35 protein-coding genes and 1 pseudogene (2 of these 36 running past the window's edge) are annotated in these 57,671 nt (G+C 50.6%); 31 read left to right on the forward strand and 5 right to left on the reverse strand.

Features of this window, described 5'->3' with window-relative positions; translation table 11 throughout:
• The 15 genes from H7F31_RS06795 to H7F31_RS06865 form a co-directional block, all read left to right on the forward strand.
• Window positions 1-45, forward strand: the final stretch of a protein-coding gene (locus tag H7F31_RS06795; protein WP_187103513.1) for a carbohydrate-binding family 9-like protein. The gene continues 3,936 nt to the left of window position 1, outside the view; only the last 45 of its 3,981 coding nucleotides appear in the window; its start codon lies beyond the left edge, outside the window; its stop codon occupies window positions 43-45.
• Between the two features lie 23 nt (window positions 46-68).
• Complete coding sequence (locus tag H7F31_RS06800; protein WP_187103514.1) at window positions 69-1,808, forward strand: S-layer homology domain-containing protein; 1,740 nt, start codon at window positions 69-71, stop codon at window positions 1,806-1,808.
• Between the two features lie 101 nt (window positions 1,809-1,909).
• Complete coding sequence (locus H7F31_RS06805; RefSeq protein ID WP_187103515.1) at window positions 1,910-3,595, forward strand: extracellular solute-binding protein; 1,686 nt, start codon at window positions 1,910-1,912, stop codon at window positions 3,593-3,595.
• 42 nt (window positions 3,596-3,637) lie between these two features.
• A complete protein-coding gene (locus H7F31_RS06810; RefSeq protein WP_187103516.1) occupies window positions 3,638-4,609 on the forward strand; it encodes a nucleoside hydrolase in 972 nt (323 codons plus the stop codon).
• Window positions 4,610-4,637: 28 nt separating this feature from the next.
• Window positions 4,638-6,401 (forward strand): sensor histidine kinase, encoded by a 1,764-nt coding sequence (locus tag H7F31_RS06815; RefSeq protein WP_187103517.1) that lies wholly within the window; start codon window positions 4,638-4,640, stop codon window positions 6,399-6,401.
• Window positions 6,376-8,028, forward strand: coding sequence for a response regulator transcription factor (locus H7F31_RS06820; protein WP_187103518.1), 1,653 nt, complete (start codon window positions 6,376-6,378; stop codon window positions 8,026-8,028). The genes H7F31_RS06815 and H7F31_RS06820 overlap by 26 nt, the downstream gene beginning before the upstream one ends.
• A 138-nt stretch (window positions 8,029-8,166) precedes the next feature.
• Complete coding sequence (ald, locus tag H7F31_RS06825) at window positions 8,167-9,300, forward strand: alanine dehydrogenase (RefSeq protein WP_187105239.1); 1,134 nt, start codon at window positions 8,167-8,169, stop codon at window positions 9,298-9,300.
• Window positions 9,301-9,375: 75 nt separating this feature from the next.
• Entirely contained in the window at window positions 9,376-10,515 is a 1,140-nt protein-coding gene (gene alr / locus H7F31_RS06830) for an alanine racemase (protein ID WP_187105240.1), read from the forward strand.
• Window positions 10,516-10,611: 96 nt separating this feature from the next.
• A complete protein-coding gene (locus tag H7F31_RS06835; protein WP_187103519.1) occupies window positions 10,612-11,895 on the forward strand; it encodes a PucR family transcriptional regulator in 1,284 nt (427 codons plus the stop codon).
• A gap of 208 nt (window positions 11,896-12,103) precedes the next feature.
• A complete protein-coding gene (locus tag H7F31_RS06840; protein WP_187103520.1) occupies window positions 12,104-13,723 on the forward strand; it encodes a response regulator in 1,620 nt (539 codons plus the stop codon).
• The gene (locus tag H7F31_RS06845) at window positions 13,710-15,560 is read left to right on the forward strand and encodes a cache domain-containing sensor histidine kinase (protein WP_187103521.1); all 1,851 of its coding nucleotides are present in this window, start codon (window positions 13,710-13,712) and stop codon (window positions 15,558-15,560) included. The genes H7F31_RS06840 and H7F31_RS06845 overlap by 14 nt, the downstream gene beginning before the upstream one ends.
• Before the next feature lie 211 nt (window positions 15,561-15,771).
• Entirely contained in the window at window positions 15,772-16,689 is a 918-nt protein-coding gene (locus tag H7F31_RS06850) for an ABC transporter permease (RefSeq protein WP_187103522.1), read from the forward strand.
• Entirely contained in the window at window positions 16,682-17,608 is a 927-nt protein-coding gene (locus H7F31_RS06855; protein ID WP_261800329.1) for a carbohydrate ABC transporter permease, read from the forward strand. Before H7F31_RS06850 ends, H7F31_RS06855 begins: the two co-directional genes overlap by 8 nt.
• Before the next feature lie 88 nt (window positions 17,609-17,696).
• On the forward strand, window positions 17,697-19,451 hold the full coding sequence (locus tag H7F31_RS06860; RefSeq protein WP_187103523.1) for a type 2 periplasmic-binding domain-containing protein: 1,755 nt from the start codon (window positions 17,697-17,699) through the stop codon (window positions 19,449-19,451).
• A 147-nt stretch (window positions 19,452-19,598) separates the two neighbouring features.
• Entirely contained in the window at window positions 19,599-25,925 is a 6,327-nt protein-coding gene (locus tag H7F31_RS06865; RefSeq protein WP_187103524.1) for an S-layer homology domain-containing protein, read from the forward strand.
• A 200-nt stretch (window positions 25,926-26,125) separates the two neighbouring features.
• Here the strand turns inward: H7F31_RS06865 and H7F31_RS06870 are convergent, their stop codons facing one another.
• The gene (locus H7F31_RS06870) at window positions 26,126-26,902 is read right to left on the reverse strand and encodes an IclR family transcriptional regulator (protein ID WP_087570606.1); all 777 of its coding nucleotides are present in this window, start codon (window positions 26,900-26,902) and stop codon (window positions 26,126-26,128) included.
• 521 nt (window positions 26,903-27,423) lie between these two features.
• Here H7F31_RS06870 and H7F31_RS06875 point away from each other — a divergent pair.
• The 14 genes and pseudogenes from H7F31_RS06875 to H7F31_RS06940 all read left to right on the forward strand — a co-directional run bounded on the left by H7F31_RS06875 (window position 27,424) and on the right by H7F31_RS06940 (window position 48,643).
• Window positions 27,424-28,911 carry a type 2 periplasmic-binding domain-containing protein gene (locus H7F31_RS06875; protein WP_187103525.1) on the forward strand — a complete coding sequence of 496 codons (1,488 nt, stop codon included), beginning with the start codon at window positions 27,424-27,426 and terminating at the stop codon, window positions 28,909-28,911.
• Between the two features lie 76 nt (window positions 28,912-28,987).
• On the forward strand, window positions 28,988-29,896 hold the full coding sequence (locus H7F31_RS06880; RefSeq protein ID WP_187103526.1) for an ABC transporter permease subunit: 909 nt from the start codon (window positions 28,988-28,990) through the stop codon (window positions 29,894-29,896).
• A 21-nt stretch (window positions 29,897-29,917) separates the two neighbouring features.
• Window positions 29,918-30,805, forward strand: coding sequence for a carbohydrate ABC transporter permease (locus H7F31_RS06885; protein WP_187103527.1), 888 nt, complete (start codon window positions 29,918-29,920; stop codon window positions 30,803-30,805).
• A 31-nt stretch (window positions 30,806-30,836) separates the two neighbouring features.
• The gene (locus H7F31_RS06890) at window positions 30,837-31,685 is read left to right on the forward strand and encodes an amidohydrolase family protein (RefSeq protein WP_087570676.1); all 849 of its coding nucleotides are present in this window, start codon (window positions 30,837-30,839) and stop codon (window positions 31,683-31,685) included.
• A 14-nt stretch (window positions 31,686-31,699) separates the two neighbouring features.
• Entirely contained in the window at window positions 31,700-32,806 is a 1,107-nt protein-coding gene (locus tag H7F31_RS06895) for a mandelate racemase/muconate lactonizing enzyme family protein (RefSeq protein ID WP_187103528.1), read from the forward strand.
• A gap of 10 nt (window positions 32,807-32,816) precedes the next feature.
• Entirely contained in the window at window positions 32,817-33,578 is a 762-nt protein-coding gene (locus H7F31_RS06900) for a creatininase family protein (RefSeq protein ID WP_187103529.1), read from the forward strand.
• A 15-nt stretch (window positions 33,579-33,593) separates the two neighbouring features.
• Complete coding sequence (locus tag H7F31_RS06905; protein WP_108994011.1) at window positions 33,594-33,968, forward strand: RidA family protein; 375 nt, start codon at window positions 33,594-33,596, stop codon at window positions 33,966-33,968.
• 44 nt (window positions 33,969-34,012) lie between these two features.
• A pseudogene (locus H7F31_RS06910) lies at window positions 34,013-34,753 on the forward strand (Gfo/Idh/MocA family protein); the annotation flags it as partial.
• 268 nt (window positions 34,754-35,021) lie between these two features.
• Window positions 35,022-35,681 carry an RraA family protein gene (locus H7F31_RS06915; protein ID WP_187105242.1) on the forward strand — a complete coding sequence of 220 codons (660 nt, stop codon included), beginning with the start codon at window positions 35,022-35,024 and terminating at the stop codon, window positions 35,679-35,681.
• A 47-nt stretch (window positions 35,682-35,728) separates the two neighbouring features.
• The gene (locus H7F31_RS06920; RefSeq protein WP_187103531.1) at window positions 35,729-36,619 is read left to right on the forward strand and encodes an SMP-30/gluconolactonase/LRE family protein; all 891 of its coding nucleotides are present in this window, start codon (window positions 35,729-35,731) and stop codon (window positions 36,617-36,619) included.
• Window positions 36,619-37,776 (forward strand): Gfo/Idh/MocA family protein, encoded by a 1,158-nt coding sequence (locus H7F31_RS06925; protein WP_261800482.1) that lies wholly within the window; start codon window positions 36,619-36,621, stop codon window positions 37,774-37,776. Before H7F31_RS06920 ends, H7F31_RS06925 begins: the two co-directional genes overlap by 1 nt.
• Window positions 37,769-39,589, forward strand: a complete 1,821-nt coding sequence (locus tag H7F31_RS06930) for a hypothetical protein (protein WP_187103533.1) — start codon at window positions 37,769-37,771, stop codon at window positions 39,587-39,589. The genes H7F31_RS06925 and H7F31_RS06930 overlap by 8 nt, the downstream gene beginning before the upstream one ends.
• Window positions 39,590-39,617: 28 nt before the next feature.
• Window positions 39,618-42,698 carry a family 43 glycosylhydrolase gene (locus H7F31_RS06935; RefSeq protein ID WP_187103534.1) on the forward strand — a complete coding sequence of 1,027 codons (3,081 nt, stop codon included), beginning with the start codon at window positions 39,618-39,620 and terminating at the stop codon, window positions 42,696-42,698.
• Window positions 42,699-42,967: 269 nt separating this feature from the next.
• Complete coding sequence (locus H7F31_RS06940; protein ID WP_187103535.1) at window positions 42,968-48,643, forward strand: MBG domain-containing protein; 5,676 nt, start codon at window positions 42,968-42,970, stop codon at window positions 48,641-48,643.
• A 111-nt stretch (window positions 48,644-48,754) separates the two neighbouring features.
• On the opposite strand, the gene spoVB is transcribed toward H7F31_RS06940, so the two are convergent.
• The 4 genes from spoVB to H7F31_RS06960 all read right to left on the reverse strand — a co-directional run bounded on the left by spoVB (window position 48,755) and on the right by H7F31_RS06960 (window position 55,645).
• The gene (gene spoVB / locus H7F31_RS06945) at window positions 48,755-50,305 is read right to left on the reverse strand and encodes a stage V sporulation protein B (RefSeq protein WP_187103536.1); all 1,551 of its coding nucleotides are present in this window, start codon (window positions 50,303-50,305) and stop codon (window positions 48,755-48,757) included.
• A 153-nt stretch (window positions 50,306-50,458) separates the two neighbouring features.
• Entirely contained in the window at window positions 50,459-52,135 is a 1,677-nt protein-coding gene (locus H7F31_RS06950; RefSeq protein ID WP_187103537.1) for a type 2 periplasmic-binding domain-containing protein, read from the reverse strand.
• Window positions 52,136-52,245: 110 nt separating this feature from the next.
• On the reverse strand, window positions 52,246-53,853 hold the full coding sequence (locus H7F31_RS06955) for a response regulator transcription factor (RefSeq protein WP_187103538.1): 1,608 nt from the start codon (window positions 53,851-53,853) through the stop codon (window positions 52,246-52,248).
• Window positions 53,834-55,645, reverse strand: coding sequence for a sensor histidine kinase (locus H7F31_RS06960; protein ID WP_261800330.1), 1,812 nt, complete (start codon window positions 55,643-55,645; stop codon window positions 53,834-53,836). The genes H7F31_RS06955 and H7F31_RS06960 overlap by 20 nt, the downstream gene beginning before the upstream one ends.
• Window positions 55,646-55,904: 259 nt before the next feature.
• Here H7F31_RS06960 and H7F31_RS06965 point away from each other — a divergent pair, with 259 nt between their 5' ends.
• A complete protein-coding gene (locus H7F31_RS06965) occupies window positions 55,905-56,762 on the forward strand; it encodes an ABC transporter permease (RefSeq protein ID WP_246608921.1) in 858 nt (285 codons plus the stop codon).
• A gap of 42 nt (window positions 56,763-56,804) precedes the next feature.
• Window positions 56,805-57,671, forward strand: the 5' portion of a protein-coding gene (locus H7F31_RS06970; RefSeq protein WP_187103540.1) for a carbohydrate ABC transporter permease. The gene runs 6 nt beyond the window's last position; 867 of the gene's 873 nt are visible here — the first part of the coding sequence; it begins with the start codon at window positions 56,805-56,807; the stop codon falls past the right edge of the window.

Below are 57,671 nucleotides of genomic sequence, written 5' to 3' on the forward strand. Positions count from 1 at the left end.
GTAAGATACCCCTTTGAATGGCCATCTATCGGTTTCCCTAATTAGATAAAGAAGGAGGCAAATACGGTATGAAAAAAAGAATAATAGGGGCCATGCTCGGTCTGAGCATGATGATGACCCTGCTGCCCGCGGCGGCGTTTGCTGCCGGAACCGGGGCGATGGCCGGGACGGGCGGGATCGCCGACGGCAACATCATTTATTACGGTCAGTATACAGAGGGCGGTATAAGCTATGAGATGCCCTGGCTGGTGCTGGATGCCGATAAAACCAACACCAATACAGGGGGCGCGTTCCTCATTTCCAAATATCTGCTTGGAAGCACGCCCTTTGAAGCCGTTTGGGACGGCGACGACAACGATGGGCAGGTTAAGCCCAACGAGTGGCAGAACAGCGACGCCCAGACATGGAGCCAAAACTTTGCGGGATCGGATTATTTTACGGCTGCAGAGCTATCCGCTATGCTGGCAACAACCAAAACGGACGGACCGTATATGGAGTATGGCGCAAGCGAGTTGAAGAGTGAAAAGGCATTTTTCCTTTCGGGGGAGGAAGCGGCAACCTACTTCCAAAACGATAATGAACGGGAAGCGGCTTATATCACGAATCCATCCAGCGGCAATACGGGCTGGTGGTGGCTGCGGTCGCCGTATGGGGACAAGCCCCACAACGCTGGAGTGGTTTCGGTCGTTCAGCGCCATACCCGTGTGTCCTACGCTGACGGCGCTCGCCCGGCTATCAACTTGTCACTGTCTTCGGTTCTCTTCTCCTCCGCTGCCCAGGGCGGCAAGCAGAGCGGAACCGTAGGCGCCGCCGCGCTGAAAACAGTTTCGGCCGGCACGCCGTCGGAGTGGAAGCTGACCCTTCGGGACAACAGCAGAAATTTCAAGGCAGAGAGAACGGAATATAACTCTGCAAGCAAGGTGATGACCATTGGTTATACAGGCGCAACGGTGGGAGCCAATGATTATATTTCGGCAGCGGTCATAGACCAAAACGGCTCTATGAAATACTATGGAAATATAGTAAAGCCGCAGAGTGCAAGCGGCAGCGCAAAGATTGACCTGTCCGGCGTTATCCTTGGTGCGGGCGATAAGCTTTATGTCTTTTCAGAAGCCGCAAACGGCAACAAAAAGACCGATTATGCGAGCGCATTGCAGGAGATGAGCATAAACGGCGGTTCATCCGGCGGAGGCAACGTTGTTATCAACGATCCGGAGATTCCCGTCAAGGAAGAGGAAGAAGAACCGACTTCCCAGCCGGTCTGGGAAAATCAGTTCACTGACGTTAAGGAAGCCGACTGGTTCTACGATACGGTAAAATACGTCTATGAAAAAGGTCTGATGAAGGGTGTCTCTGACACCGCATTTAGCCCCGCTGCAACTACCAAACGGGCTATGCTGGTGACGATTTTGTATCGACTGGAAGGTTCGCCTGCCGTGGGCGCAACCCATCCCTTTAGCGACGTGGCGGCCGGTAAGTATTATGAAGATGCGGTAATCTGGTCGACCGAAAATAAGATCGTGGGCGGATACGGCAACGGCAAGTTTGGCCCGGAAGACCCGATCACCCGCGAACAAATGGCGGCAATCCTGTACCGTTACGCATCCTTTAAAGGTTATGACGTGTCCGCGAGAGCCGACCTCTCTACGTTTGTCGATGCAGCCTCCGTTTCCGTCTATGCGAAGGATGCGATGGCCTGGGCCAACGCCAAAGGGCTTATCTTGGGCTACGACGCGAAGCTGACACCCAAAAGCAACGCATTGCGCAGCCAGATGGCGGCCATTATACAAAGGTTTCTTGACATGTAGCATCGTACAAGTTTCGGAAGGCTGACGTGGAATCTCTTTATTTCCGCTGAGCTAGCATCTCGGCATTGCGGTTCTGATCATACAAGGATGGGAGAAACGACATGGCGAACATCACCATGAAATCAGCAGGAGCCGCAATGCTGGCGATAATGCTTTTGGTGCTCGGCGCTTGCAGCGGCAGAGAGACGGATCCGATCGACAGGGAATCGGCGAAGCCGACGAACGGCACGAAGACCGAAGAGTGGAAGGAATGGCCGAAGGAAGGCCCGCTGGGCAAGTACGACCCGCCCATCGTGCTGACGACGGGCCGGGATGTGGCGGAAACGATGAAATTCGAAGAAGGACGTTCGATCGACAACAACATCTGGTACGATGCATACCGCGACGAGCTTGGGATTCTGATCAAAAACGAGTGGGTCGTCAAAGGCAGCGAAGCCTACACCAATAAAACGAACATCGCTATTGCCTCGGGCGATACTCCGGATATCATGGCTGTTGATGCGCTGCAGCTGAGAAGTTTAGTGGAAGCCGACTTGATCGAGGATTTGACCGATGTGTATGCAGGGTACGCATCGGCCTTTACAAAAAACTTGTTGAAGGAAGACGGCGGACTTGCGATGAAAGCATCCACGTTCGGAGGAAAGCTCTACGCGCTCCCGCTCACGAACAGCAACCTGGATGAAGTCCCGATGCTTTGGGTGCGAGACGACTGGATGAAGAAACTTAATTTGCCGGAGCCGACTACGATGGACAACATGTTCGCCATTGCAAAGGCGTTTACGGAGCAGGACCCGGACGGAAACTCGAAGGACGACACGTACGGGCTTGCGCTCGTCAAAGAGGCGAAAATTCCCGGATTTTTTAACGGCTTCCACGCTTACCCCGGTGCTTGGGTGGAGGGGCAGGACGGCAAAATCGTGTACGGCAGTACTCAACCGGAAATGAAAGCTGCGCTGCAGAAGCTGGCGGACATGTTTAAAGCCGGTTACATCGATAAGGAATTCGGCGTTAAGGATGGCCCGAAATACGACGAGTTGATCGCTTCCGGCAAAGTCGGCATGATGTACGGGCCGATGTACGCTCCGCTTGCGAATCTCAAGAACAACAAGCTGAGCGATCCGAACGCGGAATGGCGGGCTTATCCGCTCCCGTCGGCGGACGGCCAGCCGGCGCTGGCTCAGGTAGGCGTATCGGCAACCTCCTTCTATATCGTCAAGAAAGGTTACCAGCATCCAGAGGCGCTCGTAAAGCTGATGAACTTCTGGAACGATAAAAGCTGGGACAATGCGGACGTGATGCTGTCGCGCAACGCGGAGACAAAAATCGAAACGTGGCCATACGGGCTGGTCAAAGCGTTTCCGGTGCTCAAAAACGTGAAGGCGCATCGTGCCGTTAAAGCCGCGCTGGAGATCAAAAATCCGGAAGGTCTCGATACGGAGCAAAGGTTTTATTATGACGCGATTCAAAATTGGTTCGAGAAAGGCGACATCGCCGGCAACAGCTGGGGTTTCTACCGCTCGTTCGGCATGGACGGGGCGGGGATGGAAATTATCGACTACTACTTGAACGAGAACAAGTTAATAAATACGGAGTTTCTCGGCGGTTCTACCCCGACGATGGCGGAGAAAATGGCGACGCTTAATAAGATGGAGTCGGTCATGACGATCAAGATCATCCTCGGGCAGTCCGGTATCGAAGAGTTCGATAAATTTGTCAAGGACTGGAACGAGCTTGGCGGTGAGATCATGACCCAGGAGGTCAACGACTGGGTAAATGCCGCCAACTAGCAACCGGGAGACCGGGGACATACGGAGAGGAGAGCAGATCGGATGAATGTTCGGGTAAACGTCATATTGGATACGGATATCGACACGGATTGCGACGATGCGGGGACGCTTGCCTTGCTGCATACATTATGCGGCACGGAGGAAGCGAAGCTGCTCGCCGTCGTCTGCGACGCGCCGACGCGTTGGGGCGCGCCGTGCATCGACGCGATCAATCGCTATTACGGCAGAGGGGATATTCCGGTTGGCGCGCTGATCTGCGACGAGGATGATAGTCCGAACGGCGAAGCCAGCAGGTTCGGCCCGTACAGGCAATTAGCCGGACAAATCACTCCCGCCCGGAGGTACAACAAACGGATCGCCGAAAATTATCCGAACCGTTTCGGCGAAAGCGGGGAGTCTGTGCCGGAGGCGGTCGCCTTATACCGGCAATTGCTTGCCGAGCATTCGGAAGTGGTCATTTGCGCCGTCGGCTTGCTGACGGTTTTGTCCGCTCTAATGAAGTCCGGCCCGGACGCGATCAGCGGCATGAGCGGTATGGAGCTGATTCGCCGGAGTGTCAAGCGGCTCGTCTTGATGGGCGGCAGTACGTTTCCGGAAGGCGAGGACGTATTTAACTGGAAGATGGATCCCGAGGCTGCCGAACATGTGCTGAACCGCTGGCCGGGGCCGCTCTCCGTCAGCTCCGCGGGGGAGACGATCCTGACGGGGGCCCGGCTCATGGAACGGATGCCGCCGGATCATCCGATAAAGTTTGCGTATGAGGCTTATTTGGAGGCGCCCGCCCGCAACCGCTCAAGCTGGGATCAGGTGACTGCCCTGTATGCCGTGCGCGGAAGGGCAAAGCTATTCGAGGTAACGGAAGGGTATTCGATCTATTACGATGCCGCGACGAATCGTTATACGTGGAGCGTAAACGCGTCCGCTCCGGAGCGGGAATGGATATGGCCGGCATTGCCGGACGAAGAGATAGGCGGCTTGATCGAGGAACTGATGATGGGCTCCAGGCTGACTTAGCTTTCGAAGCAGGATGGGAGATGGGACGATGTCACGGGACAAGCAGCCGAGATGGGGGATTCACAAAAAGTTGGTAGGCACGTTCCTCCTCATTTTGATTCCGATCTATGCGATCAGCCTCTGGATGAATCAGCAGGGGGCGGATGTCGTCAGGCAGGAAATTTCCAATTCGATGCAGCAAAAAACAGATTACGTCATGACGTCGCTAGAAAACGAGATCGAACGAATTACGACCCTGCAGCAAACGTTTATCAATGACGCCGATCTCAACGATTTGAGCATTCGGGCGGCGACGCTGACCGATTACGAGCGGACCAAAGCGTTTAAGGACTTGCAGTCGAAAATCGTTATGCTGGCCGAATCCAGCAAGTTGATCCAGGATGTGTTCGTCTTGATGCCGAATCTGGACAAAAGACTGTCGGCCAAATCCAGGTTTAACGTCGATGCGATGGATCAAGGGGAGTACGAGAGCTTGCTCAAGGCAGAAAGCCGCACATTTAACCCGGTGTATTACAGTGGTAGACTATTGCTTCCGCTTGGATATCCGAGCGCGACTCGCTCCCAATATTTGCTGGTCATCGAGCTGTCGATCGAAAAAATCGCTCGGGAGATGGACGTGTTCCGCTCTTATGGAGACAATGTAACTTATTTGACGGACGATCATAATCAAGCGACACTGTTTGCGCATTCGGGCGGCGCGGAAGCGGCAGGCAAAATTCAGGTGCTGGAGCGAGACGGGAGCGGGGAGTTTGCGATAGACGGCACGCCCTATCTCGTATTTGTCAAACGATCCGAGATGCTGCAATGGAGTCTAAAGACGGCTTTGCCGGAAAATATCGTACTCGATCCCGTCTATTCGTTTAAACGTTGGTACGGGTATTTGTCGGCGGCTTCGATCGTCATCGTGCTGGTCGCTTCGTTTATGATTTTTCGGCTGATTCATCAGCCGCTCAAAAAGCTTATTACCGGCTTCCGCAAGGTGGAGCAGGGCAAGCTCGATATTGTAATCGAGCGCCGTGATCATGACGAGTTTGCCTATTTGTATGCGCAATTCAATAGGATGGTCGGGAAATTAAACGAATTGATTCAGGAAGTGTACGAAAAAACGATCTATAGCCAGCAATCGGAGCTGAAGCAACTGCAATCGCAGATCAATCCGCATTTTTTGTACAACAGCCTGTACATCTTGTATTTGATGGCCGACGAAGAGGATTACGACGGGATTCGAACGTTGTCCAGGCATCTCGGCGACTATTTTAAATTTATTACACACAACAAAGCCGACATGATCCCGCTCGAACAGGAGCTCAATCATGCCCGGGTATATGGTGCGATACAGGAAATCCGCTTTAGCAACCGCATATCGTGCGAGTATATAGTAGAAGGCGATTTGTCCGGGTGGCATGTACCTAGATTGATCATCCAACCGGTGATGGAGAACGCGTTTGTACATGGTCACGAGCATACGGAGGAGAACGGACGAATCGCCGTACGAATAAGCTGTAGACAAGAGTGTCTTACGATTACGGTGGAGGATAACGGCAAAGGAATTGGCGCCGAACGATTGGCGGAAGTCCGGCAAAGTCTGACGCTCTGGCGCGACGAAATGGAAACGCACGGCATAGCAAACGTTCATCGGAGGCTGGCGCTGCTGTACGGCAGCGCCAGCGGAGTTTGCATTGATCCAGTCGCGACGGGCGGGACGGCGGTCACGCTGCGTATGGAAGCAGGGCTTGCCGGAACGGGAGAAGAGGGGGAGTGGCAGCATGCATCATATACTCGTAGTGGATGATGAGCCGCTTATCGTACGCGGGGTATGCAATATATTGAGCGAATTGGAGCAGACGCATATCCGATACGCCCATTCGCCTCGCGAGGCGAGACGAATTGCCGAAGAGAGCCGCATCGATATTTTAATAACCGATGTGCGGATGCCGGGCATGAGCGGTCTGGATTTGGCCCTGCATGTCAGGGAGCTTTGGCCGCGTTGCAAGGTCATCTTTTTGTCGGGGCATGCTGATTTCGAATATTTGCAGTTTGCTCTGCGTTATGGCGCGTTCGACTATCTGATGAAGCCGTCGGATAGAGAGACGTTGCTTAGTTTGCTCCGCAAAGCGATGGACTGCATCGCGGAGGAAATCAGCGAACGGGCCGTCATGGACAGAACGCGACAGCAAGTAAAGGACGCCCGTCCGTTACTTATTGAAATGTATATGCGCAAGCTTCTGTCCGGAGATGCGGATGCGCTTGGCGAACTGCCCGAGCAATTGGCGATGCTCGATATTCCGTTGCGGTCCGGCGGCCCGCTGGTCTTGCTCGTCGGGCGTATCGACAGTTGGCCCATGCATCTGGCGCCTAAGGACAGGCTGCTGCTGGAGTACGCCGCCTGCAATATTATGGAGGAGTATTTGCAATCGTTTAGCCGGATCGTCTCCATCAAAGACGGAAAGAGCTTCATTTGGCTCGTCCAGTCCGTGAGCGATGACGAAGAAGCGGCGCGGCATCATCTCTACATTCGTGAAATGCTGGAAAAAATACAGCAATCCGTGCGGCAGCTTCTCCGGCTGCCGATGTCGATCGTGCTGTCGTCGCCCGCTGTGGCGTGGGATGCGCTTGCCTATGAATACCGCGCGATGTGCGGTTTGCTGCAGCAAGGAATCGGCTTAGATGAAGAAATTATTATAAGCGGCGTGGCCAAACAGGAGACGGAAGATCAGGATAAGCTGGGCGGGGAGTACGATTTTATCGAGGATACCGTCGCCAAGTTGCGGCTGCAATTGGAAACACGGGAACGAGAAGCGTTCGGCAGAACCTTGTCTGCGCTTTTCGAGTGGGGGCAGAAGACTATGTTTGTCGGCTATTCTGTGCAACTTGAGTTATTTAGCTCCGTGTCGGCGATGCTCCTGGGCTTTATGAATAAGCGCAAGCTGGCGCAGACGGTTGGGCAATCCTTTGAACTGACGTCCTTGTCTTCGTATCATGCCCATGATACATGGGGCGATTTGCTTGACTATTATTTGCGCTTTGGCGAAGCGCTGTTTGACCGGATCGAAGAGGAGCGGACCGACCAAAAAAGAGAAATTGTCGATAAGCTTGATCGTTATGTAGTTGAAAATCTGGATAAGGATTTATCGCTGCCGCGACTGGCGGACATCGTGCATTTGAGTCCTCATTATTTATCGAGAATCTATCATAGGGTAAAAGGATACCCACTGGCCGATTATATTGCGGATCTAAAGGTCGGCACAGCCAAGCGGTTGCTTGCGTCGCAGGATATGAAGGCGCAGGATGTTGGCCGGATGATCGGGTTCGAGGACATGTCTTATTTCGGAAGGTTTTTTAAAAAGCATGCGGGCATGACGCCCGGCGAATACAAGGAAGCGGCAAAAAGCGGCCGATTGGCGATTTGTCCGGAATAAGCAGCGGAAAAGCGCGGAGTTTGTTTCCAAACACAAACGAAACGAAAGAAGTTTTGTTTTTCAAACAAAATCATTAAAAACGAAATGTGTTATTGTTTTTACATTAAATAGAAATCTGACAGAACGGGGGCAATCATGATGATTATCGGCATTCCGAAGGAAATTAAAAACAATGAAAACAGAGTTGCCATTACTCCTGCTGGAGTCGTGACTCTTAAGAAGGCCGGTCATCGGGTGTTGATCGAAAAGGATGCAGGTGTTGGCAGCGGTTTTATTAATGAAGATTATATCCTTGCCGGTGGAGAAATCATCGCTAATGCTTCTGAGGTGTGGAACGATTCGGATATGATTATGAAGGTGAAAGAACCGTTGGCAAGCGAATATGGTTATTTCCGTCGCGGTCTTATTCTATTTACTTATCTGCACCTGGCTGCTGAGCCTGCGTTGGCTGCGGCACTCAAGGAAAAGGGCGTCGTCGCGATTGCTTATGAAACCGTTTCGGTTAATCGGACGCTCCCATTGCTAACGCCTATGAGCGAGGTTGCCGGTCGGATGTCGATCCTGCTAGGCACACAATTTCTACTGAAGAACAATGGCGGCCAAGGCATCCTGTTGTCGGGAGTGCCAGGAGTAAGCCGTGGCAAGGTAAGTATTATTGGCGGTGGAGTGGTTGGCACTAACGCCGCAAAAATGGCGATCGGTCTTGGGGCCGACGTTACAATTATTGATATGAGTGCAGATCGATTAAGGCAATTGGACGATATTTTTGGTACGCAGATTCAAACGTTGATGTCTAATCCATTTAATATTGCCAAGGCTGTGGCAGAGGCGGATTTGTTGGTGGGCGCGGTTCTAATACCTGGAGCCAAGGCTCCGAAATTAGTTACAGAGGCGATGGTAAAGACGATGAAGCCTGGTTCTGTCATTATCGATGTTGCGATTGACCAGGGAGGAATCGTAGAAACGATTGATAGAATAACGACGCATGATCATCCGGTATTCGAGAAGTACGGTGTCCTTCATTATTCGGTTGCCAATATGCCGGGAGCGGCTCCAAGAACATCGACAATGGCATTAACCAATGTTACCATTCCTTATGCCTTGCAAATTGCGAACGAGGGTCTCCTTCGTGCAATCGCAGGAAGCGACGCATTAAAGAGCGGTGTTAATGTAGCTAATGGATCAATTACCTGCGAGGCTGTTGCAAAGGACCTTAAAGAGGAGTATATATCAATAGAGAATGCGCTTAAACAGGAATTTTTAGCGAATTAATATTTTGCTGCAAGGGGAAGACGGCCAAGTAGAAGGGTGGCTGTCTTTTTCCTGTGTGTGCAGCCAGACAAGGTGATGAATGCGTTGCAGGAGAGAGAGAGCTTTCGGGATACATGGGCGGAAATTTGCCTGGCATCCATATCGAACAACATAAAAAGCATAAAAAGCTACATCGGCTCCGAGACGAAAATGATGGCGGTTGTAAAGGCCGATGGTTATGGGCATGGGGCAGTTGAGGTGGGGAAGCTGGCGCTTCGATTGGGAGTGGATTACTTAGCAGTGGCCATCCTTGATGAAGCTCTGCAATTACGAGAATCGGGCATCCGAGCGCCTATTCTTATATTAGGTTATACGCCGATAAGATCCATCTCTGCAGCAGTCAGCCATCATATTACAATAACAGTTTACACGGAGGATGTGCTCGAGGAAATTATTACGCAAGCTGCTCGGCTTGGCATTGTGGCGGCGATCCATTTGAAGGTGGATACAGGCATGAATCGAATAGGGGTCACTTCGAGAGAGGAGGCATTATCCCTTGTAGACAAGGCTAGTAAAAGTCCATTCGTACGACTGGAAGGGATATATACTCATTTTGCCATTGCGGATGAGCAGGATTGTCCATATACGGCGGAGCAATTTATGAGATTTATGTCCTACATCCAATTCATTGAGGAGAAAGGGTACGAAATCCCCATAAAGCATTGCTGCAACTCCGCCGCCACACTGAATTTCCCGCATATGCATTTGGATATGGTTCGAGTAGGTATTGCCTTATACGGCCTATATCCGGCTCCATCGATGAAGAAGCATCCTGTCGTATTGGAACAAGCGATTAGCTTGAAATCAAAGATTGTTTCAGTAAAGACAGTACCCGAATCGCAGTCGATTAGTTATGGTTGTACCTATAAGCCGGATCGAGAGAGTCTGATCGCCACTTTGCCTATAGGTTATGCAGATGGGCTTTCCCGTGCGTTGTCCAATGTGGGGCATGTCGCTGTTCGTGATCGGAGAGCGCCAATTGTTGGGCGTATTTGTATGGATCAAACGATGATTAATGTAACGGATATTGCAGATTGCAAGCCTGGCGAAGTCATTACGCTGATTGGGATCGGAGGCTTAGCTCCATCGGTGGATGAAATGGCTGATTGGACGGGAACGATTAATTATGAGGTGGTATGTCTGATCGGCAAACGCGTTCCAAGAGTGTTTAAATAGGTGCTCGTAAGGAAAGCGAGAAGGGACTATTTAGAGCGGTTATGAAATGGTACAATCGATTAGAATGCTAGATTTTTACTCCAGGAGTGGTTGGTTATGACGGAATTAGATGCTTCCTTTGGACGAGCTTTTGAACGTGCCTTTGATAGTCTAGAAGCTCTCGCGGATACGATTAGCGAATCTCTTCAGTCCCAGGTAACGATTGAAGACGATCATCATAATGTTATAGGATATAGCTCTCATCAACTGGAGAGTGATACGGCGAGGCTTTCCACCATTATCGAGAGGCGTGTTCCTAATTCCGTTCTGTCAGGCTTACGTAAAAAGGGGATCCTGCAGCTATTGGAATCCGTGTCCCACTCCGTCAGAATTCCAGCCATTAATGAGATTGGTTTAGGGGCGAGACTGGCTGTTTGTATTAAAAATAATCAGACGGTTCTAGGTTATATATGGGTAGTAGATACAGGGAATTTAGTAGAGGGTCATGCGGAACGGGTCATCGAAAAGTCGGCAGAAATCGCGAAGCGGTTCTTATTGAAGCAAAGAAGCTGGAAAGCGAAGCAGGACAAAACGCATGATGAATTTATTTGGAAGCTGCTGACGGACTGTTATCAATCCGATTCGATGATAAGAAAAGATGCGGAAGCCTTATCTCTTCTGCTTCCAGATTGTTATCATATCGTTATTTTTGAATGCAATGTACCGATCAACGATGAGAAGGTAGCGAGACTTAGGCTAGCCCTTACTGCTAAATCGCAGGCTCGTTTGGCTTGCCTGACGGCAAGTCAAAATCATTTGATAGCGATCCTATCGTTATATTCGACGGCCTCCAATAAAGCAGATCTTACCTCGTTCATCCACGCTTTTGTTCAGGGAGTTAACGAAAAAAAAGAAGTTACCATTACCGCATTCGGCTGCAGCGGCAAATATGATAAGTATACGCGGGCTTCCAATGCTTACAAAGAAACCTTGCATATTCTCTCATTGAAGAAACTTCTCCCTTTTCATACTCGCCAGGTTGTCCATTATGATGATCTGGGATTTCTTATGCATGTCCCATCTATTATCGAGCATAAAAAAAATAGCGATTACAGCAGCCCATTGCTGCAATTATTAAGAGAGCACGATCGTGAAAGCAAAAGCGATTTTATGAAAACGTTAGCAACGTATCTGTCCCTCAATTGCAATGCCAAGGATACGGCTGCTCTCCTGCATATTCATGCTAACACGCTTAATTATCGCCTCAATCGAATAACGGAGATTACAGGTCAAAGCTTGAAAAACTCGAATGATTTCGTATCTATTTATTTGGATATTTTGACCGAAGAGACCAGCTCAATTAATCAATGGCTACCGTCTCGACAGGATAGAAATGACTGACAAAGGCTGAATTAACTTATATCGAACAAGTGAGAGAAGTAGACAATACGAAGAAAATGGCGGTGCAAATTGCATCGTCATTTTTGCGCTTATGAAGGTTTGGGTAAAAACACTTGCGCAGGAATTTGACGAAACGCAACGAATCTATGTTTTCAGCTCACTTTAAGTTATTATCATATGCAGCGATATCGGAAAATGGAGGGATACGATGTATCGGGTCCTGCTTGCAGAAGATGAAATACTCGTCCGTCTCGGACTGAAAAACTCAATCGACTGGAAACGGTTCGACATGCAAGTCATTGCCGACGTTGCCAACGGCGCGGAAGCTTGGAGCGTTTACGAGAAGTTAGAGCCGGAGATCGTGATTACGGATCTTAAAATGCCGATCATGGGAGGAATGGAGCTGATTACGAAAATCAGAGCCGTCAACCCCCATACGCAGCTGGTCATCCTGACTTGCATAGAAGAATTCGCTCTTGCCCGGAAAGCGATGTCGCTTGGCGTCAGCGATTACATCGTCAAGCACAGCGTGTCCACGGAAGAATTGGAGCAGGTGCTCTCCAAGCTTCATGTGGAGCTTTCGGTCAGTTCTGTAAAACCCCCTGTGCCCGAAGCGGATGCAGGGATCATGAAAGAGAACTTGTTGAAGGATTATTTATTTCTTCACCGTTTCACGCCGGAGCAATTCGCTCTTAAGGCAGAAGAAATGAATATGTCCCTATCCCCCCGTCATATCGTGGCTTGCGCGATGGATATCGATCAATTCGAACAATTGCGGGAGAAGTTTAAGGACGATAAGGGCCAATTGATTCGAGTGTCCTTGCTAAACGTGCTCAATGAAGTGATTAAGGTTTATGGTCATTGCGAAGCCTTTCACGATAACGAAAGTCGATATATTTTGCTCTTCAGCAGTCCCGATTCGATAAGCGAGAAGGAAATCGAGGAATCGTTGCTTCGGATGTTAGGGCATATCCGCAAAATGATGCGGACATATTTTAACGTCATCGTTTCGTTCGGAATAAGCAGTAAGCAATCAGGTTTTCAGCACTTGAAGCAGCAATATAAGGAATGTGTAGAAGCCATCGAGCAATCCTTTGCAGGAGGAACCGGAAACAATTATTTATGGACAAGCAGGGACGACGAAGGGAATTCCCGGGAGATGGAAGAGCGGCTGCTTCGTTTACCTGACTTATGGGAGAAAGTAAGCGTCGGTTTTCAGGCGGATTTCTGTGACCAGATCCATCATTTTATCGCAAACCGGCATTATCGTACGAAATTAGAAGCCCAAAAGGCGTTCATGCAATGGCTGCATAGTCCGGTACTGTCGCTGCGACTTACAGGCGAGGAGATGACCGCATTATGTTCGTCTTATGCTTACCGATTGGCTCAGGCGAAAACGCTGCATGCGATGATCGAATTGTACGGGGATTTTGTGAAAGAGTTAACCGGAAAAATAACGATCCGGAAGCGGACAAGCGGGCCGGTGACCCAGGCGCTTCGATTTATTGAGTCTCGCCATGCGGAAGATATTTCGCTGCAGCAAGTCGCGGAATCCGTATCCATGAACGCCAACTATTTCAGCACGCTGTTCAAAAAAGAAATGGATGTTAATTTCGTTGATTACGTGCTGCAATTCCGCGTGGAGAAAGCCAAAGAGTTATTCCTGCACTCGAACCTGAAATCTTATGAGATTGGGGAGCGGGTTGGTTTCGTGAATTACAGCCACTTCAGCCGCGTGTTCAAAAAATATTCGGGTCTGAGTCCGCGGGAATTCCGAAAGCAATGGGGGGCGGAAACGATTGAGGATGTTCAGCATGGGGATCTTTAGTCGAAGGGCCTGGACAGGAAGAGGAAGGGGAAGGGGACGCAGCCTTCGCCTGCAGCTTCGGGTTTCATTCATATTAATAAGCCTGATTGCCTTATTGATGAGCGCGATTCTTACCTACTTTGGAGTGCTTGGCATTCTTGAAAGAAAGACGAACGAGTCGTCGATGCAATACTTTTTGCAGGCTGGCGATTCGATCCATGAATTTAGGCAAGAGATCGACAAAATGTCGAAGCAACTGCTGACCGATCCCATCATACAGCAATTTTTGGATAATAAGCTTTTTGAATTACCGGATAAAATTCAATTGCATAGAGATGTCATTCAAGAGCTAGACGCTTATATGGGGAATTACGAGTATCTGGATTCGATCTATGTGTATGCAGAGGACGGCAGGATCATAGGCGTAACAGGCGATAGAACGTTTGTGTTTAATGACGAAAAGAAGCAGGAACCTTATTACGCCTCATCCTTCCATCATCAAGTTCTGCAGGTCAAGTTGGATAATTCTTATCCGAGAATCGTGTGGGAAGGGGCTCATCGAAAAGGAGATTTCGGTGAGTCTTCTCCACTTATCAAAGACGAACCAAGAAACCTGATTACGGCGGCGCGAGCTGTCAAATCTCTTTTTCAGAGCTTGCCTTCAGCTTCCTTGATCATCAATATTCGGGAAGATAAGCTGTTTTCCCTATACAACAATCTGAAGTCCAAGTTAAATGGGCGAATTTATGTTTGCAATGGATCGGGCCAAATTATCTCACATACGAATAAAAGCTTGTTAGGCGCTTCCAGCGAGGCATGTTCGGCAATTCCCGCAGATACGGCTAATGGAAGTATCAAGATGAACAATGAACAAATCGTTTATTATCAGGTCAGCTCATCGGATTGGACAATGGTGAAAGAAGTGCCGATCAACGAGTTTATCGAGGATATTTTCAATTTGCGGTTTCAGATGCTGTGGATATTAGGAGTCAGTTTCGCAGCAGCGTTTATTGCATCCGCATTGTGGATTAAAAAAATAACGAGGCCTATGCATAATTTAATGGAAGCAATGGGGAATATCGAGAAGGGCAAGTTCGATTTCACTATCGAAGATAATCAAATGAATGAGTTTGGCCGATTGAGCAGCGGATTTAATCGGATGTCCTTTGGCATCAGGGAGCTCATCGAGCAAAACCGAATGGTTGAAAACGAGAAAATCAAGGTGGAAATCCAGATGCTCCAGTCTCAAATCAATCCCCATTTCTTATTTAACACCTTGAACACAATCAAATGGATGGCGGTCGTGAATAAGTCGGACAACATTACGAAGAGCATTACTGCTTTATGCAATTTGCTTCGGCCGATTTTTAAAAACCCGGCAGTGTTATGCACGCTTAAAGAAGAGCTGGAGTATGCGGACCATTATATTACGATTCTTAATTACCGGTACGGTGAAGGGATCGAGATTGAATATGCTGTTGTGGATGAAGCATTATCCTGCACGGTTCCGCGTTTTATATTGCAGCCGATCATCGAGAACGCCATCTTGCATGGATTCGAGTACAGCGGCTACGCGGGCAAGATCCGAATTGAAGTGGAGGAGCTTCCATCTTTCATAGTCATTCGCGTCATCGACAACGGACGAGGAATGTCCGACGAAAATTTGCGGCGGGTGAAAGAATGGATGGAATCGCATAAACCTGAAGAGCGGTTGGATGCTGACGAATCCGCGTATGGGATCGGTCTGGCGAATGTTTATCGCAGAATCCGCTTAAACTTTCCGAAATCGCCTGGGCTTGATATTTCCAGATTGCCATCCGGGGGCACTCGCGTTGACCTGTTTATCCCCAAAAGCTGAAAATCAGCAATGTATTTCCGAATTTCCATCATATCTGCTAAAGGCAAGCTTGCAGGACGATTAATCCGCCGAAAAAGGAGCATTATTTCGGAGATTACATCATTTTGCGACTGCCTTTTTTTATTTATGATGGTTCTGCGGTAAGCTAATTTGAATGGTTGGGTCATGAAGAAAATCCTGAGGTGATTGCGTGAAATCGGCAGAAATTAAAATGCTCGATCAGAGAGTTGTTAAGGAAAAAAGCAAAAAAAGCATGGTCTTGTTACTAATGGCGCTTCCTTTCGTCATCCTCGTGTTTATGTTTAATTACGTCCCTTTGTTTGGGTGGATTTACGCGTTTTTCGACTATAAGCCGGGCATTCCCCTATCTAGCAGCCCGTTTGTCGGTTTGAAATTTTTCGAGCTAATTCTTCATGATGGGGGAGACATGGCGAGGGTACTAAAAAACACGATAGCAATGGGCTTGCTGGGGATATTGTGTTCTCCTCTTCCTGTTATCTTCGCCATTATGCTTAATGAGGTGAAACATAAATATTTTAGAAAAATCGTACAAACTGCGGCTACCTTCCCCAATTTTATTAGCTGGGTCATCGTCTTTTCGCTTTCTTTTTCCATCTTTTCGAGCGAGGGACTTTTTAATCAGATTATGACTTCTCTAGGGCTGATTGACAAACCTGCGAATTTGCTTGGAAATGCGGATGCTGTCTGGTATTTTCAGACCGCGCTTCTCATATGGAAGAGTCTCGGATGGACTTCGGTCATTTATTTGGCTGCCATAACAGGCATAGATGCGGAGATTTATGAAGCTGGCAAAATGGATGGAGCGAGCAGGCTCAAGCTGATCTGGCATGTAACGGTCCCAGGCATCATGCCGACATTTATCGTACTCCTTCTGCTATCGGTTAGCAATATACTTACAATCGGGTTTGATCAATATTATGCCTTTAAAAATCCGCTTGTCGCCGACAATATCGAGGTTCTCGATCTCTATGTATACCGGATAGGCATTGCCACTAACGATTATTCCTATGCGACCGCGATCGGGATTGCCAAAACCTTCGTAGGCATCGTACTTCTATTTTCCGTCAATATGTTCGCCAAAAAAGTAAGGGGCCAATCCATTGTATAAAGGGGTGCAGGAAATGGATGTCGTTCAGAAGAGTAAATTATCGGATCGTTGCTTCACGGCTATGAACTATTTTTTGTTAATCCTGTTTACGATCCTGTGCATCTATCCATTCTATTATGTGTTTATATTTTCGATCAGCGATCCGGCAAAAGTAGTCTCGGGCGTTACGTGGCTCCCAAAGAGCCCTACTTTATATAATTATATATCCATATTTAAGATCGAAGGCATTGTTAGGGCATTTATGAATTCTACGATTAGGACGGTCGTCGGGACGTTAATTACATTGTTTTGTTGCTCCATATTTGCTTATACGGTTACTAAAAACCAAACCTATTTCCGCAAATTTATATACCGATTCGTGATTCTGACGATGTTCTTTAATCCCGGACTTATACCGATTTATTTGACGATGAAGTCCTATGGTTTAATTAATTCCTTCTGGATATACATTTTGCCTTTTGCAATGTCGGCTTATTTTGTAATCCTGCTCAAAACATTTATCGAGCAACTGCCTATCTCGCTTGAGGAAGCGGCGCTTATCGACGGCGCAGGTTATTTTACGGTTTTTGTGAAAATCATTTTCCCTTTAAGTCAACCGATTCTGGCGACTATAGCGGTATTTTCAGCGGTTAATCATTGGAATTCCTGGTTTGATAACTACCTCTACGTATCCAATCCCAAGCTGCAAACGTTGCAATACCTTTTGTATCAATATCTCACTGAATCTCAGAGAATAGCGGACAGCATCAAAAATATGAATACGCAACAAATGCTTGACGCAGCTAACCAAATGGTGTTGACGCCGGAAGGCGTTAGAATGACGATTACGATGATTGCGGTCATTCCTATTATACTTGTCTATCCCATGATGCAGAGATATTTTGTAAAGGGGATTATGATGGGCGCAGTTAAGGGTTAAGCAAGGGGGGTTAAACCAAGACTGATATACTTGACCTTACACATGGGGTCGTATATATAAAAGACAAGAAAACAGGAGGAAGGTCAAAATGAAAGCAAGGAGCTCGGGAAGACGCAAGAAGCTTCAATTCATCTTGGTGTTGTGTATGGCCGCAGTCATTATGATTACAGGTTGCACGTCCGGCAATAAGAAGGAGGAAGAGAACTCGGGACAGGCCGGCAATCAAACGACGGCAAGCCAAAAGCCTGTTGAGCCCGTTAAGCTTACGATTGGAAGCATCACATCTCTCTTTCAAATCGAAGAACAGTATTGGCCGAATTTGGTTACCGATGAAATTAAGAAAAAGCTGGGCGTAGAGATCGAAGTGATCGAATATGACGATGAGAAGCTAAAGCTTGCTCTCGCCAGCGGCGAACTGCCGGATATTCTCGTTACGAACAATAGCTACATCCAACAGCTGGTCGAAGGGAAAAATGTGATTGCATTAGATGAATATTTGGCCGATCACGGGAAAAATATTGCAGCTAATTACCCGAACCGGGTTTCTTTTTCCAAAAAGTTTTTGAGCAACGATACGGGAAATCTGTATTTCCTAAATTCGAATGCAGGTCCGACGGGCCTATCGAACTGGTGGTGGAACGGTTTCATTGTAAGATGGGATCTGTATAAAGAGATGGGTTATCCTACGATCAAAAACGAAGATGAGCATCTTGCTGTATTGGCGGAAATGCAGAAGAAGCAACCGACAACGGAGGATGGTAAGAAGGTTTACGGAATGGGATTATTTAATGATTGGGGTCCGTGGGCTTATTGGGTCGGCCATGGAGCGAACATGGGGTACGCAAACTGGGCGCCTCATGCCTATATAACCAATGTTCATACGAATGAGATTTCCGCAAACTATGCGGACACCTCTAGTCCGCTATGGGCCAACTTGAAATATTTGTACAAAGCAAATAAGCTAGGTCTTCTCGACCCCGATAGCTTTACGATGAAGAGCGCAGACTACGCAGCGAAAGCTGCGGCCGGGCAGTATTTGTCGGCCATGGCGACCTGGTGGATTGATGCGTATTCCATTGCCAGCGTGCAAAAGGATCCGAACTCGCTTAAAGGATATGTCTCATTGCCTGTAGAAGGGATGACGGCATGGGCCAATTCCTCAAGTTCGACCGGATGGCCAGGGTTTCTGCTTAGCGTGACAAAAAATGCGGAAAATCCGGAGAAAGCGGTCGAGCTTATCGATTATCTGTTCTCCTACGATGGAGTACGTACAGCGCTGAGCGGTATTAAAGGCGAGGATTGGGATATCGTCGATGGCAAAGCGCAGATGCTGCCTGCTGCAATCGAACGACTCCAAAATCCGAAGGATGAGGATAAGAAGAGGGGACTGGGCGTACTTAACAATATTGTAGGGATCACGGGTGCAGATACTCATCCGACGGACGGCGGTCTCCTTGATCTTCGCAAAAGTATTGACGTTCTTAAATTATCCCTCACTCCAACGCAACGTGACTTTAGCAGCCATTATGGAGTAGATATGCCTTATCAGGTTCACGAGAAGCTAATGAAGGAAGGAAAGGCTTTCGATCAGTCCAATCAGATGATTGAAATTTCTAACGTATTGCCGCAAACTCCGGATGATATTACAAGAATCGATGCCAAGTTGGACGATATCATGATGAAGGGTATGCCGAAAGTCATCCTTTCCAAGTCCGATGAGGACTATGAAAAGAATATGAACGACATATTGAAACAGTTAGAGAGTGCCGGTGCGGAAACTTCTTTTGCATGGTGGAAAAAGGCTTGGGATGATGCGAAAGCTACAGTAACAAGCATGAAGTAAGGAACGGGTAAAGGAACAAGGTAGATGCGGGGGATCATGTTTCTACCTTGTTGCCGCCTGGATAAAAACCTGAATATCGAAGTTTAAATATGAAAGCGTTTCCAAATGTATCGGGATAGAGTTTACTATTATATGGAGGTGTTTCAGTTGTTTAAAAGGTGGATGTTCCAAATCATAACGATCGTGTTTATCGTTTCAAACATCAGTTTGTACGCGAGCCCCGCCATTTCTTATGCGGAAGACAATCCATTTGAATACGTGGGGCAAGATTCGCTATTTTTTATAAACGATACACCGGATACCCTTATCGGAGTAGCGGATCCAACGGCATCTGATGGTATGACGGCTAAAAAAGTGCTTAAAGCGATAAATACGTGGGATTTCCAACTTCGTATGACCAATGGCATTTTTACAAACGACGCAAACGGCAACGCGACCGGCGTTTCGCCTTTTGTTCCAGGGAAAGCGTATGAACTTTACGCTAGAGTGAAAGTGGATTTTAATGATGAAGATGCTCCGGGCTATGCGTTCTCAGTCGGTGTCTATTCGATTACTCAAAGTAACTTTCCACTTCCCGGAATTCGCCAGCCATTGTCGCAATTGAATGCCAATGAGTGGACGGATATTAAGATTGGAACCTACATCCCCGCTTTAAATGGGAAGGAAGCCATCTATCTGGCTGCTGCAAACCATATGAACCATATTATAACGGCTGTTTATGTCGACAAGTTTTATTATAAAGAGGCGCCAGCAGGCGTGCCGGCAATCAATCTTGGCGGTGATTTTCAAAATTCACCTGTATCTCATGCGGGAGGAACTTTATCTATACCCGTTACGACCGTTAATATTGCGAACGGTGGACTTTTGGACGTAAAGGTCACGAATAGCAACGGCGAGCTGCAAAATTTTGAAGTCCAATCGAATACGATTCAAGGAAATAACGCCACGATTAAAATCATCGTTCCTCAACGTACCAAGGGCGGGATCTATCATGTCGAAGCAAGCTATCAGAATGCCGAGATCAGCAGAGCAACATTTGAAATTACGAACGCTCCTTTAATCATGATCGGCAACATGCAGGGGACTCCCGTCTCCTACAATGGCGGCACGTTAAATGTAAGCGCAGCCACTCTGAATATCGAGGATTCCGAGACCATTGCCGCTCAAGTTTATGATGCCAATGGCAATGATGTGACTCAAGCTTCGGGCATCACATTTACTGGAAATACCGTTTCAGGGGATGCTGTGGAGATGGCCGTTCAAATTCCGCCGTTTACGGCAGCCGGAACCTATACGCTGCAATTGGCTTATGGGAACACGACTCACCAGGGGACCTTTGTTGTCGAGCAGGCGCCAATCATCACAATCGGGGCAGTGAGCGGGGATCCCATCGCTTCTTCATTAGGCGGAGAACTCGTGATCCCGGTGACGACGCAAAATATTGCGGATCAAGAAAATGTCGTAGTCATCGTTCGCAATGAGAACGATCACGTGGAAAACTTCCCGATAGCGGGCACGACTGTTGTTTCCGGCCAAGCGAATATTCGCGTGACGATACCGCCTGCAACATCGGATGGCAACTATACCGCGGAACTGAAATACGCAACAATTCCGTCGAGAACCGTTGTATTTACCGTGACGGGAGTCCCATACCTTAAAGCGGGCGAAGTCACAAATAGTCCTGTTTCTTACAAAGGCGGGGAGATCCAACTGCCTGTTTCTTCCGCTAACATAGCGGATGGGTCTGAAATAGCCGTAACGATCAAAGACGATGCCGGAGCTGACGTGACAGAGACTTTATCATTTGCGGCAACAGGAAATACGATTATGGCTAACGCAGCCCATGTTGTGATCACCGTTCCGAACGGCACGCCGGAAGGCGTATATGCGGTCGAGCTGGAAAGTCCGGGCGCAGCAATAAGCGAATCGAGCTTTGCGGTGCAGGGGGCTCCTCTAGCCGACATTTTGCCCATTATTGACAACCCGGTATCTTACTCTGGGGGATCCCTGATTATACCGATTACGACGATGAATATCGGGGACAACGAAGATTTGTCGATTACCGTTAAGGACGGCATGGGGGCAGATCAGACTTCTTTGTTTGCGATTACAGGGAACAAGGTTGCCGCAAATCAAGCTAGCATACAGGTTATTGTCCCTGAAACGAATGCAACCCAGGACGCTATTTACACGGTGCAAATTCATTATGATAGCTCCTTGCTGGGTAGTACGCAGTTTCGTGTCCTTGCTCGCCCCGAAAGCGTTACCGGCGATTACTTGATTGAAGACAACAGCTTTATTTACCGTAACAATGCCGCAAGCGAAGTGGATGGGACGGCCTCGGATGGATTTTCGGCAACAATGGCAGGCAGCAGCGCGAGCAAGGATATCGTATATAAAGCTTGGGATTTCAGCATGCTTAAATACGCTGCTCCGTATGACGTATATTTCAAGTTGAAAGTCGATCCCGGCACAAGTGTCGGCGGCGGTGTCGTAAAAGTAGGCGTATATGATGCCACTCAGAAAAAGGAGCTGATTCCTCCGCGAGTGATCGACGTGTCCGAGATCACGGATCAGCAGTGGAAAGAATTTAGAGTGGGTACGATAAATCCGAATTACGGCGTCAATGGGCTTGAGTTCTATGTGGAAGGAATGGGGAACGACGGTGTCTCCGGCGTTTATGTGGATCATATCGTGTTAAAAGAAGCTGTGCCTCATGTGATCCAGAATGGACAATTTACGCTTGGCAGCAATGCTTCGAATATAACTGACGGATTAACTCCCGACAACAGTGCGACAAGAGTAGTTAATGGGTCGAACGAAGAAATGCCGTCTATCGAAATCCCTATTACTGGAAGCAGTTTGGTTGCCGGCGACTATACGTTGATGCTGCTGGTAAATCCGGATCGAGTGCCGGGTTCGAATTGGGACGACGCTACCGGAGACGTAATGGGTTTATCTGTCCATGATGTGACGACAGGTCAAGCGCTGTTGCCTAAAAAAATCTATACTACGGCGAACTCGCCCTTTAATATGAAGCTCGAATATTTTGGTGCGATCACGATGCCTATTGAGATTGATCCCTCTCACGAATATCTCGTTAAAATCTATTCGACTTCGAATGCGGCGAACTTCCCTTCGTTTAGAGTCGACAGCTTAACGCTTACAAGAGTGCTTCCGGAAATCTATTATGATCCGAATAAGTATAACAACGTGTACCCGTACAAGATTTCACCTGCGAATCAAGATGGCATTAATGATTGGGCTACCATTTATTACAGCATCCACGGGTTGTACGAACCAGGCAAAACCATTGATGTTAAGGTTTATGACGAGCAAGGAAACACGATCAAAAAGCTTGTGGAGGCAAGAGAAGATTGGACGTATGTGAAAGAGACATGGGACGGAACCAATGATCAGGGAATGACGGTTCCAAACGGACTTTATACAATCGAAGTAAAACGATCGGATAATCGAATTTTCTTAAGAAGAAACGTTCAGGTTATAAGCGGCGTGCAGTTGACGGAGGCGACCGTTAATCCTGCGCTTGACGATTTCCCGAAAGGCGTCTGGTTTGAAGCCGGAAATATTCCGTATATTGCAGCGGATGCGGCCGCGTATTTGGATCGAACGTTCAAGGATATAAGCGACGCGGGAGTCGACACTGTATTTCTTGCGAACTGGCACGGAAAGCCGGGGATCTACGACGTTACATTGGAAAAGGCTGCCGAATACGGACTCAAGATGATCGGATTGCCCGACGGACATGGGTTGTTCAAGTTTTGGGGAGGCAACTATTTCGACTCGGAGGCACTCTATAGTAATGATGAAGTTCAAATGCACAGCGCTTTAGTCGAGCTTACCAATAAAGCCTTGGATTCCGAGCATGCCGAGCAACTGATCGGCTATCTATTATTCGATGAGCCGCGGAGCTTGTACGTGGTGGATAAGGAGCGTTTCCGGGATAATCTGTCCGTTATGAGAAGAATGCTGGAGAGCATCGATCCGGGTCGCTTTACCGTCATTGATTATACAATGCCTGAGGATGCTGCGTATTTCTATCCTTCCAACCAAACGCAAGCTATGAGCCTGGACTTGTATCCGGTTGTCAATCACTATCCTACACCGGGAAATTTCAAACATATCGGAACGTATCCTAATGCTACGTATGAGGAAAGTTTGGATGCCTCTACGCTGCAGATTCGTAAGGAGCTTACGAATGATGCGCCGGTGTGGATGATTCTGCAGGCGCATGGAGAGGTCGGGGGTCTGCCGAGGGAACCGATTCCTTCGGAGATAAGGGCGATGACCTATGAAGCGATAGGCAGAGGCGCAAGAGGGTTTACGTACTTCTTGTATCAATCCACGGTCGTTTGGAGAGGTATGGTTGATTATGACTATACGCACAGGCCGCACATTTATGGAACCATTAAGAAGCTAATGAGCGAGATCGACGCATTGAAACCTACCATTCTTGATATGCGAAGAATCGCCAACGTCGCTGCCACGACCGGAGGAGGCGGAGGGGCTACGACCCAACCGTTCGATCCGGGATACCCAAGCGCCGACATTACGACGCATGAAAGCGTGAGTACTCCGAACAAGTATATGGTGGTCGTCAATCATAATGCGGAGGTCGATGATGACGTGACGATCACGATCGACCGGGCGAAACTCGGAATGAACGTCAAATCGATCTTGGAAGTCAGCAAAACGGACGGCAGCAAGTCGGAAGTCGAATTCCAGACTACATTGGACAGCTATATCATTTCCGATGTGAATTTTGCGGCCGGAGACGGGAAAATTTTCGAGCTAGTCAGGGACGATGAACAGATTGTCAAAGAGGTTCAGGATAGTCTCTTTGGAACATGGGGAGCGGGCAGTACAAGAGGTAATGCGGATCTATCCGCCTCTGACGGCAAAACGGCAATGAAAGTCATTGGAGACAGCAACGGTCCGATGGATTTCTACAGCTATACGCATGATGCAGATCTTTCTGTCGGTCAAACCTATGATGTATATGCAAAAGTTAAGGTCAATTACAAAACGGCGTTATTGGCCGACTTGGTTAATGGCCCGTCCTTTCCTAAGCCGGAAGGAGATGCGTTTGCCGTCGGACTGAACTTTAGCGCGGGAGGAAACATCCTGGATCCGACCGTGATCCCGGCTGGCAGCATGGAAAACATGTTCTGGACAGACGTGAAAGTAGGTCGGTTCACGGCTACGGCGGACAATCTCGCCCAGCAAGCATCGTATGTGTATGTGTCTCCTGCAAATAACAAGGCGAATATCGAATCGATATACGTAGATAAGTTCTACTTCGTTGAAGCGGGTGAACCTGTCTCCAGCGAACCGGGTGCCCAGCCGCCAGTTACTAATGAAAACGGAAAAGTCGAAAACAGTTCGAAAGTATCCGTTTCTCCACAGAAGCTGAAGGAGTTGTTCGCAGCCGCGAAGCCGGATGAAAACGGGATCTTAAACATCGTGCTGGATTACACCAAAAATAAAGTCGTCAACGAGGTTCGAATCAACTTTACGGATGTAAACGAATGGCTGTCCAAATGGGAAGAACGCGCCTATCTGGTTGTTATGATCGACTTTGGTACGGTGAAAGTGAATCGTGAATCGATCGGGAAGCTTTTGAAGAGCTCGACTGGTCAAATGACGTTGGTCATTCGTAAAGGCAGCTTCATCATCGAAGGTTTAGTCAATGATAAACCGGTTGATTGGACGGACGAAGAGCATCCGCTGGAAGTCGAAGTGAACCGGGAGATCAAGCCGGGGGAGAACGGCGATTACATCGTTGCCTATCGCGAGAACGACGGGGTGAAAACAATCCTTCCTCAAAGCGTTTACGCGAACGGGAAAGTGGCATTTCGCACCGCGCAAAGCGGAACCTTTGATGTCCTGAATAATGAAAAGTCTTTTACGGACACGAATGGGCATTGGTCTGATAAAGCCGTGAAATATATGGCTGCGAGGGATGTAATCAAAGGGACGGGAAATAACGCCTTCTTGCCTGATACAACCGTCACTCGCGCGGATTTTGTAACGATGCTCGTTCGCATGTTAGGGCTGAAAGGCGCGGCGACGGAGTCTTTCAGCGACGTGAACGGCGGCGATTACTACGCCAAGGAGGTCGCAATGGCCAAGGCATTGCAGCTAATAAAAGGTACCGGAAAAAATGAATTCAAACCGAAAGATCAAATAACCCGCCAGGAAATGTTTACGATAGCCGAACGCGCATTGCGAAAGTTGGAGATATTGAACGATGAACCGGGCGACGCCGATCTCAGCCGGTTCAAGGATGCCAATGCGATATCCGGCTATGCCCGCGATAGCATCTCAGCTTTGTATGCAAAGGGCTTGGTAAACGGATCCCAAGGTAAGTTAAATCCTGCAAATCCTGCAACACGAGCTGAAGCGGCGCAGTTTCTCATGAATGTGCTTTTAGAAATAACCATAAGGGATTAGAGGCAGAAGGGGAATCACCAAAAAACGGCAGCCCGTCAAATGACCGGCTGCCGTTTTTTGTTGCGCTTGGCAGCGTATCGACTAAGGAGTGAAAGTCACCAGTCCGATACTACAACCGAGCCGGATGCGACGACCCGCATGTCCGGATCTTTTGAGAGGCCTATGCGCTTGCGCATAGGCCTACTTGATTCAGGCATTAATCACGTTTTCGATCCGAGAAAACCAGACAAAATTTTGGCGGTTTCCATCAATTTATCGGCATATTCGGCAACTTTCTGCATCGGCATATTGGCTTTCAAGGTAGAAATGCTGATGGCTCCGAATATATGCTGGTTGTCTCTGAAAATGGGAGTGCCTACGCATCTGACGCCCAATTCTCCCTCTTCGTCGTCAATCGAGTACCCGTACTCTCGAATTTGCTTCAGATGTTCACGAAAAGCGGATTCCGAGGAAATCGAGTTGTCTGTCAAGGAGCCCATCCCCTTATCAAACAATTTTTGCAGTTCATTTTCAGGCAAGAAGGCTGAGATTGCTTTGCCGCAGGCTGACACATTCAAGGGTTTGCGTTCGCCGACATAAGAGAGAAATCGCACGGAGCCAAAACCTTCGATCTTTTTAAGGCAGATCGACTCCCCGTTATCAAAGGTGCATAGATGTACGGTGAAGTGGGTTTCATCCCGCAATTTTTCCAAATGTGGACCAAATAAAGAGTTAGGGTCTATATGTCGAATGGACAACATCCCTAAACTGTAAAGACTTAAACCGAGATTATAAGACCCATCAGGGTTTTTGCGTACATAGTTGTGGGTCTCAAGCGTATGCAGTATGGAGTATACGCTTGTTTTGGGCAAATTCAGCTTTTTGCATAGACCTGATAATGTCAATCCTTCCGCAGAATGTGCGAGACAATCGATAATGGCGATCGATTTCTCCAGAGCAGGGACGGAATAACTTGGACTTTCGGTCTTAATTGACATAACATGTCCCTCCAGAAAACAAAAATGTAAAATTGTTCAGACGGCTATAAATCTATAATAGATGAATTCATAATAATTTGCAAAACGTCCATTTATGCAGCAGAAATAGGGGGTGAGCAAATCGAATAAAGCGCATTCATTTTCGTTGACAGAAATTATCTTTTAATATATTCTTTATTTAGACCTATTTTTAAATATTGTTCAATATACGGAACAACACGCAAATGAATAGGTCGTCCGAACAACAAAAAAAAGAAGGGAGACGGCAAATGAAGGGAGCAAAATTAAAAAAGAAGTTGATTGCATTGCTTGTCGCGTGTCTTGCACTATCGCTCATTGTCGGATGTACTAACAACGGGGGAAATCCAGGCCAGACGACAGCAAACCCAGAGAGTACTCCTTCAGGCAGTAGTGACACGACAGGGGAAAACCAGCCAGATCGATCACCTTATACAATCAAGTACATGTATCCCGGAGGCACTAACAAAATCAAATTATCCGATGAAACCGAGATTGGCCAAATGATTAAAGAGAAATTCAATATTGTATTCGAATTCATTCCTTATGCTGGTAATTGGGAGGAAAAAGTAAATCTGATGCTTGCCGGAGGGGATTACCCGGAAATTTTGTGGATTCAATACAATCCGAGTCTGCAAAAGTACATACAAGCCGGAGCTGCTTTGCCGTTAGATGATTATTTGGCGGATTCGCCCAACTTCGCGAAACGGTATGCCGAACAGATTCCCATTTGGCGCAGTATTGCCGCCGACCAGAAGCTCTACAACTGGCAAAACGGGCAAAGCGATTTTATGAACAACATTCGTGGTTTCGATATCGGGACCCGAATCGACGTTCTGGAGAAGCAGGGTTATCCGAACTTGGTATCAGAAGATGAGTGGATCGCTTATTTGAAGCAAGCGATGCAGGATTTTCCGACTACGCCGTCAGGTCAGAAAACAATCGGTATGGTGGCACCGTTCGGGGAACCGTGGGGAATGGCCGGAATTGCCGGCATTATGTACGAAAAAGGTGGAAGATACACGGGTGTAGCCGGTAACGGGGCGGTTATTTTCGACCATAGCAATGATCAGTTTGTCGACTACTTGAAGAATGAATATGTCAAGGAATCCTTCCAATTCTTCAACAAGCTATACAGAGAAGGCATATTGGATAGGGAAAGCTTTACGGACAAGAGCCCCCAGGTGGAAGAAAAGCTTGATAGCGGCCGCGCGCTAAGCTCTTGGTATCAACTTCCCGGATACGGCACCAATCTGAAGTTGATCGAATCCGGACATCCGGAGATGCAGTACATCACATTGCCGGTTCGTAGCAATACGCAGGTTGAAAGAAACGAGAAACGTTTGATTATGGAACTGGATCTTGTTCCTTTTAACAATATGATTATTACCAAAAACGCCAAGGACCCGAAACGCATTATGGAGCTTGTTGACTGGGCATCGACCGACGAAGCGCAAATTCTGTTCCAGTCGGGCATTAAAGACAAGCATTACACGGTCGATGCGAACGGAGTACGCACGCCTACCGATTTGTACACCTCCGAAGCGCAAAATCCGGATAGCAAAGTCGGCTTGTTCCTGTTCAACTTCCTTGGATACGATTCGAGAACGGGGGAGGACGGTCAAGCTTACAGCGTAAGCTCCAATCTGGAATACCGGGATAAGCTTTCGCAAACAGAAGAAACGATGAATGCCTTTAAACAACTCGGCTGGGAGACTTCGTTTGATTACTGGCTGGAAACGGCGGAAGGAGCGAAGTCGGGCGTCGTTCCTTCCATTAAGCTCGACCCGGATTCGGCGCTTAGTCAGACCGATCAAAAGCTGGTGGAATTCAGAGTGAAAAATACAGCCAAGCTCATTATGGCAAAAGACGACGCTGATTTCGACAAACTATGGGGAGAAGTCCTGCAAGAGTATGAGAAGCTTAAACCGCAGACCGTGATCGATGAATACAACCGGCTTTACCAGGAAGCGTTGCGAATTTTCGAATAGATAACTATTAAATCGGGCGAAGAATAGGAGACGGCTTGTCTTCTATTCTTCCCGGACTAAAGGGTGATCCGCTATCATGTTGCAACGCAAACTGTATCGGCAACGTTATCTCTTTCTCATGCTGGCTCCGGCTTTTCTGCTGGTCCTGATTTTTAACTATGTGCCTTTGGTCGGATGGATGCTGGCATTTAAGCGTTATCAGGTTGGATTGGGTTTTTGGGCTTCGGAGTGGGTCGGTCTTGAGCAGTTCAAACGATTTTTTATGCAAAGCACCGACTATGTCTATTTGCTGCAAAATACATTGTCCATCAATTTCATGATGATCATTACCAATTTGACTTTAGGTCTTTTGTTTGCCGTTATGCTCAATGAAATCAGACGCCGCTTTTTTGTTAAAATCATACAGACGGTATCATTTTTTCCGTTTTTCATTTCATGGGTCATCATTTATTCCATAGCGAATACTTTTCTTTCCTCTTCTTCCGGCCTGCTCAACGAACTGCTGATGAAATGGGGGATATTGTCCGAAGGGCTGAATATTCTCGGGGAAAGCAAATATGCATGGCCCCTTGTCATCCTGCTGGAAGCCTGGAAATCTGTCGGATATATCAGCATTATCTTTATTGCCGCAATATCGGCCATACCCGGCGAACAATACGAGGCGGCTGATATCGACGGCGCTACGCGCGTGCAGAAATTGAAATTCATTACAATTCCCAATTTAATGCCGACATTTGTGGTCATTCTGATCTTGAACAGCGGCTGGATCCTGAATTCTAACTTTGAGTTGTTCTATATGTTCACAAATGCAACGAATTGGGAGAAGATGGAAGTTTTAGATATGTACATCTATAAATTTGGATTACAGCAGTTGAACTATTCGTATGCTTCCGCCGTAGGGATCGTAAAAACGATTGTCAGTATCGCTATCCTGTTGTCGGTAAACGCATTCTCGAAGAAAATGACAGGGAAATCTATTTTTTGAGCTGCGGAAAGGAGAGCGAATATGCATTACAAAGTAAGTCCGGGCGACCGCGTGTTTGATGTTATTAACTATTTAATTATGATCCTTGTTTTTATTGTCATGGTCTTTCCTTTTCTTCACTTGATCAATTACTCGCTCAGCAATCCTTCGCTTGTCAGCGGGAAATTTCTGTTTTACCCGAAGCAGTTCAATTTGGATTCCTACAGAGCCATTTTTGCCAATCCGGATGTCCTTAACGGCATTTATATCTCGCTTGCAAGGACCATTATCGGCACCTTATTTATGGCTATAGTCACCTCTATGGCGGCCTATGTAATAACGCGCGACGACATGGTCGGCATCAAATTCATAAGAAGATATTTTGTCTTCACCATGTACTTTTCCGGCGGCATTATTCCGACTTACATTTTGATCAAAAGTCTTGGATTGGTGGGTACCTTTTGGGTCTATGTCATTCCGTCGGCGGTAAGTGTTTTCAACATGATTTTGATCAAAACGTATATTGAGGGAATTCCCAAAGAGCTGGAAGAGTCGGCGTTAATTGATGGAGCAAATGACGCATACCTTTTTGCCAGAATTATTCTCCCGCTTTGTCTTCCGGTTATGGCGGCTATTTCGTTGTTTGCGGGCATCGGTCAATGGAACGCATTTATTGATACGCAATTCTACAACGCGATGCATCCGGAGCTATTCCCGCTTCAATATGTGCTTTACAATTCCTTTCAAACTATCACATCGGTAGAGCAGTTTACCAACAGCATGTCCGGTGCGGAAAAATTCAGGATGCTCACCCCGCAGAGTCTCAAAATTGCGATGACGGTAATTACAGTGCTGCCTATTATGCTTGTGTACCCGTTTTTGCAGAAGTACTTTATGAAAGGGCTATTGCTTGGTGCTGTTAAAGGATAAAAATATTATCGGATGGGAAAGTGAGGATATCATGATTTTTGATTGCCATACCCACTTGGCGCAGCCAGAACATATTTCCGGTCCCTTTTTAGCTGATGCGCGACGCGCGTGGGGCGATAGTTTCGCCATGAAGTGCACGCCTGAGGATCATAAAAATGCGCTGGATAAGGTGGAAAATTGCTCCGGCGCGATCGTGCTGGCGCTGGACGCTCCATCGACGGGATTTAATGTGCCTAATGAATATGTCGCGCAATATGTGCAGGGGAATCCGACCCGACTTTTCGGTTTCGCGAGCATTGATCCACAGCGGGAAGAACCGGAACGGCTGCTGGAAGCCGCCGTGAAGGAATATAAGCTGAAGGGGCTGAAGCTGGCGCCGTTTTATCAGGATTTTCATCCACTGGATCGGCATTGCTATCCTCTGTACGCCAAAGCGCAGCAATTGCGATTGCCCATCATGTGGCATCAGGGCACATCATTTGTTCAGAAAGGGCCCTTGGAAAAATCAAGGCCGGTCTATCTGGACCCGGTAGCGCGCTCGTTCCCTGATTTGAAGATGATTATTGCCCACATGGGGCACCCGTGGATGGGCGAAACGATCTCGGTTGTTCGCAAAAATCCGAATGTATATACGGATATCTCGGCATTGGGTCGCAGACCTTGGCAAATGTACAACGGATTGATCGAAGCCATTGAATACGGCATTGAGGATAAACTTTTGTTTGGCACCGACTTCCCGTTTTTTACAATCGAAGAGACGATTGAAAGCTTGCAGAACCTCAATCATCTGGTGGAAGGAACGAATTTGCCGCGGATACCGGATCGTGTCATTGATAAAATTCTCAGCAAGAATACGCCCGAAGTTTTGGGGCTTCGTTAAAGGAGCGTTGCATTGTGAAAATTGTTTCGGTTGAAGCGATTCCTGTTATTCTGCCTTTCCGCAAAGCCGTAAGCGATATATGGGGAACTTACCCCTCATCCCGTCACGGCATTGTGATCGTACGCGGCGAATCGGGTCATTACGGCGCCGGGGAGATCGCTTTCGCATGGTTTGGCGGGGCGCATTCTTTATGTCATGAGGTCAATACGCACTGGGCCGACTTGCTGGTTGGTATGGATATCCGGGATATTTCCTTGATTAACGAAAAGCTGGATCATCTTTGCAGCTTCTCCAAACGGCATCTGCTGGCAAAAGCGGGCGTCGAGACGGCCATATGGGATCTGCTCGGCAAGGAACTGCGGCAGCCGGTCTATCAACTGCTGGGGGGGAGGAGAAGAGCGGAGATTCCGCTGACCGGCGGAGTTTCGATGGGCGTCCAGGAGGAGATGGTGGAGGCGGCCGTTCAGCATGCAGCGCAAGGGTACGGGGAGCTTAAATTAAAGATTGGAGCCGATGACCGAAAGGATTTGGAAATGGTGAGCGCCATACGCGCAGCCATCCCCGACTCCATCCTGCTCAGAGTGGATGTAAATATGGCGTGGCGCGATCCGAAGCAAGCGAAACGAATGATTGACGAGCTTGAGAAGCATGGCGTACACATGGTCGAGCAACCGCTGCACTACGACAGGCTGAGCGAGACGGCCTGGCTGCGGCGCAACACCAATGTCAGTATTCTGATTGACGAGGGCGTATGGGATGTTCCGGACGCAAAGCGGACTCTGGAGGCGAATGCAGCAGACCTGCTCCATGTGTACATATCGGAATCCGGCGGGATATGGGGTTCGCGGCAAGTATTCGAGCTGGCCGCCCATTATGGCGTGGATTGCACGATCGGCTCCATGCCGGAGGGCGTCATCGGCGGTGCGGCGTCGGCGCATATAGCTGCGGCTATGGCCAATCTGTCTGGACACGCTTCCGATATCCGGGGCTTTACCGGTTATCTTGAGGATGTGGCGGCGGAAGAAATGACCATCAGGAACGGAGCCTTGATTGTGCCGGAAGGGCCGGGGCTGGGAGTCACGATCGATTTTGACAAGCTGCGCAAATTGTCCGTCAGCTAGGGGGGATTCCATGATCTTTCATGAACTGACTTATGAAGCAATTAAAGATATCGACTTTTCGCGCACGATTGTACTTATACCGACGGGGGCAACGGAGCAGCATGGGCCGCATCTGCCGACAAATACGGATACTTTGATCGTCGGTCGATTGGCCGAGAGGATCGAGCGGTCGCTTGCGGAGCATATATTGCTTACCCCGACGATCTGGTTGGGACATTCTCCGCATCATATGTCGTTTGGCGGTACATTGTCTTTGCCTCATTCGGTCTATATCCAGATGCTGCATGCGGTTTGCGATTCTTATGTCCGAATGGGCGCGAAAAAAATATGGCTATTAAACGGCCATGGAGGAAATGGAGCGCCTCACCAGATCGTACTTCAACAATTAAAAAACGAATATCCCGATGTGATCGCCGTTGCCGCTGATTATTGGAACCTGGCCAGGGAGGAGATCGGCAGCATTCGCCAGTCCGGCACAGGGGGGCTCGGACATGCCTGCGAGCTGGAAACTTCCCTCTATCTGTATCTCGATGAAACCAAAGTGTTGCGCGAGCGGATTCGCGATGACGGCGTACAACCCGAAGGAGATATCTGGTTGTTGGATATGCAGAGAGGAAATGAAGTTTCGCGCGTGTTTAATTTTCGGGAGCTCACGAAATCGGGCGTTTTTGGCAGGCCTTCGTTGGCAACGAAAGATAAGGGTCAGCAGTTGTTTGATGGTATTAGCGCTAGGTTGGAGCAATTCGCATTGCAGTTGCTGCAAATTCAATAGAAACGAGGGTGGCGCATGTCTAAACAAATGATTAGCTCACCACGGGTTCATCCGGTGTTTGGCCATTATTCGTCGGCAGTTCTGAAACAAAATACGATGTATTTGGCCGGATTTGGACCCTTTGATGTTAACCAGCAGCTGGTAGGGGAGACCATAGTCGAACAGACGCATCAGACGATGCAGAATATTCGCAATCTATTGGAAGATAACGGATTCGGCATGAGCGATATTGTACGCGCCACCGTTTATTTGAGTTCGATATCCGATTGGGCCGCTTTTAATGAAGTTTTCGGCCAGTACTTCGATGGAGATTATCCGGCCAGAACAGTAGTCGCGTGCGAGTTGAACGGTTTTCTGGTGGAGGTCGAATGCACGGCTATCAAGGACTGATCCGACAGTCGGGGGGGAGGCAAGCGATGAAAGACTTTCTATGCATGGGTGTAATAGGCTGTGGCGATATCGCCGTTTCCAGGCATCTTCCCGCTATGCACGCTTCCGATGCGGTCCGGATTGTTGCGCTTTGCGACACGGATCTGGAGCGAGCCAATCAACTGGCCGCCAGGTACGAAGTACCCTTGGCGACAACCGATCACCGCGAGCTGTTGAATGATCCCGGCATTGATGCGGTTGTCATATGCACGCCGCCTTGGATAACGCCGTTATTGACGATAGAAAGTTTGCAAGCGGGCAAGCATGTGCTGTGCGAGAAGCCGATGGCGGTGGATTTGGAGACGGCGCTGAAAGTGCGGGAGGCGGAGCAAAGCAGCGGTTGCCAGGTGCAAGTAGGTTTTACATACCGGCACGGCCCCCTGTTCGAAACATTAAGAACATGGATTCGGAGCGGGCAGTTGGGAGCGCCGCTTATCTATCGAATGGGCATCTTTGATGAAATTTGGGATCCGGACGGCAATCCCGAGCATTATGACAGAATCTATCGCACTATGGAGCGCGGCTCGCCATCTATTCATGACGGCGCCCATGTGGCGGATTATCTGAACTTTCTGAGCGATTCCCGGGTCGAGGAAGTACAGTCGTTCGGCCTGCGTACCCGAGAGGAGTTTCCCGCGTCGAATTACGACCTGTCGGTAATCCGGTTTGCTAACGGCGATGTGGCCAAAGTGGAGATTGGGTGGTTCATGCCGCGGTTTCCGAAGGGCGAATTTGAAGTTGTAGGTCCGCGCGGCATCGCCATTTTTGATCGCGACTCCCGCACCGTTCAATTGAAAAATGAAACCGTTACACAGACCGTTCGGCTTGAGGATGATTATTTTGAATCCTGCTTTAAAATCCAGTTGGACAAATTTGTCCATAGCATCAAGACAGGGGAGCCATGCATTCCCGGTACGCAAGAGGGCATTGACAGCCTTGCTTTAACCAAAGCTATCGAAAAAAGCATTTCCGGAAAACCATAAAGCTAGATGCGAGGGAGAGAACAGCGTGAACATGAACAGCGACAGTCAACTTTTTGAAGTCATGAAAGCGAAGCTGTATACCGGCGTTATTTGCGATACTTTGGATGAATTGGGGTATCGGGAACAGGCCATGAGCGAGCATGTACGGCCGCTGCAGCCTGATCTTGTTGTTGTAGGGCGGGCCAAAACGATATTGGCAGCCGATGTTTACCATGTGCATGAACATCCGTACAAGCTGGAAATTCAAGCGCTTGACAGCATTAAACCCGGTGAAGTGGTGGTGATGTGCACGAATCAATCCGTGAATAACGGCATTTGGGGCGAACTGCTGTCTACGGCAGCCGCGATGAGGGGAAGCACGGGCGCGATTGTTGACGGATTGATCAGGGATACCCGCAAGATCAAAGACATGAATTTTCCCGTCTTTTGCAAAGGGATCAAACCGGTGGATTCCAGGGGAAGAGGAATCGTGATCGATTATGACTGCCCTGTTGTTGCGGGAGGAATTCGCGTGCATCCGGGCGACGTTGTATTCGCAGACTGCGACGGCGTTGCGGTTATTCCTTCCGCAGTGCTTGAACAGACGGTCGAATTGGCAGTCGGGAAGGTCGAAAGAGAGAACAACAGCCGTAAAGAACTGCTGGAGGGCAAGCTGCTTCAGGATGTGTTCGATAAATATGGCGTATTGTGAAAGCGGAGTAAATGTGAAAGACACATTCCGCCACGGAGGCTGCAACTATGCATGATGATTTGTTATATATCAGCCGCGTTTTTACCGAACCGTTTGGATTTACGGACGGAATCGAGGGACCGGCATGCGATCGGCACGGGAATTTGTATGCAGTCAACTATGCGAGGCAGCATACGATTGGCAGGATTACGCCTGACGGACAATGCGCCGTATTTGTCGAGCTGGAGAACGGGAGCATAGGCAACGGTATTCGCTTCAATCGGGCGGGCGACATGCTGATCGCGGATTATACCCGTCACCAGATTCTCAAAGTCGAGATGGCAACCCGCCATGTATCCGTACTTGCACACGAACCTTCGATGAGTCAGCCGAACGATATTGCCATCACGGACGACGATATCGTATTTGCCAGCGACCCCGACTGGGAGGCGTCCTTAGGCCGATTGTGGAGAATCGAGCCGGATGGGACAACGACTTTGCTAGAGGAAGGGATGGGTACAACCAACGGCATCGAAGTGAGTCCCGACGGCAAACGTCTTTATGTGAACGAATCATTTCAACGAAAGATTTGGGTTTATGATCTGTCGGCCGATGCGCAAATTTCGAATAAATGTCTGTTGTTTGCCTTTGACGATTATGGACTTGACGGAATGAGATGCGACATGGAAGGCAACCTTTACGTGACCCGCTATGGGAAGGGGAGTGTGGTGAAGCTGTCGCCCGGCGGCGAAATATTGGAGGAAATTATGCTGACGGGAAAAAATTGCACGAATTTAACCTTCGGCGGACACGATGGGAGAACCTGCTATGTCACGGTTGCGGACACGGGCAACATAGAAATCTTCCGGGTGGATGCTCCCGGAAGATGCTGGACCATGCAACAAGCGCAATCATTCACAAATATACGGAGCGTTGGAGAGGAGCAAGAAGGATCGTGATGAATAGAAAAGTAAGATTGGGCGTTATCGGATTGGGACCAAGAGGCGTATATATCGCACAGTTGTACGCAAGACATCCGGATTGCGAGATTGTTGCGTTATGCGATCGTGTCGGCCCCACGGTCGAGCAGGCTGCGGTTGCCCTGAAATCCAGTGCAAACTGGTACACGGACTTCGAGCGAATGATTCGCGAAGAAAAGCCGGATGCGGTATTAATAGCGTCCCCGCCCGACGAGCAAGTGGATATTGCCTGTTATGCGATGGAACAAGGCGTGCACGTCACAACCGAAGTTCCGGCGGCCTATACGATGGAACAATGTTGGAAACTCGTTCGCACGGTTGAGAAAACCGGCGCAAAATATCAATTATCGGAACAAACCCGTTATTGGGGATTTATCGATGAGTGGCGCCGGATGGCGGAGCGCGGCGACTTCGGGCAGATTTTGTTCGCCGAAGGGGAATATTTTCATTATGGCGAGTGGGACTATTATATCGATCCTCAAACGGGGGAACGTTTTTATGGAAACGCGCTGCCTCCGGAAGGCAGGGAAGTAGAAGCAACGTGGCGCAACAAACGGTTTTACAATCCGATCTATTATTTGCCGCATACGCTAAGTCCGCTTCTAAAGATTACGGGCGGGAGAGTGACCAAGGTATCATGTATGGGAACGAGGCCCCGAAGCTATTATGTCGATAACTACGAGGCGAGGGACATTGAGGTTGCGCTTATGCATACAAGCACCGACACCGTATTGCGGGTTGCTGCCGGATTCACCTCGCCGCACGGCCCCCGCAAGGAAACCGGCTTCCACTGGTACCAGGTGAAGGGAACCGAGCAGACGGCGGAATGGGCAAGGACGGAGAACGACAGTCCAAGATTGTGGACGGCAGCGGATCGTCAATGGCGAGAGATGGATTGGAGCACAAACGTCCGTGACGTAAGCGATTTCATCAAAGCAAGCGGTCACGGTAGCTCGGATGGATGGCCCGTCGTCAATTTCCTGCGAGCGATCCGGGAAGACAAACCTATCGATATGGATGTTTACAAGGCCGTCGAGACGGCCGCTCCTGCCATTCTTGCCGCCGAATCTTCCAATCGGGGCGGGATTCTGCTCGAGGTTCCGGATTTCAGAAAGAAGGTACCGGATCATGAATGAGCAGGCTAGATCGTTTGTTGGTTATCTCTATAGCGATCGACTGAGAGCGGAAGCCAATCGTATCGGGAGAAATTACTGGTATGCCTATTTGCCGGAAATATTCGATGAAATGGGTTTGCGCGCGACGGAACTGTCCCTTGATGCATTGGAGAACGTTTCGGATCTTGCAGGATATAAATATTTATTTGCCGGTTCGATGAGCCTGAATGCGCGACAGCAAGAAGTTTTGCGGGAATGGGTGCGCCTCGGAGGCATTCTCATTGGATTTGCCCTCAAGGGAGCGGATGATCTGTTCGGCATCAGTCATCGCAAAACGATTGCGCAGCCGGACGACGAGTTCACGATTTCGGGATACGGCAAATTTTCGCGGCAGGAAGGAGATGCCGAGACGTCTCCGGATCCGATGTACGATTATCGCGGCGCGCTGCTTCCGATCTTTTCGCCGCTGGAGATGGTCGCGCCGGGCCATGAGGCCGTGATCGAGGAAGCTTTGCTGCTTAACGCAGGTAGAACGGCTACCGGCTGCCCTTCTGTTGTCCGGACACAACTGGAAGCCGGGAAGACATGGTACTTTGCCTTTGATCTGACTCAGACGATCTGGGTGATGCATCAAGGGCGGCCGATTGATCGGGACTACGACGGCGACGGATATTATCGGACCGGGGATGCGATTCCGTTCAGCCGTCTGCATGATCTGGAGGTTCCTTATGGGGATTATTGGCTGCAGTATCTGGAGGAGATATTGTCATCCACTCCCCAGCCCTTTATTCATCAACTCCCGCCATTGCCGGACGGAAGCGTGCCGGACTTGCTCATTCATTTCGGCGGAGACGATGAGTGCACGCCAGGCATTCAGGTCGAGGCTTCCCGCTATATGAAAGCGTTGGGACTTCCTTATCACATGAATTTGATGCCCGTAAACGGCAAATTTGCAATCGATCGGCAAGAGTATGAGATCATCAAAAACAACGGACATGATTTATCGATCCATTTTGATTTTGTCAAACCCCATTTTCATTATACGGAAGCCGATGTGCTGGAACAAATCCAGATGTATACGGAGGCCTTCGGAGAAGTGCCGATTGCTTCCGTAAATCATTGGTGCACAGGCACTGGCTGGGCGGAGCATGCGCGTTGGGCAAGCTCGGGAGGAATGAAAGGCGACAATTCAAGGGCGCATGCTTTCAATCCCCCTTATAATCCAATCAATCTGATGGGCTATGGATTCGGAACGGTATATCCGCATTTTGTATACGACGATTTCAAGCATGACAACGCGCGCATACCGTTTGTCAACATTCCCATCGGCTTTTTCGAGCCGCGTATTTATGAAGAATCGAAAGATCGGGATATTGCCCGAATACAGCTGGCTGTCGAGCGGGCGGCGTATTTCGGGTGGACGCTCAATATGTTCATTCATCCGGTGTATATTTCCGACGCGGAGCACAATATGCATTGCTTGCCCGCGCTGGAAGAACTGCTTCGATATTTGAATGAAAAGCAATTCAAGGTAAAGTATCATTCCACAAATCAGCTGTGCCTTTGGTGGATGGAGCGTGCTTCGACCCGATTGGAGCATTGCGTACTGGATGCTGGAGACGGCGGATCCACTTTATCATTTGAAGTGGAAACGCAATCAAGCGACGGCGTGCTGGTCAAAATCCCGCTAAACGACGGTAACGGGGAAGCAGCCTCTTATTCGTTAGACGGTCAACAGCGGGCGGCTGCCGTTCATCGCCAGAACGGCCGATGCTGGATCATATGCCATGTACCGAGAGGAGAGCATCGGATTAGCGTAACGTTGCCGAATTGATGGATTCTGAAGAAGGAGTGATGGATAAATGCGACATGCAGAGCTGAAAAGCGGTTTGATGCGATGGAGAAAAGCTGCAGGATATTTTATGCTGGTCGTCTTTATGATTTCTCTGAACTTTTTTGGCGTCACTGCTCCCACGTTGACGTTTGCCCAATCTTCCACGTACACCAATCCGATCCGGCCCGGCGATTTTGCCGACCCTACTATCATTAAAGGCAAGGACGGGTATTGGTATGCGTATGCTACCGGGGACAGATTCCAAATTTCCAGGTCGGAAGATCTGCAAACATGGACAAATATGGGCACGGTATTCGCTTCAAAACCTGCCTGGGCGAGTGGTTATTCCTTTTGGGCTCCAGACATTCGATATATTGATGGGCAATACGTTCTTTATTACAGCGTGATCAACAGTTCCGGCGTGTCGGCGATCGGCGCTGCATCCGCGCCTTCGCCGACGGGGCCATGGACGGACAGAGGCTCAGCGCTGCTGACCGTCGGCGCCACGCTGATTGATCCTGCAGGCTTTACCGATACAGACGGAACAAATTATGTCCTATACGGGAGTTATCCGGGAGGGGTCTGGATTCAGAAGCTCAACAGCAGCGGGCTGAGTGCCGATCCGGCCTTCTCTCCGGTGAAAATTGCCAGCGGCAAATATGAAGGGCCTTACATGGTGCATCGTGACGGCTTTTATTATCTGATGCTGTCGTCATCCAGTTGTTGTGCCGGACCTTCGTCCGGGTATGTAACCTATGTCGGGAAGTCCGCAAGCCTGCTTGGTTCCTATGTCGATCGCGATGGAATACCGCTTGTGAATTCGCGAAGCGGCGGAACGATCATGATGTCCAACAGCGGTAATTCGGTTCTTGGCGGGGGCCACAATGCCATGCTGACCGATCTTTCCGGTCAAACCTATATCGTGTATCATGCGCTTAATCGTTACACGGCTGCCGACACGGTCCGTCAATTGCATATCGATCGCCTCGACTGGATTGACGGATGGCCGATCGTGCGCGAGGGCAGAGGGGCATCGGCTACTCCCCAGCCCATGCCGATTGTAACAGGAACGGTGGATGATCGCTTTGGAGATTCTGTCGCCACAGCGAACAATTTTGTTGCGCTTCAAGGCAGCTTCTCGAACATCGGCGGTGCAGGAACAGACAGCGGGGCGTTCATGCGGCTGAACGGACCGGATACAATGGCGAGAGTGAAGGTGCTTTCCGGCTCGGATGTGCAGGTCCAGGCGGATGTACGTACAATGGGGACGGCCGATGTCGTTGGCTTGCTGAGTAACTATGTGGATAAAGACCATTATGTGCGGATTTTGCTTGATGCCGCAACGAACGAGTTGCAAATCGAAACCGTGACCAACGGAATTCCGACAGTTACGACTACTTCTTTGCCATCGAGCTTTGCGCCGGACAAATGGCATACCTTGACCGTCCAAGTGCGCGGCAATCATCTCAAGGCCGAAGTCACCCATGCCAATCTTGGAGACCCATTGGCTGTAAAAACAGCTACGCTTCCAAATGCGCTGGTTAATCAGGGGGTTGCCGGAATAGCGGGAGACGATCTTGCGGAAGTGGATAATTTTTCGGTAAGTACAATCTTTACGGCATATACATCTTTGGTTTCGGATCCGCCTATTGTCAGCAACAATTTGTTAACCGCCTATTCCGATGAATTTACAGGAAGCTTGGGTGCCGGCTGGAGCTGGATCAGAAATGATCCGAATGCCAGCGTGCAGTCGGGTTCGTTGGCATGGCCGACACAATCGGGGGATCTCGCCGCCGCGTCGGGCAAACCCGGGGTCTTGTTGCGATCTCCGCCTAAAGGCAACTATATGATCGAAACGAAACTCAATTTTAATGTCGGAATCAACACGATCAGAGATTTTGAACAGGCCGGCCTCATTGTTTATACCAATGATAACAATCATTTGCGTTTGGTCCACAGCACCGCGAATACGCTTAGGTTGTTAGAGTTTTGGAAAGTGACGCAAGAGGGCGGCGGTACTCGATGGGCGGGAGCAACGAATTTCGGAGTGCCGACTGATACGACTTGGCTCCGCATCCATGTAACCATTGATCCTGTAACGGGCGAGCAGCATTATCGGCCTTCAAGCAGTACGGACGGCGTAAACTGGAAAACGGGGGGAGTGTGGGTCCTTCCCGCCAATACCTTCGCCCAGATCGGACTGGTGTCGCACGGCCGTACAAACGCAACCCAGGCAACAGCCAAATTCGAGTATTTCCGTGTGTTCCAGAATAAAATCGACCGAATCGAAGGCGATGTTACTGGTGACAAGTATGGAGATCTGACAACCATTGACGCAGACGGGAGGTTGTCAATCTATGCGAATGGATTCCTGGAGCCGACCCATAACGGATATCCTTTCGTCAATAAGTACTGGACATCTCTGGGCACATCGTGGGGAGCAGATACAACAGCCATTACGACAGCCGATTTAACGGGCGACGGAAAGGCCGAGTTGCTGGCTCTGGGAACAGACGGTCATCTGCGCATATGGAAAAATACAGGCAGCGCCACCCCTTGGACATTCGTTACCTGGGATTACGTCAATTGGAGCGATGCGATTCGCATTGCTGCGGGGGATGTGAATGGCGACGGGTTGGCTGATCTCGTTTCCACACACACAGACGGTTCCTTGCGCATTCACGTGAATACGGGGAATGCTTCCGCTTCCGGAACGGGACTGCCGTTTAACATGCTGACCTGGTCTGTTCCGTCAGGCTATTCCTCGGGAATAACGGGGATTGCCGTTGCCGATACGACAGGTGACGGGTATGCCGATCTGCTGGTGGCGAGAAGCGACGGAACTTTGACGGAGTATGCCAATCAATGGCCAAGCGCCCCCAATCAGCTGCCCTTCGCTGCCGCAAGCTGGAGCGTGTCAGGGGAATGGGATGACATATCTGATATTTCGGCAAGCGATGTCAACGGAGACGGATGGGCCGATCTGATGGCTCTGACAACAATGGGTCAGCTTCAAATATACGCCAACAAAAAGTTTTATACAGGCGCGCCATTTGATACTGCGACCTGGATTTATTACAACTGGAGCGGTGTAAGCGTAATCGGGTAGGCCCTCTTAGGAGCCGGAAGCGAAATTCCTGCAATAGGGAAGACGCGGGTAGTAACGAAGGAGCTTTTGTGCTTGTCCGGGTCATAAAAAGTCGTTTCGAGGGTCCGCTCATGGGCCTCTCGAAACGGCTTTTTTGGCATCCTTGGTGACTCCGAATCTATGAGCGGCCTCACTTAAATAAACTAACTTTCGATAATCATCAATCGCGCCTTCCTATGGTACGATTGATTTATTCGCTTAATAATTAATAGACTGAAGGAGTGCTTCTAATGTTTGGTAATAGCTTCCGCGGCCATCTGGCGAAGGTTGCGGCGGTCGTATTGACTATAGCGGTTGTGTTTGCGTGGTTGGGAGGAGGACGGGAGGAAGTATTGGCCGCGGCATCGCCCGATCCTGTCGACCAGCAAGTCGTTTCGAGCGGATTGGGAACGGGCGCCATGTTCGATGATACGGCCCAGAGCTTTACAGCGGGCAAAAGCGGCTATCTGTACGACATTGAGCTTCATCTGTTCCGATTTACAAACGCGGAAGCAGGACAACTCAAGATCGAGATTTTTGCGGGGGAGACCCTGTCGGGTTCGGCGCTTGGTTCGGTCACGCTCGACTATTTGGATATCCCTTTGTCGCCGGCGCCGAATATGACCTTAATCACCTTCGATGGCATACCTATAACGGAGGGACAGCAATATACGATTCGAACCACTTCCGCCAGCCAAGGCGGTATGTGGATGGCCACGGGAAATTCCTATTCCGGAGGAAGGTTCTATAGCAGCTCCCACTGGCCCCCTGATTGGAAGGACGAATATGACGGTTACTTCCGCACCTATGTAGCGGACGCCGTGCGGACTCCCGACACGCAATTGACGGTGGCTGCGCCGGCGAACGCGAATTATGGAGATGAGGTCGTTTTTTCCGCTCAATTGATGAACGGGGCAAGGGCATTTGCCAATCAACAGATCGAATTTCAATTGAACGGCGTTCCCGTCGGCAGCGCGGTAACGAATGCTCAAGGCAGGGCGGAGCTGACGTACGGCCTGAACAAGCCGCCGGGAAATCTCCTGTTGGAGGCACGCTACAACGGGACCTCGTTCTACTCCATGGCGGCGGACGATACGACGATCAACGTCGCGAAGAGGTCGATCACGGTACTGGTCGGCGGGGCGACGCGTCCGTACGGAAGCGGCAATCCTGCCTTTACGAGTCAAGTAACCGGGCTCGCTTCGTGGGATGCGGCGTCTTCGCTTGGGACGCTCTCCTACGCGACAATCGCCTCCGCTGCCTCGAACGTGGGAACATACGCGGTTCAGGCATCGGGCTATCATTCTCCGAACTACGCGATAACTTATGTAGCGGGCACGCTCACGATTACGAAAGCCCCGCTGACCGCGGAGGCCGATTCGACTTCGCGCCAATACGGTCTGAGCAATCCGGTCTTAACGGGCACGCTGACGGGACTTAGGAACGGAGATGCCATAACTGTCACCTATTCGACTACGACTTCGCCAAGCAGCCCGGTAGGTGCTTATGCGATTACTCCGGCTCTTGCGGACACGGGAAACGCGCTGCATAATTATGAGCTGAAATTGAAGGAAGGCCAGTTAACCGTGACGAAGGCGCCCTTGACCGTAACGGCGTCGAACGACGAACGGCAATACGGAGCCGTCAATCCGCTTCTGTCGGGGGCGATCGTCGGTCTCCGCAACGGGGACACGTTTCCGGTCGCCTATTCGACGACCGCCGCTGCGGGCAGCGGGGTCGGGTCATATGCCATTACGCCGAACGTGACGGATCGGGACAATAAACTCAAGAACTACGAGGTGCAATCCGTCCCTGGCACGCTTACCGTAACGAAAGCGCCGCTAACCGTGACGGCTCATAATAAAACGCGCGAATACGGAGATCCGAATCCCGTCTTCACGAGTACCAGCGTCGGACTCCTCAACGGGGACGCGTTCCCGATATCCTATTCGACTTCCGCTACGGCGGGCAGCGCCGTGGGTCAGTATGACATAACCCCGACCGTTGCGGATCAGGGAGGCAAGCTGGCGAATTACGAGGTACAGACGGAGAAGGGGAAGCTGACGATCTCCAAGGCGTCTTATACAGTGACGGCCGATGATCAAACGCGCGAATACGGAGATCCGAATCCCGTCTTCACAAGTACTAGTGTCGGTCTTCGCAACGGGGACACGTTCCCGGTATCTTATTCGACTTCCGCTACGGCGGACAGCGCCGTGGGTCAGTATGACGTTACCCCGATCGTTGCGGATCAGGGAGGCAAGCTGGCGAATTACGAGGTACAGACGGAGAAGGGAAAGCTGACGATCTCCAAGGCGTCTTATACAGTGACGGTCGATGATCAAACGCGCGAATACGGAGATCCGAATCCCGTCTTCACGAGTACCAGTGTCGGTCTCCGCAACGGAGATACGTTCCCGATATCTTATTCGACTACCGCTACTGAGGTCAGTGGGGTCGGGACCTATGCAATTACGTCAAACGTGACGGATTTGGACAATAAACTCAAGAACTACGAGGTGCAATCCGTTCCCGGCACGCTTGCCGTAACGAAAGCGCCGCTAACCGTGACGGCTGATAATCAAACGCGAGAATACGGCAAAGCTAATTCCGACTTCACGGGCACGAGCGTCGGTCTTCGCAACGGGGACACGTTCCCGGTATCTTATTCGACTTCTGCTACGGCGGACAGCGCCGTCGGCGAGTACGACATTATCCCGACCATTGCGGATCAGGGAGGCAAGCTGGCGAATTACGAGGTCCAGACGGAGAAGGGGCAGCTGACGATCTCCAAGGCGCCTTTTACGGTGACGGTCGATGATCAAACGCGAGAATACGGAGATCCGAATCACGTCTTCACAAGTACTAGTGTCGGTCTTCGCAACGGAGATACGTTCCCGATATCTTATTCGACCGAGGCCGTGGCGGGCAGCGCCGTGGGTCAGTATGACATTATCCCGACCGTCGCGGATCAGGGAGGCAAGCTGTCGAATTACGAGGTCCAGACGGAGAAGGGGCAGCTGACGATCTCCAAGGCGCCTTTTACGGTGACGGTCGATGATCAAACGCGCGAATACGGAGATCCGAATCCCGTCTTCACGAGTACCAGTGTCGGTCTCCGCAACGGTGACACGTTCCCGATAACTTATTCGACCGAGGCTGTGGCAGGCAGCGCCGTGGGTCAGTATGACATAACCCCGACCGTTGCGGATCAGGGGGGCAAGCTGTCGAATTACGTAGTCCAGACGGAGAAGGGGAAGCTCACGGTTACCCAAGCGCCGCTAACGATTCGGCCTGCCGATGCCAGTCGGTTATACGGCGAAGTTAACCCCGCGTTCACGGGAACGCTCGACGGGCTGAAAAATTCGGATGACATCCCCGTCGCTTATACGACGGCGGCCACGGCCGAAAGTCCCGTTGGGGATTATTCCATTACATCGGCGGTGACGGAGCCGGACGGAACGGCGAGCAATTATCGGATTACGTTGCAGCAGGGGAGTCTTGCTGTCGGGAAGGCAGAGCTCAGCTTTGCCGCCACGGATGCGGAGCGTGTATACGGACAACCGAACCCGTCATTAACCGGAACGTCTTCCGGCCTTAAGAACGGCGATGCGATCACGGCCGATTATACCACCGCCGCCTCGGAGGCCAGCTCCGTCGGCAGCTATGAGATCACAATCGGCCTGAACGATCCGGACGGCAGGCTGGCCAATTATAACGCAACGCTCGTTCCGGGTACGTTGACCGTTACGAAAGCGAGTTTGCTGGTCACTCCTCATAACGCTGTCCGCTGGACCTCTCACCCGAATCCGGATCTGACCGGGGCGCTATCAGGCCTGGCCAATCAAGACGAGATAACGGCGCGGTACCGTTCAATCGCGGTCGAGGATAGTCCGGCAGGGGAATACCCCGTCACGGCGGAACTCGACGATCCGGACGGCAAGCTGAGCAATTATGACGTTCAATTGATGGAAGGAAAGCTTAAGGTATACGATCCGCCGCGCATCGGGTTCTCGGGTTCGGACGGACCGCATGAGGTGACGGGAGATATCGCGCTGCCTTCGCAAGACGCCGAAGGGTACGAGGTCGTCTGGACGTCGTCCTCCCCTGATACGGTGGTCACCGCTACCGGGAAGGTCAATCGTCCTGCTTTCGTGCCCGGAGATTCGGGCGATGTCCGCGTTATAGTAACCGCGGAGACGAGGATAGACGGTTCGGATTACTCAGTCGAGTATGAGATCGTGGTCAAAGAAGCCGATTTGACGAATGAACAAGCAGTGGAGTGGGACGTGGATGCATTAGAAATCGGCTATGCGGATGGCGATAACACGGATCAGGTGACGGGACCTCTGCAGCTTCCGGTTACCGGAGAATGGGGCAGCGGCATCATTTGGACATCATCCCGTCCGAACATCGTAAATGCGGAGTCCGGAGAAGCGAGCCGGCCCGCTTACACGGAAGGGGATGCTTCCGTCGAACTAACGGCGACCGTAACGAAAGGCACCGTAAGCGAGACGAAGAAGTTTACGGTCCGGGTGCTTCGCCTCGATCCCGTCGCGGTGAACTTGCATACGGATCTATCCCGGTACACGATGATTTACGGTCAAGTGAAAACCATTGAGGTTACGGCAACGTATTCGGACGATACCGTCAGAAGCCAACTATCCGGGGTAACCTATACCGTGCTTGACGCTTCGATCGTCGAGGTCGATTCGACCGGGCGAGCGCAAGCTAAGGCGCCAGGCACGACCAAGGTGACGATTGGCTATGAAGGGCTGACCATCGAGGTCGAGCTGACGGTTTACCTGCCGTATACGGGCACGCCTCAAAATCGTCCGACCGCAACGATCATCCGGCCCGACGGGACGGAGACGACCGTCGACATCGGAATCGACCGGATAGAGGAAGGCGTCGTGACGATTAAAGAATCCGGTATGGTTATACTGGATCAAACGACAGTCGACAAATTGCTTGCCATGAATCCGGAGGCGGTGCTCCTCCTTCAAGGAGACAGCGCGACGATTGGCGTAAAACTGGCGGGCCTTCAGTCGGCAACGGAGTCGGAAGCTCGGACGACTTGGATGTTCGGAGCGGAACGACTAAGCGAGGCTCCCGAATCCCTTAAGGCGAGTGGACTGCGCAGTGAGTTGCTTACGGATTACGTACGTTTCTCGGCCGGCTTGAACGACGAGGTGCCTTTCCAGATGCAGACGCTGCTGCTTGGCGATGGCGAAATGCCGGACGGCGCGGTTCTCGTTCGCATCGACGAGCAGACGGGACAATTCCGATTCGTGCCGGCGAGCTTCGCGATGAAAGACGGACGGTCGGTCGCCGAATTCAAGGTGACTGGCTCCGGCATCTATGCCGTCTTGAACCATCAGGTTTCCTTCAAAGATATGGACGGGCATTGGGCGGGCCGGGAAGCCGAGCTCTTGGCTTCCAAATTGATTGTTCAGGGACGTGGCGACGGAGGCTTCGATCCGGAGGGCCGGCTGACTCGCGCCGAAGCCGCGGCGCTGCTCGTAAGGGCGCTGGGGCTTCGGCCTACTGCATCGGGCCCGTTCTACGACACGGCCGGGAAGTGGTATAAGGACGAGGTTGCGGCGGCTTATGGCGCCGGTTTGATTCAAGGTTACGCAGCCGGGGAGTTCCGCCCGGACGAAGGCGTTTCCCGCGAGCAGCTAGCCGTCATGATTATGCGTGCCGTTCGTTCGGCGGGAACGGACTTTGGCAATGCCCGTCAGGGAGTCCGGCTTACCGATGCCGCCGACGTTTCCGATTGGGCCGCGGATGCGGTCCGGGAGGCGGCGGAAGCGGGTATCGTGCAGGGCAACGAGAGGGGAGAATTTCAGCCGACTCGTTCCGTTACGCGGGCCCAAATGGTTGTTATGCTCTACCGGATGTTATCCGGCATGCAGTATATTTAGAACGCCTATAGAAGCGAGAAGGGGCACTGCGCGTCAATCATGATGACGCGCAGTGCCCCTTTGCCATTCAGACCGGTTCGCAGTACCTTACCCATGAACCCCTGAATCCCATCACCACGGAATCGAAAATCGGTAGCGGGCGTTCCTCCAGGTCAGCGTCCCCGTCAAGATCAGCGCGGCGAGATAGATCAGCAAAGAACAGAGGATCGAGGTGATGACGGACCAAACTTGCGGCATACCCTGGCCGACAACGTAAGTATAGGTCCAGTGTCCGCCGATCGCCATGAGCATGGAGCAGATCCCGACCTTGATATAAGGGCGAATGCTCCAATAGAAGCCGATCGAGCTTGAGATGGACACAAAGTTCAGGAGCGTCTGCATCACAATGCCGATACCGATGCCGTAGGCAACGCCGCTGATGCCGAATTGGCTGCCTAATACGAAGATCGAGATCCCCCGGAATACGGTGGCGATGACATAGTTCCATAACATCGTTGTCGCGCGGCCGAGTCCGAGCATAATGGCATGGAGCGGGGCGTCGAAATAATGCAGGAAAAACATCGGCGCCAATATCGCCAGAAGCACGCCTGCTTCGGGCGCGTTGTAGATCAGCGTCGTGAGCGGAGTGGACCATTCGTAGAGGATAACGGTGGCCGGGGCGCCGATTAGAAGTCCCAAGTTGATCGCCTGATTCATCCGTTCATGGATGAGCAGACTGTTTTTGTTCGCCGCAGCCTCGCCAATCGCGGGGATAAGGGCGGTGGACAAGGACTGCGTAATGAAGCTCGGCATAAAAAGGAGCGGGAACGCATAGCCGGCGAGCAAGCCGAATTGCTTCGTCGCCGCAGCCGTCCCAATGCCGGCCAGCGCCAGGCTGGTCGTAATCAGCAAGGGCTGGAACGTGTTGTACAGCGAATGAACGACGCCGTGCCCCGTCGTCGGCAGTCCGATCTGCAGCAGCTCTCCGAGCGTGCGCCGGCCATGCTTGAGGTGGCGCGCCCAGGTCTCGCCCGGCAGCTTGGACTCGCCGTACAACTTGTAGCTTAGAGCCAGGAAAGAGAGGCTGATCAACTCGCTGACGACCGAGGCGGCCATGGCTCCGGCAGCGGCATAAGCAACCCCATAGGGCATCAATAAGTGAACCAATGCAAGTACGATAGCGATCTGAACGGTATGCTCCAGCACATCGGAAGCGGCAATTGTCTTCATCTGCTGCATCCCGCGGAAGTAGCCCTTTAATACGGCCGATACGGCAACGATCGGCGCGATCGGCGTAATGGCGAGCATCGCGTAATAAGCGCGCTGATCGCTTAACAGGATGGAGGCGATCCACTCCGACCCAAGCAAGACGACGGTCGTGAGCGTGACGCTCAAGAAACCCGTGACAGCGAGAGAGACATGCAGGATGCGCCTCACTTTCTCGCGTTCGCCGCGTGCATGCGCTTCTGCGACCAGCTTGGAGATGGCCACTGGCAAGCCAAGCTCCGTAATCGTAATGACGAGCGGGACGAGCGGATGCGCCATCATCAGGATGCCGATACCTTCCGCGCCCAGTACGCGAGCGATATACATGCCGCTGATGAAGCCAAGAATACGGTTGATAAAGGCAGCGGCAGACAAGACCAGCGTACCTCTCATAAACGATTGCCCGTGTTGTGACATGATGGATGTCCTCCTGTTTCTCGAATATTCTAATGTATTCAAAAATCGGAGAAGCATGCGAACAAGCCGGTTGCCGGATAGGCCCGGCAACGCCAAAAGCACCGTCCCTTCAGCAGGGACGGTGCTTTTGAGCTTCATATTTATGGGAATTCTTTATTTCGACACGGATTGGAACCACTCGTTAACTTCCTTCGTCACTTGCTCGCCGCCGTTGGCGTTCCAATTGGCAACGAATTCGTCGAAGGCGTCAACCGGCAGTTTGCCGTAGATGATTTTGTTAAACGTCTCCAGCTCGGATTGGCGAAGCAAGTTCCACTTCTCGATCATCGCCGGCGTAGCCGCACCCGTAAAGTAGTTTTGCTTGCGGATGTCGATTTGGTCCATGACGACTTTCGCTGCGTACCAGTTCTCAGGTTTGCGGAATGTCTCCTGCTGCTTCTCGTAAGGCGTCTCCGCCTTCTCGCCGTTCGCGAGCTTAACAAGCGACTCCATGTAGAGGCCGGGAATACGTGCCGGCCCGGTGATGAACGGGAACTTATCAAAGAAGTCTTTGATCTTTTCTTTGTCGTTGGTTGGCTGGCCATCGATGATATCCCAGTCGTAGCCTTGGGCGAAACCGTATTCGTAAGGGCTGCCTACAGCTGGATTGGCCAAATTGTCGAGCAAATAGTTGTAATACAAAATAATGGCTTCCGGATGTTTTGCGTCTTTATTGATCATAAAGCTGCTGTTGACGCCGGAGTTCTGCCATTTGGTGCCGATCAAGCCGTCCGGTCCTGCAGGAATCGGGTATGCTTTGTATACCGATCCCGGCACGTTATTAATCAAATCCGGTGCCGGCCAGTCCGGAACCCAGTTCGCGCCAGGCAAGACGCCGGCGTTGCCTTTGGTCCAGATTTCAGCCGATTTGCCTTCGTCCCATAGCGCGGAGTCCGGGTGAATGTAGCCTTTGTTCATCCATTCCTGCAGCTTGGCCAGCGCCTGCTTGGCGCCAGCATTAACGGAACCGTACTCCAAGTTGCCGTTCGCGTCCAGGTTCCATTGCTCTTGCACGGCGCCGTAGGCGCCGAACAGCCAGTCCAGTCCGCCCATCCAGGTATTGGTGTTGTTTTTCAAGGAGATCGCCAGCGGATAGACGTCTTTCGGAGCCAATCCGTCCGGGTTCTCGTTTTTAAATTTATCCATAATGACTTCGAGCTCGGCAATGGTGGTCGGAGCCTCCAGCTTCAGCTTCTGCATCCAGTCTTCGCGGAGCCATAGCAGCGTGTCGTCATTGTCGGTGTATTCCATGATCGGAAGGTTCCACTTCTTGCCGTCCTTCGTGAACGGGTACCACAGCTCAGGATTGTTCGCGGCATGCTCCTTCCAGATCGGGCTGGCGTATTTTTCGAACAGCTCGTCGACCGGAATGAACTGCTCGGAATCGATTAGTTGGTTCGTCAATACCGGGTCGGTAGGGACGAATACGAAATCCGGCAGCTTCTCGCCCGATGTCAGGGCAAGCTGAAGCTGCTGTTTGTATTGATCCGCGCCGGCAGGATACCAGGTGCCCTTATGCTTCATGCCGAGCGTCTCTAGCATCCAACGGTCATGAACGTTGTTTTCGTTGGTTTCGCCTTTCGTATATTCCTTCGGCATAATAACCGTGCTGATCTCGATCGGCGGATCGTATTTGCCTTTGTCGAATGCGGCATCGGATTCGGACGTCGCGGCGCCCGGACTAGCCGTAGGGTCGGCCGCACTCCCGCTGTTATCGGCATTGCTGCTGCATGCCGATGCGATGAGCGTCATTGCGACAAGCGGCAGCCATAACTTCTTCATGTTCCCCATTTCGAATATCCCCCTGCTGTGTAAGATGTGGTTACAATAGCTACTTTACCAACAGGCACGCGGGGTCTTCTATAGGATTTTCTCAGTTTCCATAGGACTCTGTCATGTTGTTAGTGACCTTCGCGGAATTCTTGCGGCGTCTGTCCGTACTGCTTCTTGAACACTTTGATGAAGTAGGCGGGGTCCAAATAACCGATCTCCATGCTGATCTCGTACACCTTCTTATCGGTCGTCTTCAGCTTGTGGCAAGCCGTCTCCATGCGGAGTCGGTAGACAAAATCGCTGACCCCTTCGCCGGTCTCGATCTTGTACAGCTTGGAGAGATGCGTCGGATGCAGATTGACATGATCGGCAAGGGCGCGCAGCGAGACGTCGAGACGCAGATTCGCTTCGACGAAGCTCTGAATTTTCCTGACGTAGACGGAACGTATGTCCTTGACATCGTTCGAAGCCGTCTCTTTCAGCTTGCCCAGCGCGCCAAACGCCCAATTGCGAAGCTTGCCGATCGAAGCAAATGCTTCTCCGGTACGCAGGAGCTCGATGTCCCCGCCAAGAAGACCTTCCAGCGTATGGCCATGGCGATGGCAGTAGTTCGTAAATGAGGAGGCGATCAGATACCCGGCCTCCAGACAATGCTCCCAGGAATCGGACCATCTCTCGTCGAGCTCCGCGAATACTTCCGTCAGCTTCTCCTCGGCGGACTCCCATCTTCCGGCCTCGAGCAGGGCCCCCAGAACTGGCGGCGCATGGATGACATCAAGCACCCGGTTTGTCGCTCCGCCGCCCAAGTCGCCCGCGCGGATAACGAATTCTCTTTCGTCCCCGACAATCTGCCTGAAGTAGGCCAGCGCATGGCGGTACCGATCCGACAGCTTGTTCGGGAAGTCGAAGGAGTCCGTCATGACGATGGACAAGGAACCGTTTAAATATTGTTTCACCTTCGCTTGCAGGTGCATGGCAGCCTTCTCCAGACTGCTTTCTTTGCCCGCAATCGCCGGCTTCTCTTTGAACTGAAGCAGGAAGGCCAGATAACCGTGTTCTTCCTTCACGCCCCACGCGTGCGCGAAATCGCCGAATATCTCCTCGGCTATATTCATGATGGCGTATTCCATCAGATGCTGGCCGTTGTTGCGGTATTGTCCGAATTCCTCTTCCATGCGGACAAGCATGAGCGCGCATTCCCCGAAGCGGTAGGGAAGCCCGTAACTATCGAGCCGCCGCTCCCACTCGTCTAGCGGCAGTCTCTCTCCCCGAAAGGCGCTCAGCAGAAGCTGCCCGCGCAAGAACGGCATATTTTCCCGCAGAATATGCCGGGTACGTTCGAGCGAACTGACCGTTCCCCACTCGGTTTCCAATTGCTCGATGGCCAGCTTGACCGCTCCGAGCAATTCTTGATCCGTAGGAGGCTTGAGCAAATAATCCACGGCTTGGTTGCGCAGCGCTTCCTTGGTATATTCGAAGTCGGAATATCCGGACAAAATGATGCATTTTACCCTTTGATCGGACTCGCGGATTTTCTCCATGAGCTCGATTCCGGTCATCTCCGGCATAAGCACGTCGGAGATCACGATATCGATGGGATGCGACTCCATGATTTGCAGCGCCTCCTGCGCGGAATACGCTTTATGAACGACATCGATGCCCAGCGTATGCCAAGGCTTGGTCGTGGATAGATTGTCTACCCAGTGGGCTTCGTCGTCAACGATGATCATTTGCATGTACTTGTTCTCCTCCTTGTGCGTATGGAACCGGCCCCGCGTCAGCGGAAGGAAGCTCCCATATCATCTCCGTCCGGAGTCCACCCAGCCCCGATTTCGTAAATGCGACCCGGGATTTCCCGCCGAATTGATGCATGATCCGCTGATTCGTATTCCAGAAGCCGTATCCCGTATCATCCTGGAGCGGCTGCCTCATCTTGTGGTTCAGCGCGTCTAATTGCTCCTCGGACATCCCGGGGCCGTCATCCTCCACATAAAGCTTGCAGAACCCGCCCGACATCTCGCCGGTGATGCGAATCTCTCCGGACGAGTAGGTTTTGCCGACGCCGTGGATGACGGCGTTCTCGACGATCGGCTGAAGCATGAGTCTTGGAACATGCTGCTTCAGCATCTCCTCGGGTATATCGATATGGTAATGAATGCGTCCATTGCGGAGCTTCTGGATATCCAAATAATTGACGATCAACTGAACCTCCTCGCTCAAGGAGGCGGTGGGACGTTCCAAACGGGTCATATACCGGTAGTAGGCGCTTAAATTGTGACCCATCGAAACGACGGCCTCTTCTTCCTTCATTTGGGCCATGTTAATCATGTATCCAATGCAATTGTACAGAAAATGCGGGTTAATCTGGGCCTGCAGCTGCTTTAACGTTGCTTCCCGCGCCTGCAGCTTCTCCTTCAGGACGTTTTCGATTAACTCCTGAATTTGGTTGGACATATCGTTGAACCGGTAAAAAAGAAAGGCGAATTCGTTGTTGACGTTCGAGTTCATCCTGACCGAGAAGTCGCCCCGCTGCACGCTTTGCAAGCCGAGTATGAGCTTGCGGATGGGACGCTGCACGTTGCGATACAAGAGCACGGAAGCGGATATGCCTACCGCGAATAGCAGCGCCATCGCCGCGTAGAACAGGTTGCGGCTAAACGAGATCGGTCCGAGAATGCGGTCGAGCGGCACGATGTCCACCAAATGCCAGCCCAATGGGGCGGACACTACCGAGCTGACGAGGTACCGCTTATCGTCGAGCTCCACGACTTCCTGCATGGTATCTCCCAGCTTCTGTTCGTCAAGCAAGCGGACCAACTGATTCGCGAGCTCCGCATCGGCGCTTCGATTAAGGATTAAAGCCTCGCCCTTGCGATAGAGCATGGGATCGCCTTGCCCGCCCGCCTTATAGGTATCGAGCAGATTCTGGATGTTGGCTGGATAGAAGCTGGCTTGTACGACCAGATTGCTGCCGGTAAGCGAGCCTTGCTGCCCGAACGAATCGGCATAGAACCAATGAAATGCCTTCGGCTGCTCGGGTGTTGCGGTCGTCCCGTCTCCGTACAGCCATCTGCCCGTCCCGTTCCGTCTCAAATAATCTTCGTCGTACACCGCTATGCTGTCCGTATTGGAGAGCGCCTCTTTGTTCTGCTGCGAGTAGACGGTGAACTGCACCGGCCAAATGTTCATGACGCCGGATTGCAGCGCCATTTTCTCCTGAATGACGTATCTCGTCTGCATGCGGTCGTACAGATCGTCCCAGACATTAAGACCATTGAACTTCTGGACGTTCGGGTCCTTCGAGAAGGTCAGGACGAAGTCCATCGTCTGGTCGACGCGCGACTCGATCTGACTGGACAGGAACGAAAGCTGCTTAATATTCGACGACTTGAGCTCCTTATCGATAACGTTCGAGGAGACGCCGTTGGAGTAGGCAAAAAAAAGGATAACCGGGACGAACAGGATGATAAGCAGCCCGTTTATTTTTGCGAACAAACTCATTTTGGAACTTACTTTTTGTCTGACCATGCTTATGCCTCTTCCGAGCCCCATTACCGATTCTCCCTCCGCAATTTCCATAACAAAACCCTATCGATCCTAACAATGTCCTATAGTTCGGTTATCGTACCTGTTGCTATTATATAAAGCAAGACTACGACCCGGATACAAGAAATGTTTAGAAAGGGAGAGAACCATGGACTCAATGACTTCAACAGATCCCAGTCTCAGGGCCAAAAGGGGAGCGGGAAAAAGAACGGGATACCGGGTGCCTTGGGTATTGCATCTGATGGTGCTGCCTGCCGTGCTGTCCGTTTTCGTCTTTTCCTATCTGCCGATGGGAGGCATCGTGATGGCCTTCCAGGACTACAAAGCGAGCTTGGGCTTTACCGGTTCTCCGTTTGTCGGCCTGAAGCACTTCCGATACATGTTCGAGAATGATTATTTTATGAAAATAACGATGAATACGCTCATATTCGCCTGCTCCAAGATCGTATTGAACCTCATTATTCCGTTCTTGTTCGCCTTGCTGCTGAACGAAGTGAGGAATATGGGCTTCAAACGATCGATTCAGACGCTGGTGTATTTGCCGCACTTCTTGTCGTGGGTGACGCTTGGCGGCATCCTGATCGATCTGCTTGCGCAGACAGGCATCGTCAATCAACTGCTCACGTTTTTGTTCGGCACCAAACCGATCTTTTTCCTTGGAGACGGCACCTGGTTCCGCCTGACGATTATCTTTAGCGATGTCTGGAAGGAGTTCGGCTTCAATACGATTATTTTCCTGGCTGCGTTATCCGGCATCAACCCGGCTCTGTACGAAGCGGCGGAAGTCGACGGCGCAAGCCGGCTTAAGCAAACGCTGCATATTACGATTCCGTCGCTCACGCCCATTCTTATCGTGGTCGCCACGCTGGCGCTCGGCAACGTGCTGAACGCGAACTTCGACCAGGTGTTCAACCTGTATAGCCCGATGATCTATCAGCAGGGCGATATTATTGACACGTTTGTTTACCGCGAAGGTCTGCTCAGCGGCCAATTCAGCTTTGCGACGGCGGTCAGCCTGTTCAAGTCGATGATCAGCCTGGTGCTTATCGTCATATCGTACCGCTTGGCCTACCGATACGCGGGTTACCGCATTTTCTAGCTATGAACGATCGAATTTGCTTAATTGGGAAGGGTGATCCGCGTGTACCATAAAACGCTGTCTTACCGTATCTTCAGCGTATTCAATTACATCCTGCTTGCGATAGTCTCCATAGGCTGCTTGCTGCCGCTGTACCATCTGCTTATGGTGTCCTTCAGCGATACTTCCGCGGCGAATGCGGGACTTGTGACGCTGTGGCCGATGGGATTTACTTGGGATGCCTATGCTCAGACGTTTGGCAACGACAACTTCGTCACCTCGCTGTGGGTTTCGCTTAAGAGAACGGTTCTCGGAACGGCGCTTGCCTTGGCCGTAAATTCGATTGCGGCATACGCGCTGTCGAAGGACAACCGCGTATTCCGCGGCAGAAACGTGTATCTCTGGTATTTCGTCATCACGATGCTTTTTAGCGCGGGACTTGTGCCCGGCTACATCCTGATTCTGAAGTTGGGCTTGCTCAACAACCTGCTTGCGCTTATTCTGCCGGGTCTCGTGGCGGTCTACAATATTATTTTGCTGCTTAATTTCTTTCGGTCGGTTCCCAAGGAGCTCGAGGAAGCAGCCTTTATCGATGGAGCGGGATACTTCCGCAGCTTCGTCTCCGTCTTCCTTCCGGTATCGTTGCCAGCGATCGCGACCATCGCTTTGTTTACGATGGTAGGCCACTGGAACGCCTACTTCGACGGTCTCATCTATATGAAGGGCGTGGAGAATCTGCCGCTTGCGAGCTTTATGCAGACGTTAATCGTGCAAGGGAGCACGACGGGATTCGATCCGAGCGTCATCGCCAATATGTCGCAGCGAACGCTCAGAGCATCCCAGATCTTTATCAGCGCCTTGCCGATTCTGCTCGTCTATCCGTTCCTGCAGCGTTTCTTCGTAAAAGGCATCGTCATCGGCGCCGTCAAG

This window comes from Paenibacillus sp. PAMC21692 (genome assembly GCF_014303795.1).
GTDB classification, from domain to species: Bacteria; Bacillota; Bacilli; order Paenibacillales; family Paenibacillaceae; genus Pristimantibacillus; species Pristimantibacillus agaridevorans.

What these genes read in the sequence shown, in the direction of transcription:
- H7F31_RS06930 (WP_187103533.1), top strand. Translation starts at nt 37,769, where the DNA reads ATGAATGAGCAGGCTAGATCGTTTGTTGGTTATCTCTATAGCGATCGA.
- H7F31_RS06875 (WP_187103525.1), top strand. Translation starts at nt 27,424, where the DNA reads ATGATTAAAGAGAAATTCAATATTGTATTCGAATTCATTCCTTATGCT.
- H7F31_RS06845 (WP_187103521.1), top strand. Translation starts at nt 13,710, where the DNA reads ATGGGGATCTTTAGTCGAAGGGCCTGGACAGGAAGAGGAAGGGGAAGG.
- H7F31_RS06860 (WP_187103523.1), top strand. Translation starts at nt 17,697, where the DNA reads ATGAAAGCAAGGAGCTCGGGAAGACGCAAGAAGCTTCAATTCATCTTG.
- H7F31_RS06880 (WP_187103526.1), top strand. Translation starts at nt 28,988, where the DNA reads ATGTTGCAACGCAAACTGTATCGGCAACGTTATCTCTTTCTCATGCTG.
- H7F31_RS06905 (WP_108994011.1), top strand. Translation starts at nt 33,594, where the DNA reads ATGTCTAAACAAATGATTAGCTCACCACGGGTTCATCCGGTGTTTGGC.
- H7F31_RS06800 (WP_187103514.1), top strand. Translation starts at nt 69, where the DNA reads ATGAAAAAAAGAATAATAGGGGCCATGCTCGGTCTGAGCATGATGATG.
- H7F31_RS06820 (WP_187103518.1), top strand. Translation starts at nt 6,376, where the DNA reads ATGCATCATATACTCGTAGTGGATGATGAGCCGCTTATCGTACGCGGG.
- H7F31_RS06870 (WP_087570606.1), bottom strand. Translation starts at nt 26,902, where the DNA reads ATGTCAATTAAGACCGAAAGTCCAAGTTATTCCGTCCCTGCTCTGGAG.
- H7F31_RS06965 (WP_246608921.1), top strand. Translation starts at nt 55,905, where the DNA reads ATGGTGCTGCCTGCCGTGCTGTCCGTTTTCGTCTTTTCCTATCTGCCG.
- H7F31_RS06805 (WP_187103515.1), top strand. Translation starts at nt 1,910, where the DNA reads ATGGCGAACATCACCATGAAATCAGCAGGAGCCGCAATGCTGGCGATA.
- H7F31_RS06890 (WP_087570676.1), top strand. Translation starts at nt 30,837, where the DNA reads ATGATTTTTGATTGCCATACCCACTTGGCGCAGCCAGAACATATTTCC.
- H7F31_RS06885 (WP_187103527.1), top strand. Translation starts at nt 29,918, where the DNA reads ATGCATTACAAAGTAAGTCCGGGCGACCGCGTGTTTGATGTTATTAAC.
- spoVB (WP_187103536.1), bottom strand. Translation starts at nt 50,305, where the DNA reads ATGTCACAACACGGGCAATCGTTTATGAGAGGTACGCTGGTCTTGTCT.
- H7F31_RS06935 (WP_187103534.1), top strand. Translation starts at nt 39,618, where the DNA reads ATGCGACATGCAGAGCTGAAAAGCGGTTTGATGCGATGGAGAAAAGCT.
- H7F31_RS06915 (WP_187105242.1), top strand. Translation starts at nt 35,022, where the DNA reads ATGAACAGCGACAGTCAACTTTTTGAAGTCATGAAAGCGAAGCTGTAT.
- H7F31_RS06810 (WP_187103516.1), top strand. Translation starts at nt 3,638, where the DNA reads ATGAATGTTCGGGTAAACGTCATATTGGATACGGATATCGACACGGAT.
- alr (WP_187105240.1), top strand. Translation starts at nt 9,376, where the DNA reads ATGAATGCGTTGCAGGAGAGAGAGAGCTTTCGGGATACATGGGCGGAA.
- ald (WP_187105239.1), top strand. Translation starts at nt 8,167, where the DNA reads ATGATTATCGGCATTCCGAAGGAAATTAAAAACAATGAAAACAGAGTT.
- H7F31_RS06925 (WP_261800482.1), top strand. Translation starts at nt 36,619, where the DNA reads ATGAATAGAAAAGTAAGATTGGGCGTTATCGGATTGGGACCAAGAGGC.
- H7F31_RS06950 (WP_187103537.1), bottom strand. Translation starts at nt 52,135, where the DNA reads ATGGGGAACATGAAGAAGTTATGGCTGCCGCTTGTCGCAATGACGCTC.
- H7F31_RS06815 (WP_187103517.1), top strand. Translation starts at nt 4,638, where the DNA reads ATGTCACGGGACAAGCAGCCGAGATGGGGGATTCACAAAAAGTTGGTA.
- H7F31_RS06835 (WP_187103519.1), top strand. Translation starts at nt 10,612, where the DNA reads ATGACGGAATTAGATGCTTCCTTTGGACGAGCTTTTGAACGTGCCTTT.
- H7F31_RS06840 (WP_187103520.1), top strand. Translation starts at nt 12,104, where the DNA reads ATGTATCGGGTCCTGCTTGCAGAAGATGAAATACTCGTCCGTCTCGGA.
- H7F31_RS06955 (WP_187103538.1), bottom strand. Translation starts at nt 53,853, where the DNA reads ATGCAAATGATCATCGTTGACGACGAAGCCCACTGGGTAGACAATCTA.
- H7F31_RS06960 (WP_261800330.1), bottom strand. Translation starts at nt 55,645, where the DNA reads ATGGTCAGACAAAAAGTAAGTTCCAAAATGAGTTTGTTCGCAAAAATA.
- H7F31_RS06850 (WP_187103522.1), top strand. Translation starts at nt 15,772, where the DNA reads ATGCTCGATCAGAGAGTTGTTAAGGAAAAAAGCAAAAAAAGCATGGTC.
- H7F31_RS06900 (WP_187103529.1), top strand. Translation starts at nt 32,817, where the DNA reads ATGATCTTTCATGAACTGACTTATGAAGCAATTAAAGATATCGACTTT.
- H7F31_RS06920 (WP_187103531.1), top strand. Translation starts at nt 35,729, where the DNA reads ATGCATGATGATTTGTTATATATCAGCCGCGTTTTTACCGAACCGTTT.
- H7F31_RS06940 (WP_187103535.1), top strand. Translation starts at nt 42,968, where the DNA reads ATGTTTGGTAATAGCTTCCGCGGCCATCTGGCGAAGGTTGCGGCGGTC.